The organism is Bradyrhizobium sp. SZCCHNR1093 (assembly GCF_032381175.1).
Classification (GTDB): domain Bacteria; phylum Pseudomonadota; class Alphaproteobacteria; order Rhizobiales; family Xanthobacteraceae; genus Bradyrhizobium.
In genome coordinates, this window is the sequence record NZ_JAUHJJ010000005.1 from 283096 (window position 1) to 339726 (window position 56631).

Here is a 56631-nt window from a genome sequence, read left to right on the forward strand (position 1 = left end):
GCGCGACATCGCCTGCGTGCTGGTCAATCCGCTGCAGGCGCTGCATCCGAACGGCAATGCGCCTGGCGATTCCGCGCTGGTCGACTCCTCGCGCAAGGGCCGCTACGACCGCGCGGCCTACACCGCCTGGCTGAAGCAGCTGCGCGAGGTCTGCACGGAGCGCGGCATCGTGCTGCTGTTCGACGAGGTGTTCCTCGGCTTCCGGCTCGCGCCGGGCGGCGCCCAGGAGTATTTCGGCGTCGCAGCCGACATGGTGACCTACGGCAAGAGCCTCGGCGGCGGCCTGCCGATCGGCGTGGTCTGCGGCAAGCGCGAGCTGATGCGCCGCTTCCGCGACGACCGCCCGGCCGACATCTGCTTCGCCCGCGGCACCTTCAACTCGCATCCTTACGTGATGGCGGCAATGGACGAGTTCCTGAGCCGGCTCGACAGCCCGAACTTCCGTGCCATCTACGACGGCCTCGACGAGACCTGGAACGGCCGCGCCGCGCAACTCAACGCCGCACTGGCCGAGCACGAGCTGCCGGTGCGCGTCTCCAATATGCATTCGATCTGGCTGGTCGAGTACACCGTGCCGTCGCGCTACAATTGGATGCTGCAATACTACCTGCGTGCCGAGGGCCTGGCGCTGAGCTGGGTCGGTACCGGCCGCTTCATCTTCAGCCTGAACTACACCGACGCCGATTTTGCCGAGGTGACCAGGCGCTTCGTCACGGCAGCCGAGAAGATGAAGCAGGACGGCTGGTGGTGGAACGACGGCACCCTCACCAACAAGGCGATCAAGCGCCAGATCCTGAAAGAGATGCTCGGCGCCGTGGTCAGACGCTGAGCTCGCTGCCACCCTCCCCTGGAGGGGGAGGGTCGCTTCACGGGGCGCGCAGCGGCGCGTGAGGCGGGGTGGGGTGATCTCTCGACGCAGTTCAGTGCTCGTGGAGAGATCACCCCACCCCGACGCCCGCTGCGCGCGCGTCGACCCTCCCCCTCCAGGGGAGGGTGGCACCGCCGCTTCGGCTTCGGGCGCGATCGATCTCACTTTGGCCTTCCCACAAACACCGATGCCCGGGACCGGCCCGGGCATCGCGCAACTCAAACGCAGCGTCCGGCTCAGGCGTGCTGCTCCTCGAGGCTCTCGCCCATCAGGTGCAGGCCGGGGTCGATCAGCTCGCCGCGCAGCAGCGCCAGCGGGGCCGAGCGATACTGCACGAAATCGTTGAACGGGTCGGTGATGATCTTGGTCATCCAGACGAGGCCGGTTTCGACGTCACGGATGAAGAACAGGTGCACGGTGCGGAACAGCAGCCCGCCGATGCCGATCACGAGCCACAGCTTGGCGGTCTCGCGCACGAAATCCATCGCCGAGGTCCAGGGCGACAGCAGGCCGAACAGGGTCGGCTGAAGATAGAGCACCACGGGGGCCGCGGCCCAGATCGACATCAGCACGACCTTGCGCTGCAGATTGTAGCCGACCTTGATCTCTTCCTTGTGCTCGTGGGTCGCCTGGTTGACGTGGTCGTAGCCCTTCGGCTCGAAGAAGAAGTGGCCCGCCTGGCGCGAGGTCATCGACACCAGCCAACCGATCAGCGCCGAGGCCAGCGGATCGAACATCATCATCACGTAGGCGATCATGAAGCTGAGCGCACTGACGAAGTGGAGGCTCTGGTTGATACGGCTGTGATGATAATAGCGGTGGTCGTCCCAGCGCTGGATCCGCAGCTGCTCCAGGAAATGCTTGATCATGGTTGCTCCGAAGAATGAGTTGCAGGTCGTGTACAGGGATTCGGTGTAGATCGTGTGACATCATCAAGATGTCACACGATCGGACGCAGCGAGACGTTGGGGACTACGGAGAACGCCGCGGCGGCGGCAGAGGGCTGCCGCGGCTCAGGCCGCGGCGGCACGCTCCAGCTTGCGGAAACGGACCAGCGAGAAATGGCCGAGCGGCGGGATCAGGCGGCGTTCGACCAGCTCCATGCGCTCGGCGCCGGCGAGCCAGCGGAGATAGCGCGACCAGCCGAACTCGGCGGTGCGGAAGCCGAGACGGCGGACCACCGGCTGCAACGCCTGCTCGATGACGCGGCGCAGGCCGTCGTCGGCGCTGACGCGGGTCAGGATGATCAGCTCGCCGCCCGGGCGCAGCACGCGCGCGAACTCGTCGAGCGCGACCTCCGGGTTGGGAACGGCAGTGACGACATATTGCGCCATCACGACGTCGAAGGAGTCGTCGGGGAAGTCGAGCTGCTCCGCGTCCATCACCGCAAGGCCCTCGACGTTCTTGAGCCGCTGGTCGGCGACGCGGCGCATCGCCTTGCCGAGCATCGCCTCGGAGATGTCGGTGCCGAACACGCGCACATGCGGCGCATAGAGCGGCAGCGAGATGCCGGTGCCGACGCCGACCTCGAGCACACGGCCGCCGAGCTTGTTGGTGGCGCTGATCGCGGCCTTGCGACCCTTCTCGAACACGCCGCCGAACACGAGGTCGTAGATCGGTGCCCAGCGGTCATAGGCCTGCTCGACCTGCTCGCGATCGAAGTCGAGCTCCCGCGCGCCGTCGAGCTTCATGGTTTCTGCCATCGTTACATCTCACTTGGTTTGGAATTGATGGAGTGACGCAACATCTGCCGTCAGCCGCGCACGGCGCTCTGACCGGCCAGCACCGGGGTCGGACGCACGACGCGGGACGGCTGCAGCACGGCGAGATTGCCGATGAACTGGCGCGCGCTGTTCTCCCAGGAGCGGTCGAGCGCAAATGCCCGGCAGGTCTCCCGCGACATCGTCAGCGCCTTCAAACATGCTGCGCGCAGATCCCAGTCGATCGCCCCGATCGGATGATCGGCGATGACGTCGAGCGGACCGGTCACGGGGAAGGCCGCGACCGGCGTGCCGCAGGCCAGCGACTCCAGTTGCACCACGCCGAACGTATCGGTCAGGCTCGGAAACACGAACACGTCGGCGGCGGCTATGTGCGCGGTCAGATCCTTGCCGGTCTTCTCGCCGAGGAAATGCGCCGTCGGAAACCGGCGCTCCAGCTCCGCCTTCTGCGGGCCGTTGCCGATCACGACCTTCGAGCCCGGCAGATCGAGCGACAGGAACGCCTCGAGGTTCTTCTCGACCGCAACGCGGCCGACCGTCATGAACACCGGACGCGGCAGATCGAGCGTGACAGGCTCATCCGGATTGAACAGTCTCGTATCGACACCGCGCGTCCAGAAGCCCAGCTTCTTGAAGCCGCGCGAAGCGAGATCCTGCTTCAGCGAATTGGTCGCCACCATGGTCATCGCAGCCGCATCATGGAAGCGGCGCATCACCCAGTAGCCGACGGCATCGGGGATGCCGGTGCGCACCGAGACATATTCCGGAAAGCGCGTCGTGTAGGACGTCGTGAACGGCAGGCCGTGGCGCAGACAGTAGCGGCGCACCGCCCAGCCGATCGTGCCTTCGGTGGCGATATGAATCGCATCCGGCGCGGCGGCCTCGATGCGCCGGGCGATCTCGCGGCCGTTGGTCACGGCGAGCCGCAGGCCCGGATAGGTGGGCACACCGAACGATGGAAAGCCTTCCGGCGTAAGGAAGGTGATGTCGGCGCCGAGGCCGGCGGCCGCGCGCGCCAGCGAGGTGAGCGTGCGCACCACGCCATTGACCTGCGGGTGCCAGGCGTCGGTTGCGATTAAGATCCGCATAAGGCGATCCGGAAAGTTGCAGCGATTCTGAACGGCCGCAAATTCCGACATTGTTATTTCAGGCGTGTGACGTCATCGAACTGTCGAGGGTCTTTTTGCCCGCCCGCCGCTATTTTCCCCGCGATCCGTGGCGGCGTCGCACAGGCGCTGTCGTGAAACCGTCATGAAACAAACGGTTAAGCCGACGAAACCGTTTTGCGTGCAGCGCGCAAACGCAACGAAACTTTTCTCCCCTATGAGTTGCAGCATCAGGCGTGGGTCGAAGCGCCACAAAGAATGATGACAGGCAGCCGATTTTGACGACGCCGGCCGAGATAATGGCAGCGCGCACCAAGCGATCAAACAAGGGGACGTCCATGTTCACGCCAGGCACAGTCCGTTCGCCATCCCGCATCCTGTTCGGTGCGCTGATCGTCGGCACGATCGTTGCCACAACGCCGACGCTGGCCGCGCCCCCGGCCCCGCTCCCCTTCCCTTTCCTGCTGCAGCCGCCAGTGGCGACCTACGAGCCGCCGGCAACGACGCCGCAACTGATCACGCCGCGCGAGGACGAGGCGACCGCCTATGAGTTGCCCCCGCGCCTGCGCCGCCAGGTCGTGAGCTACGCGGCCCGCGAAGCGCCCGGCACGATCATCATCGACACACCAAACAAGTATTTGTACTACGTTCTCGGCAACGGCCAGGCGATGCGCTACGGCATCGGCGTCGGCCGTGACGGATTCACCTGGTCGGGCGTGCAGTCGGTGACCAGGAAGGCCGAATGGCCGGACTGGACGCCTCCGCCGGAGATGATCGCGCGTCAGCCCTATCTGCCGCGTCACATGGCCGGCGGTCCCGGCAATCCGCTCGGCGCCCGCGCGATGTATCTCGGCGGCACCGTCTACCGCATTCACGGCACCAACGCGCCCGAGACGATCGGCACGCATGTGTCGTCGGGCTGCATCCGCCTGACCAATCAGGACGTGATCGACCTCTATTCCCGCGTCGGCGTCGGCGCCAAGGTGATCGTGCTGCCGATGGAGCGCCGCGCCGATCTCGGCCGCATGACCCGCTGACCTGCGCGGGCCGCACTGCTCGTTCCTTCTCCCGGATCCTCCCTGACTGGACCGCCGAGGCCCGAAAGCCGCGGCGGTCATTTCTTTGCGCACATTTCGCCATTCACCATCACGGCCGATTGATGGTGGCCTGCTTCATCGGCTGCCCTGGCGCGCCTCCGTCCGGCCCTGTAAGCTCGGCAATCTTGCATTAACCGCGATCTCGCCGCTTCCGGCACGAGCCGGCCCGTGGCAACTGGAGTCCGTGGATCCGACATGAATCTTCCGACGCCGCGACCGGATTGGCAAAGCAGACCTCATCCGCTCGCTCCGAGACCGCAGCAGCCACGGCGGCGCTCGCCGCCCCGGCTGCGGATGATCCTGATCGGCGCCGCCGGCCTTGCCGCCGTCGTGCTGATCGGCATCATCATCGCGGAGGTGTTTCTGTTCTCGGGCAGCACGCCGGCGCCGCAACTGACCCAACTGCCGCCGCTGCCGCCGGCCACGCGCAACTCGATCATCATGACGCCTGTGTCGATCTCGCTCGGCGCGATTCGTGACGCCGCCGAAAAGGCCGCGCCGCGCAACTTCTCCGGCAAGGCCGACAACCCCGTCAACCAGATCCTGCAGAACGCCGACATCGGCTGGACCGTCACCCGCGGCGTCATCGCCGCCACCGGCACCCAGGACACATTGTCCCTGGCGACGCCGCTCTCGGGCCGGCTGAACGTCACCGGATCGCTGTCCGCCAAGGCGACCGGCGCGCTCGGCGATGCCATCGGCGGCCTGCTCGGCTCGGATGCCGCCAAGCAGATCGGCGGCATCAACATCAAGAATCTGAACGCCACCGCCGACATCAAGGGCAACGTCCTGATCGCGATGCGGCCGCGGCTCGCCGCCTCATGGTATGTCGAGCCGAATTTCGCCGCCCAGGTCAATCTCGGCGACACCGCGCTGACCGTGGCGGGTGCCCGCGTCAACGTGCCGGCGCAGATGAAGCCGATCATCGACAAGACCGTCAATGAGCAACTCAGCGCGCTCAGCGACAGGCTGCGCAAGGACCCGACCATCCGACGCGTGGCGCAGGCGCAATGGGCCCGCGCCTGTCGCTCGGTGCCGCTGCAGGGCACCGCGCCCGGACTGCCCGCCGTCTGGCTCGAGATCAAGCCGACGCGCGCGTTGGCCGCGCAGCCCGCGATCGATGCCAACGCAGTCAGCGTCACCATGGGAATCGAAGCGGAGACCCGGGTCACGGCGGCCGAGACCAAGCCGGAGTGTCCGTTCCCCGATAAGATTACGATCATTCCGCCCACCGCCGGAACTATCAATGTCGCGGTTCCGATCGACGTCCCCTTCACCGAGCTCAGCAAGCTCGTCGATTCGCAACTTGCGGGGCGGACGTTCCCTGAGGACGGCTCCGGCCCGGTCGCGGTCACCGTCAAGCATGCGACCGTCGTGCCCTCGGGCGACCGGCTGCTGATCTCGCTGCAGGTCAAGGGCAAGGAGAAGGAGAGCCTCTTCGGCTTCGGCGCCGATGCGACCGTGCACATCTGGGGACGCCCCATGGTGGATCAGGCGCAGCAGATTCTGCGGCTGTCCGACCTGCAGCTCGCCGTCGAATCCGACGCGGCATTCGGCCTGCTCGGCGCCGCCGCTCGCGCCGTGGTGCCGCATCTGCAACGCGCGCTGCTGGAACGTTCGGTGGTCGATCTCAAGCCTTTCGCCGACAACGTCCGCGACAAGATCGCCACGGCGGTCGCCGAGCTGCAGAAGAACGAGAACGGCATCCGCGTCGATACCGACATCAACAATCTCGCTTTGACCGACATCGCCTTCGACGCCACCGTGCTGCGCGTGATCGCCTCGGCGGAGGGCACGATGTCGGTTCGAGTCAATACATTGCCAGGACTGTAACGGCCCGTTGCTACGCCTGGACGACGACGCCTTGCCGAAGCCGGCGGCAATTCGTGATCCTCGACGGCCGAGGCCACTTCAGGAGCAGGACATGGGAAGCCAAATGGATGGCGCCGTTAGTCTGGCGATCGACAAATAGACGGACGCGAGGCATCGACGGCTTCGTCATCATTCCGCTTCACGACCGATCTGGTATTATCATCCGCAAGCGCATAGCCGGGCCGTCATGCGCGGCGCGGACGCGAGACGGGACCGTGGCGCTCCCGCCACTGCGCGGGCTTGACGCGCTCTCACGAAAGCCGCAACACGGCGCAGAGAGATGTCGTCGGGCCCTTTCCGCGCGCCCGTCGCAGGAAACATTCCGTAACAAAATTCTTCGCAAAACGCCGCGATTCTAGGTCACTTGTCGGTATGGCCCAGACACAACCACACATTCTTGTCGTCGAGGACGACCGCGAGACGCGGACGCTGATCGCAAAATATCTGCGCAACAATGCCTGCAACGTGACCACCGCGACCGACGGCCGCGAGATGACCCGCATCATGGGCGACCACCGTGTCGATCTCCTGATCCTCGACGTGATGCTGCCCGGCGAGGACGGCCTGACCTTGTGCCGCAAGCTGCGCGCGGAGTCGCAAGTGCCGATCATCATGCTCACCGCGCGCGGCGAGGACGTCGATCGCATCCTCGGACTGGAGATGGGCGCCGACGACTATCTGCCGAAACCGTTCAATCCGCGCGAGCTGCTCGCCCGCATCAACGCGGTGCTGCGCCGGCAGGCGGCCGCGATGACGGCGAGCGCAACCGAAGGCGCGACCGCGCTGAGCTTCCTCGGCTGGACGATCGACTTCCGGCTGCGCGAGCTGCGCAATCCCGAGGGCGCGCGCGTGGCGATGACCAGCGCCGAGTTCGATCTGCTCCGCACCTTCTGCGAGCGGCCGGGCCGCGTGCTGTCACGCGACAGCCTGCTCGACCTGACGCAGGGCCGCAGCGCCGGCTCGTTCGAGCGCTCGATCGACGTGCTGGTCAGCCGCATCCGCCGCAAGATCGAGCCAGACCCGCAGGAGGCCACCATGATCAAGACCGTGCGCTCCGGCGGCTACATGTTCACGCCCGTCGTCGAGGTGGTGACCGGCCCGCAAAGCCATTGACCATCGGATCGAATGGCGATGTCATGATGTCGTTCGGCTTTCTCAACCTCAAGGGAATCCGCGGCCAGATCACGGCGCTGGTGGCCATTTCGATCGTGGCGCTCCATGCCATCATCACGGCGACGTTCCTGATCTATCGTGCCGAGCAGCCCGACCCCGAAAACGAGGTCGGGCCGTTTCAGCTCGCGACGGCCATCCGCATTCTTGGCCGCGCCCCTGCTGCCGAACGACCTCGGCTGATCTCCGACATCGCTCGTGCCTATCCTGAGTTCGAGCTCAAGCCTCACGCGGGACCTCTGCCGGGTGATCCCGGTCGCCTGCACGAGCCGGCCGGCCCCGACGTCGGCGCCGGGAGCGGTGGCGACGAGCGCCGCCCGGCCCCTCCGGAGATGGCTGACGGACGGCCTCACGGTCCAGGCGGCTTTCACGGCCTTGGCCCAGGCTATCGCATCTTCATGCCGCCGCCCGGCTCCCAGACGCGCACCGTCATCTTCGCTCTGCCCGATGGCAACATGGTCTCGGCCCGAATGGTCGACCGGCCGCACCGGCCGCCGTTCTGGGGTGCGCCCTGGCTGACGACGATCATGTTCGCGCTGATCAGCATGACGCTGCTCGGCCTGTGGGCCGCGCGCGCACTGACATCGCCGCTGTCGGGCTTCGCGAAGGCCGCCGAGAATTTCAGCCTCGACGGCGATGCGCCGGAATTGCCCGAGCGCGGACCGGAGGAGATCCGATCGTTGGCGCGCGCTCTCAACCGGATGCGCCAACGCATCACGGCGCTGATGAACGACCGCACCAAGATGCTGGCGGCCATCAGCCACGATCTGCGGACACCGCTGACCCGCATGCGGCTGCGCTGTGAGTTCGTCGAGGACGAGCTGCAGCGCAGCCGCATGCTGGCCGATCTCGATCAGATGCATGCGATGCTGGGCTCGGTGCTGTCGTTCCTGCGCAACGGCCGCAAGCTCGAGCCGATGACGCTGGTCGATATCGCGAGCATCCTGCAGCTCGTCGCCGACCAGTTCGCCGACGTCGGCCACAGCGTCACCTACATCGGCCCGGCGCACGCAATGGCGACGGTGCGGCCCGACGACCTGATGCGCTCGGTCACCAATCTGGTCGAGAACGCCGTGAAGTACGGCAAGGAAACGGTCATCAGGTTAACTGCGTCGGGGAAGCGCCTGACGATCGATGTGGAGGATGACGGACCCGGGATCGCCGATGCGCGCAAGCCCGACATGCTGGAGCCGTTCGTGCGCGGCGACGATGCCCGCAACATGGACGAGGCCACCGGCTTCGGGCTTGGCCTGTCGATCGCGAAGGCGATCGTCCAGGCTCATGGCGGCGAACTGTCGCTGCACGATCGCAGGCCGCACGGGCTGATCGCCCGCATCGAGCTGCCGCTCGGCCAGACCACCTTGCGCCCCGCAGCATGACGCGCGAACGCGCCCGGACAAGCCGGGCGCGCCGCGATCGAGACGAGCAGCTATTTTCGTCGGCGATGCCGTTACTGGGAGTACTTGAACTCGGGCATCGACTTCAGCTGGTCCTTGGTCGCGTTGATCATCGCGTGATCGGGATACCAGCGGTTCTTCGTGGAGCTCATCGACGAGGACGAAGTGCCGGTGGCCGCACCAGTCGTGGTCGTGGCCGGCGGCGTGGTCGACGACGTGGTGCCGGAGGCCGGGGCATTCGACGCAGTGCTTGCCTGAACCGGCTGATCCGAGAACTTGATCTGATCGAACGAGACGGCGACGAGGTGCTCGCCCATGCCGAGGAAGCCGCCGACGCCGATCACGACACCCTTGACCGCGCCGCTCTTGTCGACCAGCAGGTCGTCGATCGAGCCGACATTCTCGTTGTTGTTGTTGTAGACCTTCACGCCAACGAGCTTCGAGCTGCGCCAGTCGCCCTGATACGACGCCGCGGTCGTATCGGCGCGGATCGTGGTGCTGGTCGTCGTGGTGGTGCTCTCCGCAGCAAACGCCGCGGTCGCGAGCAACAGGGAACCGGCGAGGCCGGCCGCAACAGTTTTCATCACCATGTGGTGTCTCCTCTCAATGTGTATGGTGACGAGAGAACTGCAACCGCCCCCCAGCGTTCCGTGGGAACTACGATTTCGTCATTTTGCGCGACAAGCCGCCTCGGTGCAGCGCGACAACGTCGCTTTGTGACACTCGGGAGCGCCGGGCCGGCGAGCTGAAGCTGGAATCGCGTTTGAGGAGAGCGTTCGACTGGGAGCCCGTGCAACCGGAGGAGCCGCCCCTCACGGCAGAGGACTGCGAGTCGGTGGTCTTCGTTGAGCTGCGCGCGTCGAGCACGGATCCCGCAACGCGGTTCGATGCTCACCTCCCGCAGGTCAATCGCATCTGGAAGAGGCTGGCAGCCCGATACGCCCGCCTGCGGCGGGCTCCTCGGGACGAGGGCTGCTTGGCAAGATCCAAGCCCTCACAAATCCAAGCCCTCGTGGTGAGCGTCTCGAACCAGGGGGCCACGACGGCTCAACCCATAGGAGATTGCCCTGTCCGCCGACTGTGTCAGGGCCATCTCATTCGGGACGTCAATCGACGAAAACTCCGAGCTTCGATATTTCCGAGAGAGCGGCGCATTCTGAATCAGCTACGCGGCCATCGCGCCGTCCTCATCGACGGCCTCGGCATAGAACGCGATGGTCTCGTAGCGATAGTCGCAGAGACGGCAGTGCCAGAGATAGGCGGTGCGCCGCCCATCCTTCTCGACCCAGGCCGGCAGCGCGATCGGCTCGCCACATTGGGCGCAGGGATTGTTGCGCGGCAGGTCGAGGACGCGCATCGCGGATTGCGCGTTGTCGGAATTGCGAAACTGGATGTCGGCTGCCTTCACGGCCATGACGCGCTCCCTCTCTGTTCAGTCTTCTTGAATGAGTCAGGCATGCTGTCGAACTGACGGGCGGGATCATAGCCGCGCAGCGGCTGATTTGCACGCGCCGGGATGCCGCGCGACATCCGACCTCACGAGGATGGGATCCGAGGATGGGATCAATCCGTTTGATTCAATTGCCTCCGGAAGTGACCGCCGGTTCCGCGACATGGCGGGCGCCTGGATTACGCAGATGGATGGTGGCGATATCGTCGGCATAAACCTTCTGCCAGCCGTCGACGTGATCGAGCAGCTTGGTCGCCGCACTCTGCGTGCGCAGCAGGGTCGCCTCGATGTCGTAGTCCTTGAGCAGGCGGAACAGATTGTCCGGCTCCATCAGTCCGGAGGCGGCATTGTGATCGACGAAGAACTTTTCGCCGTAGAGCTCGGTGCGGCCGTCTATGAACGGCGCGACACCGGCTGAGATCAGGTAGCCGCCGAAATCATAGTCGTTGAGGACCCGCGTGAGGTTGAGCTTCTTCAGCTCGGTCACGGCTGCGACCGGGGTGCCGCGCATGTTCGGCGTGTAGTTCAGGATCGAGGCCGATGCGATGGTGCCGGCGCCGAGCGCGAGCATCACCGCCGCCGTCAGCGCGGCTCCCGACGCGCGCGCCTGCGGCAGCACGGGCAGCGCGCCCGCCTGCCGGGCCAGCGGCGCGGCGAGCACCAGCGGGCCGACCAGCGCCAGGATCTCCGCCGCGCGCGCCTGCGCCAGCGCCATGTGCAGCAGGCCGAGCAGCATCAGGATGCGCACCGGCGGCAGCCTGAGGCCGTGGAACAGCGCGACCCCGATCGCGATCAGCAGGCAGATCTCGAACGGGCCGAGGCCCTGGAAATCGGTCGCCTTCCATTCCACGATCAGCGGCAGCGCCTGTCCCAGCGACAGGATCTTCTGCGACGCCAGCAGCGCGTTCCAGCCATAGGGCGTGCAGCAGCTCGCCGCCAGCGCGAGCGCCGCAAACCCCGCCCAGCGCAGCGCCAGGCCGCGGCGGGCCGGGGCATCGGCATCGACCAGCGAGTCGAGTGCGGCGGGCGCGATGAAGAACAGGCCGAACACGAAGCCGCCATGCAGATTGGCCCATAGCGCGATCAGCAGCGCCAGCGGCCATGGCGGCGCGTCCTTGCGATCGGCGGCGTCGATCAGACCGGCGATCCAGGCGACCAGGATGGGAAACGCCAGCACATGCGGCCGCGCCAATAGATGCGGCAGGCAGAGCAGGAACGCCGCGACCACGAACACCAATGTCGTGCTGTCGCGCAGATGCCGGCCGAGCGCACGCGCGAACAGCGCAAAGGACAGCGCAATCACCGACGCCGCCAGCACCACCGGTCCGGTCCAGCCGGCCGCCTTGTAGGCTGCGGCATAGGCGACCTGCGCCAGCCACTGCGTGGAGATCCACGGCGCGCCGCGCATGGTGAAGGAATAGACGTCGACCTCGGGCACCGCGCGGTGGTCGATGATCCACTGCCCCACCGTGATCTGCCACAACGTGTCGGGATCGTTGAGCAGCCGGTTGCCGGAGATCAGCAGCAGCGCATAGACGCCGGCGCCGACCCATAGTGGCAGCAGCGCCTGCGCGCGCCCGGCGGTCGCTTCGGTATGGGTGACGGACAGCGTCATCGCGGCATGGCCCCATTGGCGGAATTGCTCCGCCAGCCAAGCATGCACGGTATAATTCGCGGTAAACCGCCGGCGCATCCGGACTCGACCCGGCGTCTTCGCCCCATTCCTGCCACATTATCGCCCGGCGTTTGCGCCAATTACGGTGTGCAAAGTGTAAAGCGCGTGCTGGGGGGCTACTCGGCATGCGTGTGGTTCCCGGGGGATCCTGACACATGAGACGTCTCGTGCTGACGGCCTGCATTGCAGGCTTCGCGATGGCTGGTCCCGTGCCGTTCGCCATGGCTGCCGATGATGCGAGCACCGCATCGGACAGTGCAGCCAAACCGAAGGCCGGCAAGGTCAAGCTCGCCCATGTCCGCTCTGACGGCACCAGGGAGCTGGCCGTACGCAGCGCGGTGACCAAGGCCGCGCGCGAGGTCGAGGCGATCGAGGCCGTCAGCAGCGCCGACACCTCGCCGCCGATGGACGCCAATGCCTCAGCGCCAGCCGACACCGATGCCGCTGCGGCCGAGCCCCGCGAGGCCGAGCGCAAGGCGGCCGAGGCCAAGCCGCGCCACATCGACACCGGCCATCCGCATATCGACGCGCTGGTAGCGGTGCACGCCGCCGCCAACAACATTCCGGAATCGCTGATCCACCGCGTCATCGTGCGCGAGAGCAAATACCAGAAGGACCTGGTCGGCCGCTGCGGCTGCATCGGCCTGATGCAGATCAAGCTCGGCACCGCGCGCGGCCTCGGCTACACCGGCGACGCGCAGGGCCTGCACGATCCGAACACCAACCTCACCTATGGCGTGCGCTATCTCGCCGGCGCCTACCGTGCCGCCCGCGGCGACCACGACCGCGCCGTGCTCTACTTCGCCAGGGGCTATTACGAGGAGGCCAAGCGGCAGCGCCTGGCCGACGCGCGGCCCGCCGGCCGCTCCGAGCGGACGAGCGCCCCGCTCGACATCACCCCGAAGATTGCAACCGGCCGCCACGCGCGGGCGCACTGATCGCCATTGGTTCCAAGGGCCATCGGCATTGTCTTTCCGTGACACTCCGTTGACACGGAGGGATATCGGTCTATTTTAAGCGCGTTCCGAGGGGAGCTCCGAGGGGAGCTGAGATACCGCAGCGATGTGCGGTGACCCTTTGAACCTGATCCGGGTCATGCCGGCGAAGGGACAGGGATGCAGCAGATAACCACGCGCGGGGATGTCCCCGTTTCCATCATCGGTGCGGGCATCGCGGGTGCCTGGCAAGCCTTGCTGCTCGCGCGGGCCGGCCATCACGTCACCTTGCACGAGCGCAGCGACGCCGATCTGATGCTCTCCACCAGCCATTGGGCCGGCGGCATGCTCGCGCCCTATTGCGAGAGCGAGGTCGCCGAGCCGATCATCAGCCGGCTCGGGCTCGCCTCGCTCGACATCTGGCGGCGCGAGCTGCCGGACACGCCGTTCAACGGTTCGCTGGTGATCGCGCATGCCCGCGACCGCGCCGACTACGACCGCTTCGCCCGCCGCACCTCCGGCTATCAGCGGCTGGACGCGCAGCAGCTTGCAGCGTTGGAGCCGTCGCTGGAGGGCCGCTTCCGCGAGGGCCTGTTCTACCCGACTGAGGGCCATGTCGAGCCGCGCCGCGTGCTGCCGAAGCTGCATCAGCGCATCGTCGAGGCCGGCGGCCGGGTGCTGTTCAACAGCGACGTCACGGCTGATGATCTCGACGGCCTCGTGATCGACTGCCGCGGGCTGGAGGCGCGCGACGCCGAGCCCGAGCTGCGCGGCGTCAAGGGCGAGATGATCCTGATCGAGACCGCCGAGGTGCAGCTCGCGCGGCCCGTGCGGCTGATGCATCCGCGCTTCCCGCTCTATCTGATCCCGCGCGAGGACAATTTGTTCATGCTGGGGGCGACCTCGCTCGAGGCCGAGGACACCGGCGTCAGCTTGCGCTCGGCGCTGGAATTGCTCGGTGCCGCCTACTCCGTGCATCCCGCATTCGGCGAGGCCCGCATCCTCGAATTCGGCTCAGGGCTCAGGCCGGCCTATCCCGACAATCTGCCGCGCATCACCATCAAGGGCGAGCGCGAGATCCGCGTCAACGGCCTCTATCGCCACGGCTTCCTGGTCGCCCCCGCGCTGGCGCAGGCGACGCTGAACTACATCTCGCACGGCCAGATCGACAATGAGGTGATGCGATGCGCGTGACCGTCAATGGCGAGGCCCGCGACATCGCCGCGAGCTCCGTCGCCGCGCTGCTCTCCGAGCTCGACTACGAGGGCACCCATTTCGCGATCGCGCTGAACTACGACGTCGTGCCGAGGAGCCGCTGGGCCGAGACGCAGCTCAAGACCGGCGACGAGATCGAGATCATCACGCCCCGGCAGGGAGGGTGAAGTTCATGGAGCGCTCGCTTGCGCCACGCACTCCGCTGTCGTCCCGGCGAACGCCGGGACCCATAGCCACCGGCTTTTGTCTTGAAGCTCGATCTCTCCCACCGAGGTCCCACGCCAGATCACGCGGTATGGGTCCCGGCGTTCGCCGGGACGACGTGGGGAGGGAGGTCGCGCCCCACGCACACCTGTCATCGCCCGGCGAAAGCGCGAAGCGCGTCTCGGCGAAAACGACCGGGCGATCCAGTACGCCGCGGCCTATCTGCGTGTCCGAGCCGCCTCTGGAATACTGGATCCCCGCTTTCGCGGGGATGACAGGCTTCATTGCGGCGACCACCGTCCGACATGACGGAGACCATTGATGCCCACCTTCTACGACAAGACCTTCACCTCCCGCCTGCTCATCGGCACCGCGCTCTACCCCTCGCCCGCGATCATGCAGGACGCGATCCGCGCCTCGGGCGCGCAGATCGTCACCGTGTCGCTGCGGCGCGAGGCGGCCGGCGGCAAGACCGGCGACGCGTTCTGGAAGCTGATCAACGAGCTGAATGTCACGGTGCTGCCGAACACCGCCGGCTGCCGCAGCGTGCGCGAGGCGGTGACGACCGCCAAGCTCGCGCGCGAATTGTTCGGCACGAGCTGGATCAAGCTCGAGGTGATCGGCGACAACGACACCTTGCAGCCCGACGTGGTCGGGCTCGTCGAAGCCGCGACCATCCTGATCAAGGACGGTTTCGAGGTCTTCCCCTATTGCACCGAGGATCTCACGGTCGCGATGCGCTTGGTCGATGCCGGCTGCAAGGTCGTGATGCCCTGGGCGGCGCCGATCGGCTCGGCCAAGGGCATCACCAATCGCGATGCGCTCAAGCTCCTACGCGACCGCCTGCCCGACATCACCCTCGTCGTCGACGCCGGCCTCGGCGCGCCCTCACACGCGGCGGAAGCGCTCGAGCTCGGCTACGACGCCGTGCTGCTCAACACCGCGGTGGCAAAAGCCGCCGACCCGGTCGCGATGGCGCGCGCCTTCCGGCTCGGCTGCGAGGCCGGCCGCACCGCTTACGAGGCCGGGCTGATGGACGCCCGCGATTTCGCCTCGCCCTCCACCCCTGTCGTTGGGACACCGTTCTGGCATGCCGTATCCTGACCGCTTCTATCCCGTCGTCGACAGCCTCGCCTGGGTCGAGCGCCTGACCAGGCTCGGCGTCGGCACGGTGCAGTTGCGCGCGAAAGACCTCAACGACGGCGAGGCGCTGCAGATCGTCACCGACGCGCTCGCCATCACCAAGGGCACCGCGACCAGGCTGATCGTCAACGACTATTGGCGCGCCGCGATCGTCGCCGGCGCCCAGCACGTCCATCTCGGCCAGGAGGATCTCGCCGACGCCGACGTCGCCGCGATCAAGGAGGCCGGCCTGACGCTCGGCCTCTCGACGCATGACGATGCCGAGCTGGAGACCGCGCTCGCCGCCAAGCCCGACTACGTCGCACTCGGTCCGATCTTCCCGACCACGTTGAAGGCGATGCGCTTCGCGCCGCAGGGCGTCGCGAAGATCAGCGACTGGAAGAAGCGCGTCGGCGCCATCCCGCTGGTCGCGATCGGCGGCATCAAGCTGGAGCAGGCCGCGGAGATCTTTGCCGCCGGCGCCGATTCCATCGCGGTCGTCAGCGACGTCACGCAGAACGTAGACCCCGACGCCCGCGTCCGCGCCTGGCTCGATGCGACGAAGGAGCCGGCCTGATGCGCGCCACTATTGCGAATGCGTCTGAGAGCGATTGGGCCCCGACCTCGCCCCACGCGAGCTCGTTCCCTCCCCCCTTGTGGGGGAGGGCTAGGGAGGGGGGTGAGCCACGAGCACCGAACGCGGGGTTACCCCCCTCCCCAACCCTCCCCCACAAGGGGGGAGGGAGCCTGAACAACATCCGCCCCTTACGTCGACAACTCATTTTCGCCCTCGGCTCGGTACGAGCGAGCAACTGGCATGAGGCTCAACTCTCTCCACCGTCATTGCGAGCGAAGCGACGCAATCCAGAGCGACGTGAGCAGCCCTGGATTGCTTCGTCGCAAGTGCTCCTCGCAGTGACGTCCCCCATTCACTCCGACAACAACGATTGAGAAGGAGGATCCCATGAACATCCGCTCCAATCCCGACACGACGCTTCCCGCCGTCACCACCGGCCCGCTGCCCTCCTCGCGCAAGATCTACGCGACCCCGGAGTCCGCGCCCGACCTGCGCGTGCCGCTGCGCGAGATCATCCTCTCCGAAGGCGCCGGCGAGCCGAACCTGCCGGTCTACGACACCTCCGGCCCCTACACCGATCCCTCCGTGACGATCGACGTCAACGCCGGCCTGTCGCGCGCCCGCATTGCCTGGGTGCGCGAGCGCGGCGGCGTCGAGGAATATGTCGGCCGCGACATCAAGCCGGAGGACAACGGCAATGTCGGCGCCGACAAGGCCGCCAAGGCCTTCACCGCGCATCACAAGCCGCTGCGCGGCCTCGACGGCCACAAGATCACCCAGCTCGAATTCGCCCGCGCCGGCATCATCACCAAGGAGATGATCTACGTCGCCGAGCGCGAGAATCTCGGCCGCAAAAAGCAGCTCGACCGCGCCGAGGCCGCGCTCGCCGACGGCGAGAGCTTCGGCGCCGAGGTCCCGGCCTTCATCACCCCGGAATTCGTCCGCTCCGAGATCGCGCGCGGCCGCGCCATCATCCCCTGCAACATCAATCACGCCGAGCTCGAGCCGATGATCATCGGCCGCAACTTCCTGACCAAGATCAACGCCAATATCGGCAACTCGGCGGTGACCTCCTCGGTCGAGGAGGAGGTGGACAAGATGGTGTGGGCGATTCGCTGGGGCGCCGACACCGTGATGGACCTATCGACGGGCCGCAACATCCACACCACCCGCGAATGGATTTTGCGCAACTCGCCGGTGCCGATCGGCACCGTGCCGATCTACCAGGCGCTGGAGAAGTGCAACGGCGATCCGGTCGCGCTGACCTGGGAGCTCTACAAGGACACGCTGATCGAGCAGTGCGAGCAGGGCGTCGACTACTTCACCATCCACGCCGGCGTGCGCCTCGCCTATATCCACCTCACCGCGAACCGCGTCACCGGCATCGTCTCGCGCGGCGGCTCGATCATGGCCAAGTGGTGCCTCGCGCATCACAAGGAGAGCTTCCTCTACACCCATTTCGAGGAGATCTGCGACATCATGCGCAAGTATGACGTCTCGTTCTCGCTCGGCGACGGCCTGCGCCCGGGCTCGATCGCGGATGCCAACGACCGCGCCCAGTTCGCGGAGCTGGAGACGCTGGGCGAGCTCACCAAGATCGCCTGGGACAAGGGTTGCCAGGTCATGATCGAGGGCCCCGGCCACGTGCCGATGCACAAGATCAAGATCAACATGGACAAGCAGCTCAAGGAGTGCGGCGAGGCGCCGTTCTACACCTTGGGGCCGCTGACCACCGACATCGCGCCGGGCTACGACCACATCACTTCGGGCATCGGTGCGGCGATGATCGGCTGGTTCGGCTGCGCCATGCTGTGCTACGTGACGCCGAAGGAGCATCTCGGCCTGCCCGATCGCAACGACGTCAAGGTCGGCGTCATCACCTACAAGATCGCCGCCCACGCCGCCGATCTCGCCAAGGGCCATCCCGCAGCGCAGCTCCGCGACGACGCGCTGTCCCGCGCCCGCTTCGACTTCCGCTGGACCGACCAGTTCAACCTCGGCCTCGATCCGGAGACCGCAAAGCACTTCCACGACGAGACCCTGCCGAAGGAAGCCCACAAGGTCGCGCATTTCTGCTCGATGTGCGGCCCGAAATTCTGCTCGATGAAGATCACCCAGGACGTCCGCGACTACGCCGCCACGCTGAATGATCCGACCACCGTTGGCATGACCATCAGCGGCACCATCGAGGACGGCATGGCCCAGATGAGCGCCAAGTTCAAGGAAATGGGCGGCAACGTGTATCTCGATGCGGAGAAGGTGAAGGAGAGCAACAAGGCGTTGTCCTGAAGCCGCGCCCCGCTCTCTCCATCGTCATGGCCGGGCGCAGACCCGGCCAACCATTTGGCCGGGCGCAAGCCCGGCTTTTCTTTTGCGAGATTTCTTGCAAAAGAAATCGGGCCTCGATGAACTCCAGAGACAACTCGCCGACGCGGGAGCCAGAATGGATGAAGCTGAGCTGAGGCCCACGCCTGCTGCGATACGCTATCTACTTGCTGGTCTTCGTGACGTATTCGGAGGTCCCATGCCCATCCACCACATCCCGGCCCCACCCCACATCAAGGCCCCACCGCTGTCGTTCGGCACCCGTGTCGGCGACCTCCTCTTCATCTCCGGCATTCCCGGCTTCGACGCCCACGGCAACCTGCCCGACAATTTCGAGGCGCAGTTCGCCAACGTCGTGACGAACTTCACCCGCGTCCTGACCGAAGGCGGCGCTGATATTCGCGACCTCGTCAAGGTCAACGTGCTGCTGACGCGCGCAGCGGATGTTGCGACCATGAACCGGCTTTACGCCGCGGCGTTCGGGCCGGCGCCGTATCCGGCGCGCACCACCTGCGTGGTGGTGGCGCTGCCTGATCCGAAGATGCTGATCGAGATCGAGGGCGTCGCGGCGGTCGTGAAACGGTAGGGTGGGTTAGCGGACGGCAACCGACGATCTCTCCACGCTCGCACATGGCTGAACGCCGTTCGCGTAACCCACCATTCCGCGCAGGCGGCGGGTTACGCGCCCTGGCAAACATTCCCTCCGCGGTGAAATCGTCCCGCGGGCGCTAACCCGCCCTACGTTCTCCGTGCAGGAAGCAACCGCTCCGTCTGCAGAATTCGCCGGCCTCAGCTACTCGCCGTCGCCCAAGCGCAGTTCAACCGCGAGGTCCCCTTCATCCACCGCAATGATGCCGAGCCGCGCCGCCGTTTGCCACCGCCACAGGCGGCCTGCCTCATTCTGCTGCAACCCTGCGTCGTGATGGCCCCCGCTCCGCGATTTTCGTCTCTTGCGGACGATTTAAATTTTAAATAGGATTTAATGGTCCGAAACATTATCTCCGAAAATTTCACGATAGATGTTTTATTCATGGCCGTTCCATGCCCTGTTCCGCCTCGTCGGCGCCGCCACGGCGCCATTGCGGGAGGCGATCCGGGAGGCCTTCCAGGCTCAGGTCTATCCGCTCGGCTACGTTCCCTCGCATGACGGCATGCGCGGGCTGATGACCCTGGGCGTCGTTACGGCCCATGTCTCGCACACGCTCGTGCCGGGCGCGGTGCTCTATATCGACCTGTTCTTCGTGGCGAGCGCCTATTACATCACCGGCCTGCTGCTGCGGGACATCGATAAGCACGGCCACATCAGGTTCCGGCAGTTCTATGCGCGGCGCTTCGCCCGGATCGTGCCGCCGCTGCTGCTGATGCTCGCCGCCTATCTGCTGTTCACCTGGCTGCTGCGGCCGCCGTTCCTGCCGGCGCTGGAACGCGCCGCGATCGCGCTCTCCTACATCGCCAACTACTGGTATGTGTTCGACCCGAAGACGATCGAGGACATCGGCCACACCTGGACGCTGTCGACCGAGGAGCAGTTCTATCTGCTGTGGCCGCTGACCTTCGCAGTCCTGGTCAAGCGCCTCGGCGTCACCTGGCGATTGGTCGGCGCCATCTGCGCCATTGCGGCCGCGATCTGGGCCTGGCGCGTGGCGCTGGTGCTCGATGGGGCCGAGTGGCGCCGGCTCTACACCGCGTTCGACACCCGCGCCGATGCACTGATGGCGGGATGCGCGATGGCCGTCGTGCTCAGGATGGTGCCGCATGGCACCTCACCCGCTCTCGACCGGCTCTGGCCGAAGCTGGCGTGGCCGCTCCTGATCTATTGGGGCACGGTCACCTTCCTGTTCTGGCCGGCGGACGGGCCGAGCATGAACTACTATCTGTTCGGCAGCATGGTGTGCGGCGTGCTTCCCGGCATCCTCGCGTTGACCATGCTGATGCGCAGCCGCGGCACGATCTGCCACCGCATCTTCGAATGGCCGGTCGCGATCTTCCTCGGCCGGATCTTCTACGGCATCTATCTCTGGCACCTGCCGGTCCTGAATTTCCTGGACAGCTACGGCGTCTGGTGGCCGCTGCGGCTCGCGATCGGGCTGCCGCTGTCGGTCGTGGCGGCCACGCTGTCCTACGCCTATCTCGAGCGCCACTTCCTGCGCCGACGCGCGGGGCCGGTGGCCTCGCAGCCGCTCCTCGCCGGCGCGGGTCCGGCGCTGGTTCCGACCGCGAGCTTCAGCGGCGATCTCCGGTTCTCGTCCCGACCGAGCGCCGGAGGCATCCACTCCTGACGCCTGCGCGACGCGCTGCGCACGCCGAGAGGCCTCTCGCTCCGCCACCTCATCGCGCCTCATCATCGGCCGGGGGCATCGCGCGCTTTTGCCGCACGATTCGCGCGCGGCTGCCTTCAAATTGATCGAGACCGCTCCGACATAGGGCCGGCCGCGGGCTGGGCCAGTTTGTTGCCGGAGTTTTCACGATGCCTCGTTTCACCACAGTCTGTCTTGCCGCAGGCCTCGCCGCGGCCGCGCTGCTCGCCGCTGCGCCGGCGCAGGCCGGCTACTACATCATCCGCTGGGACAACACCGGCATCTGCCAGGTCTGGAGCGAGGCCTTCGCCTTCAAGCCGATCGCATGGCCGTCCGGCTATCAGGTCATCAGCCGGCCGGTGCCGACGTTCAACGACGCCGTGACCCGCCAGATCAGGCTGCGCCAGCAGGGCCGCTGCACGCTGTAAGCCGGCGCGCGCCTGACGCGCGTCCATGTGACGGCTGCATGTCGTCATTCACATCCCGGACATCGCTGTGAACGACGGCACGGGCGGCTTGCGTTGCGCGCGCTTTTGTCGCACCACTTGGGCCTTGGTCCGGCCGCAAGGCCGGTGGCCCGCGCAGGCGGGCGATTGTCGTTGTTTCGTTTGAGGAGATTGATGATGCGTCGCCTGACCACGTTCGCTGCCGCCACGGCCATTGCAGCCGCCTCGATCGTGCCCACCGCCTTCGCCGCGCCTGCGCCCAAGTCCGGCTACTACGTGATCCGCTGGGACAACACCGGCATCTGCCAGATCTGGAACACCGAGTTGCAGTCGAAGCCGGTGGAGTGGCCGTCGACCTACAAGATCGTTTCCAAGCCGGTGCCGACCTTCGTCGAGGCGACCAACATCCAGCTCAAGCTGCGCGACGAGCGCCGCTGCTTCCTGTAAGCGGCGTTCGCACGCATTCATGCATGGCGGCGGTCAGGCGGCGCTGACCGCGCTCGCCTGCATCGGCACGAATCCGGGCAGATCAGTGATCCGCGCCAGCCACGCCTGCACGCTCGGGTACGGCGTCAGCGACACGCCGCCTTCGGGCGCGTGCGCGGTGTAGCTGTAGAGCGCGACGTCGGCGATGGTCGGCGCCGCGCCGGTGAGGAACGGCCGCGCGGCGAGTTCGCGCTCCATCACCGTGAACAGGCTGTTGGCGAGCAGATGCGCCCTCGCCATGTCCAGCGGGGCGCCGAACAAGGTCGCCACCCGCGCCGCTGCCGGGCCGAACGCGAGCGGACCGGCCGCGGCCGACAGCCAGCGCTGGACCTGCGCCTGGCCGAGCGGATCGCGCGGCAGCCATTTGCCCGAGCCGTCATAGCGGCCGGCGAGATAGACCAGGATCGCATTGGAGTCCGGGATGACGGCGTCGCCGTCGACCAGCACCGGCACCTGGCCGAACGAATTGAGCGCGAGAAAGTCCGGCCGCTTGTGCGCGCCGCCCTTGAGGTCGACCTCGACGAGCTCGCAAGGCAGGTCAAGCAGGCTCAACATGAGCCGCACGCGATGCGCGTGGCCGGAAAGGACGAAATGATACAGACGACGTTGCGACATGCTGTGCTCCTGTTGCTCGCCGTCACCTAGACCACGGCCGCCGCAGCAACAATGCAGCATCGCGTCAACAGCCTGTTGCAACGACTGCAACAATGCGACAACGGCGCCATGGATCGCCTGCCCGACCAACTCCAGCCCGGCCTGCGCCTCGTCTTCGTCGGCACCGCCGCGAGCGAGCGCTCGGCGGCGACCGGGCACTATTACGCCCACCCCGGCAACCGCTTCTGGCCGACGCTGTTCGCCGTCGGCCTGACGCCGCGGCTGTACCAGCCGCACGAGTTTCCAGCGCTGCGCGCGCTCGGCATCGGCTTCACCGATCTGTGCAAGCAGGGCGCGGGCATGGACCATGTCGCGCTGAAGGCCGGCGTCGACGTCGCCGGTTTCATTGCGAAGATCCGACAGCATCGACCAGCCACGGTCGCCTTCACCAGCAAGAAGGCCGCGAGCCTGTTCTATGGCCAGCCGACCGGCGCGACCGCGCTCGGGCTGCAGCCGGAGCAGGCCGACTTCCCGACCACGTTCGTGCTCGCCTCGCCCTCCGGCGCGGCGTCGGGTGCGTGGACATTGGCGCCGTGGCGGGAGCTGGCGATGCATTTGGCCCAGACCTCAGACGCGCAGCCGACTCGCGTGCGGTGATGATGGGTAGTAAGCCCATCATCATTGCGGCAAGCGACTCGCTGACGACGATCCGCGCTATGCCGATGACTGCGCCCTCTCCCCTTGTGGGAGAGGGCATGTAGTATAGAGCGGCAAACGCGCTCGGGTGAGGGGTCCCTCTCCGAGCGTAGTTTGCTGAGAGAGACCCCTCACCCAAGCGAGCGGGCTGATCGGCCGGAGATGCCCTCTCCCACAAGGGGAGAGGGCGCTGCATCGCAGAGCGCAATGCTGGCAATCCGACGCGCGGTTGTGGCTATCCACGTCACCGAGGTGAAGCATCCTATCTCTGCCCGACGGGCAATCCGCGCATGCGCATCATGCGCAAACTGCCCGTCGTGTTAGTTTGTCGCAGGCCTGCACACTTGCCATGTCGGGCAAATCAGGACGATCGTCTCGCTCAACCCGCCTCATGCAGAGGGACGTACGCGTCGTCACGATACGTGGAGGTGGGCCGCGGTGGACGTGGTGGCTGCGCCCGACGAGCGCCGGCTGTCACGTACGGTGAAGTCGTGATGTCCTGACACCCCGAAGCTGGTGTCACGTGCGTGCTCATGCGAAAGCGTAGCGCGCGCAATGGTGGCCAACAAGCCCGGCGCACCAGGGAGACCACGTATAAGCCGTCAGACCATGCGCGCAGGGAAGGCCGGGATGTCTCCGCCGAACCTGTGGTTCTGCCGCGTGCTTTTTTGTTGCACGCGGACCATGGGAGCGGCGAGCTCCCGGCCTTCCCTGCCCCTCTCGATTTTCGACGGGGCTCTCACGATGCATCCCTCGCGCACGCGGTGCGGCGAGAGCGCGGACTTATGAGCAGAAGAGAGGGAGAGAGATGGTGTTGGCAATGCTCAGCACGCAACAACGGTCGTCGCCCACGCAAGCGGGCGATGACACTTGTTGTGAGTTGCTAGGCGTCCACGATGACGCAACTACCTGATCGTAATCGCAAGACCCGACAGATCGACGTTCGCCAAGAGGCCGATCTGCTCACCCGAGAGCTCCAGCACCGCGCCCTTCTGGTTGGTCAGCACGATGCCGCGCACGCCGCGGCCGACGGCAAGGCCCGCGCCGGCGGCGCCATAGACGCCCTCGACGTCGGACGGACGCCAGATGTTGCTGACGCGGCCGCGCAGCACCGTGCGCGAGCCGCCGAACACCAGACCCCAGTCGAGGCCGCCGGTCGACAGCGGATAGGCGCGGCCATGAAAGTTCAACACGCCGCTGCCGCCGGAGCCGCCGATGATCCACCCCGCTTTGTAGATGGTCAGCGTGATGAAGCCGCCATCTGCGTGCGCCGTGGCCGGAATGACAGCGCCGCAAGCAGCTGTCAGTGCCACCAGCAGACCGCGAAGCGAGGATGCAATTGTCATGGATGAAGTCTCCAGCGAAGTGAATTTGGGCTTGAGGTAATTCGATGGCCGTGTGCGACGATCGTGCCCCACTAAGCGAATCGATCGGGCCGAATTTAGCCCTTTGCACGGCACCGTGCATGCGCAGCCGCCGGTGTGTTCGATATGATGCGCTCGCAGCGCAGGAACTGTGGCGGTCCGACGATTAGTCCTCTGCACCCCCATCGTGGACGCGCGTCGACGCCGGCCAAATGGGTCGAGACCCGCGCGAAACCAAGGCCATTTCGGGGTATTCGGCACCGGTGCAACAACAGGACGCCCGCGTTAAGGCCCCATTAACCTTGTCGGACCACGGTGATCTACGGGCTGGATGTTTAGTTGGTCTCGATGTTTGCGCGTCGTTTCAGTGTCGGCGTGGGCGTTGATCGGGAGGAGTTATGTCGCAAGAATTGTCATCCGAAGCCGCAAGTCCGTCACTCGTGCCGCTTGCCATGCCACCGTCGCGCTCCGCGGCGGAGATCCTGCCGCTGTTGATCGGCACGCCGTTGTCCGAGATCGAGCGCGAGCTCATCGTGCAGACCCTGGCGCGCTGCAACGGCAACCGTACCCACGCCGCAAGGCTGCTCGGCATGCCCGTGCGCACTTTGCGCAACAAGATCCGCATCTACACAGCCGACGGCATCGCGGTGCCGGCCTATTCGGCCTGATCCAACGGCGGCCACGCGATATCCCATCGCGTGGAACTCATCAGGATGCGACGCCGATTGATGTTGATCAATCGGCCTCGCAGCCCTGCTGCAATTGCTGCCATCATCGCGGCTCTGTTACGCTTCGCCGCGAATCAGAGGTGTGTAGCGGAGTTGCGGTAGTGGCAAAGAATCCGGCCGGACGCGGCCTGCAGGGCCCCGTGGGTCCACGTGGCCCGCAGGGGCAACCCGGGCGGCGCGGGCCAGATGGTCAGCGCGGCAAGCCGGGTTCCGACGGCAAGGCAGGTGCGCAAGGCAAGCCCGGCCCGCAAGGGCCGCGCGGCGAGCAAGGCCCGCCCGGCAAGCCGGGACCGCAGGGGCCTCAAGGTCCGCAGGGTGAACCGGGACCGCCGGGCACGCTGCCGACGATCGATCAGCTGATGCCGTGGCTCGAGCAGATCTTCGCGGCCTATGACGACTACAAGCGCGCGCGCGATCGCGAGGCGCATGAGCGCGAGGCCGAGCTGGTCGCGGTGCGCGACATCTTCGCCGCGACGACCCATGACGATGCGCTGGACGAGGCCTTCGAGGACGACGATCCGCACGACATCGACATCCCGAAGAAGAAGAAAAAGAAAAAGGGCAAGAAAAAGAAGAAGCACGACAAGCGGGCCCAGGACCGCCACGACCACGACGACGATGGGTTCTGAGCTTCGCCTTCTGTCAGGGCACGATGGGCCTCAGCGCGGGCCGAACCTGGCCGCCGAACGCTCCCGCGCCTTGGCCGCCTCGATCTCGCGGTCGCGCGGCGGGGCCTGGGTCTGCAGCGAGGTCAAGAGCCGCCGCGCGGCGTCGGCCACCTCCTCGACGGCGCGGGCGAAGGCGGCCTCGTTGGCCTGCGACGGCGCGTTGAAGCCGGACAGCTTGCGCACGAATTGCAGGGCCGAGGCCTGAATTTCAGCCTCCGTCGCCGGCGGCTCGAAATTGAACAGCGTCTTGATGTTGCGGCACATGATGAGTCCCATCAATCCGGTACTGAACCAAGTCGCAGATCGTGCTATCATGTCCCCGACGCGGCCGGAAGAGTCGCGCATGATCAGGGGGAGTCCATGGTTCGACCGCTTGCCGCCGTTTTTGCCGCCGTCGTCGTTTTTTGCGCGCCGGCCCGCGCCGCCGACTATCCCGCCCCGAAGCAGGGCGACTTCGTCGTCAAGGATTTCAAGTTTCACACCGGCGAGACGCTGCCGGAGCTGAGGCTGCACTATACGACCGTCGGCGAGCCGACCGGGCAGCCGGTGCTGGTGCTGCATGGCACCGGCGGCTCAGGCGGAAGCATGCTGGTGCCGACCTTCGCCGGCGAATTGTTCGGCAAGGGCCAGCCGCTCGATGCGACCAGGTACTACATCATCATTCCCGACAGCATCGGCCACGGCAAATCGTCGAAGCCCTCCGACGGGCTGAAGACCAGGTTTCCCGCCTATGACTATGCCGACATGGTCGATGCGCAGCACCGCCTGCTGACCGAGGGCCTCGGCATCAAGCACCTGAGGCTTGTCATCGGCAACTCGATGGGCGGCATGCATAGCTGGGTGTGGGCCACGCGCTATCCGGACTTCATGGACGCCGCGGTGCCGATGGCCTCGCAGCCGACCGAAATGGCGGCCCGCAACTGGATGCTGCGCCGGCTGATGCTGGAGACGATCCGCAACGATCCCGACTACAATGGCGGCAACTACACCACACAGCCGCGCATGATGAAATATGCCGTCGCGGCCTATGCCACCGCCACGGCCGGCGGCACCATCGCCTATCAGCTCGCGGCACCGACCGCGGCCAAGGCCGACAAGCTGGTCGAGGAGCGGCTCGCCACGCCCATTCCCACCGACGCCAACGACTTCATCTATCAGTGGGACTCGTCGCACGACTACAATCCGTCTGCCGATCTCGACAGGATCAAGGCGACCGTGATGCTGATCAACTCGGCCGACGACGAGCGCAACCCGCCGGAGACCGGCGTGACGGTCGACGCCATGAAGCGCGTCGCCAACGGCAAGCTCCTGCTCATCCCGACCTCGGCCGAGACGCGCGGCCACCTGACCACCGGAAATGCGAAGTTCTACGCCGAGCCGCTGCGCGAATTGCTGGCGACGGCGCCGCAGCGCGGCATGTAGGTCCGCAGAAGGGAGCGTTGAATGCGCAGGATGGTGCTGGCCGGTCTCACGATGGGCTCGCTCGGCTGCGCGACCGTCGCCGCCGCCTTCGACAACGGGCAGTTCGACAACGTCCCGCCTGACATTCGCGCGTGGTTCAAGAGCGTGATCGCGCCCAACGGCGTGCCATGCTGCGATGTCTCCGACGGCCACCGCACGACCTATGACGTGCGTGACGGCACCTATTGGGTGCCGATCGAAGGCCGGTGGATGGCGGTGCCGGAACGCGCCATCATCCGCGACCGCGGCAACCCGATCGGCGAGGCCGTGGTGTGGTACGTCCATCACCGCGGCGACATCATCATCAGCTGTTTCGTTCCCGCCGATGCCGTATGAGGCGCCGGCGCGTGCGGCTACCACTCATGCGACTCATTGGCGGCACGAGGAAGTGACCTCCGGTTTCGTGACTAGCTCCGATTGACCTAAGTCAACAGTCGCGGAAACCGGCCGAAATAGTGTACAGAATGTGTCATGCATGAACCTGAAGATTCTTGATCGAGATGCCCAAGCGATTGTTTCACTGGTCCGCAGGCCGTCTGGCCCGGGCGTCTCTCGGGCTGGCTCTCGTTGTGGCGCCCTGCGCCGCGTCGGCCGATGATGAGCTGAAGCTCACGCCAAGCCAGGCGCAGAACCTCGGCGTGCGCGTGACGCATCCGATCTCCAGCCGGATGGACAAAACGCTGCCCTATCCCGCGCAGATCGTCATTCCCACGCCTCAACTGTGGGTCGTCAGCGCGCCGGTCGCGGGGATGATCACCAACCTCGCCGTTGCCCGCGGCGATCGCGTGACCGTCGGACAACCGCTGCTCACGCTGGAGAGTCCGAGCTTCGTCTCGCTCCAGCGCGATTACCTGCATGCGCTGGCCCAGGAGGTTCTCGCGGTTCAGCAGTTGAAGCGCAATGCCGACCTGTTCGAAGGCAAGGCCATCCCGCAACGCGTGCTGGAGTCGAGCCAGACCGAAGCGCGCCAGGCCAGCATCGTCGTCGCCGAACGTCGGCAGATGCTGCACATCAGCGGGCTGTCCGACGAAGCCATCGCCCGGCTCAGCAGCGAGGCGGCGATCAGCGCGGCGCTCACTGTGACGGCCCCGCGCACGGCGTCCGTGGTCGAGCTCGCGGTATCGCCGGGCCAGCGCCTGGAACAGGCCGCGTCACTGGTGAAGCTCGCCCGGCTGTCGCCGCTATGGGCCGAGATCGCGATTCCCGCAACCAACATCGGCGCCATCAAGACCGGCGCCAAGGTCGACATCGAAGGCTATGCGACACCGGGCCAGGTCATCCTGGTGTCCGAGACGACCGATGCCGCCACGCAGACAATTCTCGTCCGCGCCGAGATTCCCAACAACGGCGAACTGCATTCCGGACAAATGGCGGCGGCCCGCATCGGCTTTGTCTCGGCAGGAGAAAGCGCGTGGGAAATTCCCTATAGCGGCCTCGTCCGGCGCGGTGAGCAGACCGCGGTGTTCGTTGCCACGGAAGGCGGCTTCCGGCTCGTTGCGGTCACCCTGCTCGCGGAGGATCAGGATCACGTCGTCATCGCAGGCCCCCTCACGGACAAGAACGAGATCGCCATCGGCGGCATCTCGGCGTTGCGCGGCATCCTCTCGCGACTGGGGCAGTAGATGCTGCAACGGCTGGTCGCATTCGCGCTGTCACAGCGGCTCTTCGTCATCCTCAGCACGCTGCTGGTGATCGGCGCAGGCGCCGTTGTCTTGCCGAGCCTGCCGATCGACGCCTTTCCAGACGTCTCGCCGGTCCAGGTGAAGATCATCATGAAGGCTCCCGGCCTGACGCCGGAAGAGGTCGAGCAGCGCATCACGGTACCGATCGAGCTGGAGCTGCTCGGGTTGCCGAACAAGAAGATCCTTCGCTCGACCACGAAATACGCGCTGGCCGACATCACCGTCGATTTCGAGGACGGCACCGACATCTACTGGGCCCGCAATCAAGTGTCGGAGCGGCTGTCCAACATCTCGCGCGACTTTCCCGAGGGCGTGAACGGGGGCCTCGCCCCGATCACGAGCCCTCTGGGCGAGATGTTCATGTTCACGATCGACAGTCCCGAACTGTCGCTGGCCGAACGCCGGACCTTGCTCGACTGGGTCATCCGCCCAGCGCTGCGTACGGTGCCCGGAGTAGCCGACGTCAACGCGCTCGGCGGCTATGTCCGCGCCTTCGAAATCGTGCCGAGGAACGACGCGCTGGCGGCGCGCGGCATCTCGTCCGAGCTGTTTCGCAAGGCCATCGAGGCCAACAGCCGCAACGACGGTGCCGGGCGGGTCAACCAGGGCGAAGACAGCGCGCTGGTCCGCATCGAAGGCAGCATCCGCGGCATCGACGACATCCGGGCGATCATCGTCGACACCCGCGACGGAATCCCGATCCGGGTCAGCGACGTCGCAAGGGTCAAGATCGGCGCACTCACCCGCTATGGCGCCGTCACGACGGACGGCAAGGGCGAGACGGTCGAGGGGCTCGTGCTCGGTCTGCGCGGCGCCAACGCCGGACAATTGGTGCGCGACGTTCGGGCCCGGTTGGACGAACTGAAGCCGTCGCTGCCGAGCAGCGTCTCCATCAACGTGTTCTACGACCGCAGCCGGCTGGTCAACCGCGCCGTCGGCACGGTGGTCCGGGCGCTGGGCGAAGCCACGGTGCTCGTCGTCGTGCTGCTGCTGCTGTTCCTCGGCAATTGGCGCGCCTCGCTGGTGATCGCGCTCAGCCTGCCGCTCGCGATCGTGATGGCGCTGATCGTGATGCGGGCGGTCGGCATGTCCGCTAACCTGATGAGTCTGGGGGGCCTTGCAATCGCGATCGGCATGCTGATCGACGCGCTGGTCGTGGTGGTCGAGAACATCGTCGGCAATCTCGCCAAGCACGATCACGGAAGCGCCACGCCGCTGATCCACGTCGTCTACCGCTCGGTTTGCGAAGTCCTGCAGCCGGTCGCCTCGGGCGTCCTGATCATCATCATCGTGTTCGTTCCGCTGCTGACCTTGCAGGGGCTGGAGGGAAAGCTCTTCATTCCGGTCGCGCTGGCGATCATTTTCGCTCTGGCCGCATCGCTGCTGCTTGCGCTGACGGTGCTTCCGGTCGCGACGTCCTTCGTGCTCACATCCGCATCGCATGACGATCCAATGCTGATCCGGGCAGCGCAGCGCGTCTACGCGCCCGCGCTCGACTGGGCGCTCGGGAACGAGCGCAAGGTGATCATCGCGGCGCTGGTCAGCCTCGTTGCCGCGGGATACGGCTACACCCAGCTGGGCAAGACCTTCATGCCGACGATGGACGAAGGCGACGTCATCGTCAGCGTGGAAACGCTGCCGTCCGTCAATCTCGACGAGTCCCTCGCCATCAATGCCCGGCTGCAGACGGCGTTGATGAAGGTGCCAGACGTCGCCGGCATCATCGCGCGCACCGGCTCGGACGAGCTCGGGCTCGATCCGATGGGACCCAATCAGACCGACACGTTCCTGGTGCTCAAGCCGGCAGACCAGCGGCAGACCAGCGACCGCGATGTCCTGCTCGAGAAGCTTCGCGAGGTCCTGACCGGCTTCCCCGGCGTCTCGCTCAGCTTCACGCAACCCATCGACATGCGCGTGCAGGAAATGATCAGCGGCGTGCGCGGCGACGTCGCGGTCAAGATCTTCGGCCCGGACATCACCAAGCTCAACGAGATCGCAGCGAAGCTGTCGGCGATCATGTCCGACATCGATGGGGCCCAAGACGTCTACACGACGCTCAACGAGGGCGCGCAATACTACACGATCGCCGTCAACCGGATGGAGGCGGGCCGCCTTGGGCTCACCGTGGACTCGATCTCGGCCGCCTTGCGCACGCAGATCGAAGGCCGAACGATCGGCACCGCGCTCGAGGAGGGACGCCGGACGCCGATCCTGGTCCGCGGCGGTGAGGCCACGCGGCAGGCCCCGACGATGCTGGCGGCGCTGCCGCTGACGCTTGCGTCAGGCCAGCATGTTGCGCTCTCGCAGGTCGCCCGCATCCAGAGGGTCGACGGCCCGGTGAAGATCGATCGTGAGGACGGCAACCGCATGAGCGTGGTTCGCAGCAACGTCCGCGGCCGTGACATGGTCGGCTTCGTCCAGGCGGCCCAGCAAAGGGTCGCAGCCGAGCTGCCGCTGCCGTCCGGCTATCGGCTGACATGGGGCGGGCAGTTCGAGAACCAGCAGCGTGCAGCCGCGCGTCTGTCCGTCGTGGTGCCGGTCGCGATCGGCCTGATCTTCGTGCTGCTCTTCACGACGTTCGGCTCGGTGCGCCAGGCCCTGCTCGTCCTCGTCAACATTCCCTTTGCGCTGATCGGCGGCGTGTTCGCGCTGGTCTCGACCGGCGAATACCTCTCCGTCCCGGCCTCCGTCGGCTTCATCGCACTGCTTGGAATCGCCGTGCTCAACGGCGTCGTGCTGGTGTCTCATTTCAACCAGTTGCGCGCTCACGGGCTCTCCGAGCAGCGCATCGTGGTCGAAGGCGCAAAGCGCAGGCTGCGGCCGGTGCTGATGACGGCGAGCATCACGGCGCTCGGATTGATCCCACTGCTGTTTGCATCCGGACCTGGATCGGAGGTCCAGCGTCCGCTTGCGATCGTCGTGATCGGCGGCCTGTTGTCGTCTACGCTGCTGACGCTGATCCTGTTGCCGATCCTGTATCGCCGCTACGGCGCCGCTGCGAAGGACGCGACATGACCGGCCAAGCCGTCTGCGTGACACTGATCGTGCCGGATGCGCTTCGTGCCGAGGTGCTCGACCATCTGAGCGAGCAGACCGATCTGGTGAGCGGCTTTACGGCCTCTGATGCGTCCGGACATGGCGTCCGCGTCCGGCTGCGCAGCGCGGCGGAGCGGGTCAAGGGACATGCCGACGAGGTCGTCGTGCGGATCGTGCTGCAGGGACAGGATCTCGAGCACCTGCTGGAACGGCTCAGGAACGCATTTGCAGGGACGAAGCTCGTCTATTGGGTCATGCCCGTGACGGACTTCGGCATTATCGACTGAGCACGACTCTGGGCGCCCCTCACGTCACAGGGGCGGTCGATTCAAGGCATGAAACACCAACCGTGAATCGACCCTGTACCGAAAGCGGACGACCGCCTCACCGTCGACGTCAGTGCTCGCTCTCGAGGCCGCCGACGTGCTTCTGCGTGTAAAGTTCGAGACCGATCCGGTTGATCAGGTCGAGCTGGGTCTCGAGGAAATCGATGTGATGCTCCTCGTCCTTCATCAGTTGCTCGAACAGGTCGCGCGACACGTAGTCCTTCACGCCGTGACAATAGGTTGCGGCTTCCTGATACAGCGTCCGCGCGCCGATCTCGGCGGCGAGATCGCACTCGATGATCTCCTTGACGTTCTGGCCGATGCGCAGCGGATCGAGCACCTGCATGTTGGGGAAGCCGTCGAGGAAGAGAATGCGGTCGGTGAACTTGTCGGCGTGCTCCATCTCCTCGATGGATTCCTTGCGCCAGACCTTCGCCATGTCGAGAAGGCCCCAATTGTTCAACAGGCGATAGTGCAGCCAATATTGGTTGATGGCAGTCAGCTCGCTGCGCAATCCCTTGTTGAGATATTCGATGACCTTGGGGTCGCCCTGCATGGATAAGCTCCGAAAAAGTTAGAGGCCGCAGGCGCTCAATAACAGGTTCGAAGTGCGGAGACGACCCCCGTTCATGTGCATTTTTAGGGCGGAAAGCACGCGACCGAGGGCAAACGCCTGTCAGCAGGCGGCGAGCGCGAACCGGCTCTGAAGGTCGTCATCGATCGCCTGCACCGGCGCCGCCCCATGATGGTGGCCGTGCTGACAGCCAACCTGGCAGGAGCGGGCGCAAGGACCCAGCGCCTCGTCGATGATCGTCTTGATCGTGCGCGCACAGCGGCCGCATTCCGCGCTGCACCCCAGGCAACCGTAGACCTGCTTGGGGTTCCGCGGCAGTTCGTCCGCAGACTTCACCGCGTTGCGGATGTCGTGATCGCTGATGACGTTGCAGGAACAAACAATCATGAGAAACCGGCCAATCGTCCTTGGTCAGGTATCGATAGTCATCCGCAGCTACCCGCGCAAAGGGAAAACGGCGCTTTTGAAGCGATTCCAATTTCCAGATCAATCTAGAACGACTCCAACTATGCGAGCTTGCCGCAGATCAAAGTCGTCGCCGGACGACCATCGAGTGGCGATCGAGCAGCCGGAACTCAGTCGCCCCCACCCCCGTCGCCTCCACCACTGTCACCACCGTCACCCCCGCCATCGATCGGGTTTCCCACGACGTCTGACGAGGTATTGGAAAACCAACTCGCAAGTTCGATCCCCTGGCCGTCGTGCGATGAGCTGCCGGAATCGCTGATGGTGGTGTCGGTGGAAGAGCGGCGGCGGTTGGGCCCGCGGTCGGCGCGAACCAGCAGCGCGTAGCAGATGGCCGAGGTCAGTCCGATCGCCACGACGATCGTCATCGTGGGAGTCATGCCTGCTCCGAACCGGCGTCAAATTTTGTGCACTGCAGCATTGAACGCATCCTTGAGATGGGTCGTCCAATGGAACGCGCCCGTTCATTGATCATTCAAGCGGGATATGTGAACCTGCCGTATCGCTTGATGCGCGATCCGCCGACTTGGAGTGAGAGAGGTTAAGGTCATGAAGAAGACTCTTGCGGCCCTGGCCGCCGTCGCGACGCTGTCGACCGCAGCGCTGGCCCCTGCTCCTGCTGAAGCGCGCAATGGTCGTGTCGCCGCCGGTGTCGCTGCCGGCCTGCTCGGCGGCGCCCTCATCGGTGGCGCCATCGCTGCGGGCAGCAATCCCTATTATTACGGGCCGGGCTACTCCTACTCGCCAGGATATTCTTACGGGCCGGGCTACTCCTATTACGGCGGGCCTGCCTACGTCGCCGATCCCGGCTATGCCTGCTATTGGCAACGCCAGCGCTTCTGGGACGGCTACGGCTGGCGGCTTCGCCGCGTCCGCGTTTGCGAGTGATCGTTCACCTTCATTAATTCCATGACCTTGCACCGGAATTTTGAGAACGGCGGCCTCCACGGCCAGAAAAAACCGTTTTTCCGTCGCATCAGGTCGGACAGAGTTTACGAAGGGTTGACGGATTGTCGTGTTTTCTCACGATACTGACGGCCCCTGATCGTGCGTGAATCACCAACCTGGTGCCCGCGAGGGCGCCTTCCAGGAGATCTCGGAACATGAAGAAGATCCTGACCGCAGTGCTTGCGGTTGCGACCATCGCCGGGTCGCTGAGCGTGACGGCACCAGCCGCCAAGGCTGGCGACGTGGGTGCCGGCGTGGCTGCCGGCCTGATCGGCGGCGCCCTGATCGGCGGCGCGATCGCGTCCAGCCGCCCGGCCTATGGTGGTCCGGTCTATGTCGAAGCCCCTCCGCCGGGCCCGCCGCCGTGCGTGTGGCGCCGTGAGCGCTATTGGGACGGCTACGGCTGGGTGTCGCGCCCGGTTCGCGTCTGCTACTGATCCTGACGACGCATAGCGTTGCAGCAAGCCCGGCCCTGCGGCCGGGCTTTTTGCTGCCGGCCAACCCGCTGAATTCGGTCGATCAGCGCGCGGCGTTGATCGCCTGCAGCACCGACTCGCTCGGCCAGCAGTCGACCTTCAGGCCCGCCTTCTTCTGAAATGCGCCGAGCGCGGCGCGGGTCTGCATGCCGGCCTTGCCGTCCAGCTTGTCGCCGTAGAGACCGAGCCGCGTCAGGCCCTTCTGCATCGCCTCGACGTCCTTGCTCCGAAGCTGCTTCGACGCCGCCCACGGCGTCGCGAACGGGGCCGAACTCGTCATGCGGTCCGCGAGGTGGCCGACGAACAGCACGTAGAGATCGGAGAAATTGTACTCCTTGATGACGAAGTAGTTCGCCGTCGTCAGGAAAGCCGGACCATAGATGCCCTCAGGCTGCAGCAGCGACGCTGGCTGCCGCTGCTCGGCGGCGCTCAGCCGCTGGCCACGCACCGGGACGAAGCCGGCCCGCAGCCATTCGCCGATCGGCTTCTTCACCTCCGGCACACCCATCGCGCAATCGACATTGGCAGGCGGCTTGACCTCGTAGGCCCAGCGCACGCCGCGCTGCCAGCCCTTGTTCGCAAGCTGCAGCGCCGCCGAGCCCAGCGCGTCCGGCACCGAATGCCAGAGATCGACCTTGCCGTCGCCATCGAGATCGACGCCGTGCTTGTAGTACTCCGACGGCAGGAACTGGGTGAGCCCGACCGCCCCGCCCCATGAGGCCCTGAGATCGCCGCGCGACACGACACCGTCGCTCAGCATCTTCAGCGCCATGATGAACTCGGTGCGGTACTGGTCCTTGCGCCGGCCGACATAGGCCTGCGTCGCCAGCACGCGCAGCGCATCGTAGGGCAGCGCATAGCGGCCGAAATCGGTTTCGCGGCCCCAGATCGCGAGCACAACCGGCCCCGGCACGCCGAAGCGGCGTTCGATCTCGGCGAGCGCCGAACGATATTTCTGGATCAGCTTCTCACCATGCGCGGCCAGCCGCGCGATCGACGCTTCCTTGATGTAGTCGGCTGGCACCTGCACGAACTCGGCCTGCGCCGGCGCCCCCGTCGCGGGCCGGCCGGGCAGCAGCAGATCGGGAAGCTTGTAGTCAGGCTCCAACCCGCGCGTCTCGGCCTCGAACGTCGCGCGGGAGACGCCCTGCTCCTTGGCTTCGGGCCAGAGCGAGTTGACGAACTCCGTGAAGGCGGCGTCGGTCGCGCTCGCTTGGCCATCGCCAAACATGCAGAGCACCAGACCGACGAGAACGAGCCTGCGCAAACGGATTAGCAGCTGCCGAGCCATCCGATACGGCTAGCACAGCCCGCGGCCGTTGTGAACGTCAGCAGACCGCGCGGCGGAACTCGAGGCTGCCGCTCAATGCCCCGCCTGCTTCGCCTCTTCGATCGCGGCATTCGACAATTTGTCGACCACGGCGATGCCGATCGCGGAGAGGATGAAGACCGTGTGGATGATCGTCTGCCACATCACGCCGGTCTCGGTGTAGTTCGACTTGCCCGACGAGAGCGCGCCGGCCTCGATGAAGGTACGGAGCAGATGAATGGAAGAGATGCCGATGATGGCCATCGCCAGCTTGATCTTCAGCACGCTGGCATTGACGTGGCTGAGCCATTCGGGTTCGTCGGGATGGCCCTGCAGATTCAGCCGCGACACGAAGGTCTCGTAGCCGCCGACGATCACCATCACGAGCAGGTTCGAGATCATGACCACGTCGATCAGGCCGAGCACCGCGAGCATGATCTGCTGCTCGGAGAAATCGAAGGCGTGAGCGAACAGGTGCCAGAGCTCCTTCAGGAACAGCACGACATAGACGCCCTGTGCGATGATCAGCCCGACATAGAGCGGTAGCTGCAGCCAGCGCGAGCCGAAGATCAGCATTGGAATGGGGCGCAGCGCTCCGCCCTTGGAGGACAGGGTCGCGTCGGGGGAAGACATGATGGGATTTTCTCGCGGCTGGATGGGATTGCGGAACGACTATCTACGCAATCACGTCGCACATGGAAGCGACAACTGGCCGCAGCCTGGGCGCGACGCTTTGTCCCGGAACGAAGACAGCGTCGCGCCTTGCGATGTCCTGAGATCAGCGCGTCAGCTTCTTGTACTTGACCCGGTGCGGAATCACGCTGTCCTGGCCGAGCCGGCGCATCTTGTCCTTCTCATAGTCCTGGAAGTTTCCTTCGAACCATTCGACATGGCTGTCGCCCTCGAAGGCCAGCATGTGGGTCGCGATACGGTCGAGGAACCAGCGATCGTGGCTGATGATGACGGCGCAGCCGGCGAAGTCTTCCAGGGCCTCTTCGAGCGCACGCAGGGTATCGACGTCGAGATCGTTGGTCGGCTCGTCGAGCAGCAGCACGTTGGACCCGGACTTCAGCATCTTGGCGAGATGCACGCGATTGCGCTCACCACCCGACAGCGCGCCGACCTTCTTCTGCTGGTCGGCGCCCTTGAAGTTGAACGACGAGCAATAACCGCGCGAGTTGACTTCCTTCTTGCCGAGCAGGATCAGCTCGTTGCCGCCGGAGATCTCTTCCCACACTGTCTTGTTGCCATCGAGCGCGTCGCGCGACTGGTCGACATAGCCGAGATGCACGGTCTCGCCGATGGTGATGGTGCCGGCGTCCGGCTTCTCTTGTCCCGTGATCATGCGGAACAGCGTGGTCTTGCCGGCGCCGTTCGGGCCGATGACGCCGACGATGCCGCCGGGCGGCAGCTTGAAGGTGAGATTGTCGATCAGCAGGCGATCGCCGAAGCTCTTGGTCAGCCCCTCGAAATCGATGACGTTGTTACCGAGCCGCTCGGCCACGGGAATGATGATCTGCGCGGTCTGGGTCTGCTTCTCGCTCGCCTTCTTGAGCAGCTCCTCGTAGCGCTGATAGCGCGCCTTGGATTTCGCCTGGCGGGCCTTCGGCGACGCCGCGATCCACTCCTGCTCGCGCGCCAAAGTGCGCTGGTGCGCCGCGTCCTCGCGGCCTTCCTGCTCCAGCCGCTTCTGCTTCTGCTGCAGCCAGGACGAGTAGTTGCCCTCGTAGGGGATGCCCTTGCCGCGATCGAGCTCGAGGATCCAGCTGGTGACGTTGTCGAGGAAGTAGCGGTCGTGGGTGACGATCAGGATCGCGCCCGGATAGTTGCGCAGATGGCCTTCGAGCCACGACACCGATTCGGCGTCGAGATGGTTGGTCGGCTCGTCGAGCAGCAGCAGCTCGGGCTGGTCGAGCAGAAGCCGGCACAGCGCGACGCGGCGACGCTCGCCGCCGGACAGCTTGGCGACGTCGGCATCGTCGGGCGGACAGCGCAGCGCATCCATCGCCTGGTCGACCTTGCTGTCGAGATCCCACAGGCCCTGCGCCTCGATCTCGTCCTGCAGCTTGGTCATCTCGTCAGCGGTCTCTTCGGAGTAGTTCATCGCCAGCTCGTTGTAGCGATCGAGAATCGCCTTCTGCTTGCCGACGCCGAGCATGACATTCTCGCGCACCGTGAGCTTTGGATCGAGCTGCGGCTCTTGCTCGAGATAGCCGACGCGGGCGCCCTCGGCGACCCACGCCTCGCCGGTATAGTCCTTGTCGATGCCGGCCATGATCTTGAGCAGGGTGGACTTACCGGAGCCGTTGACGCCGAGCACACCGATCTTGGCGTCCGGATAGAACGACAGATGGATGTTATCGAGCACCTTGCGGGTCGGGTAGGCCTTGGACAGACCCTGCATGAAGTAGACGAACTGGCGCGCCATCGCGTGTCCCTTGAAGCCTGCCGGAATTTTCGGAAAATGGTTGCCGCTGATGTAACCGCGCGGTCCCCAAAGGGCAACCGGCGAGCCGGTCCTGACCGGAACAAATGCCGGGAGAATCACGGTCGTTCCTGCGCCGGGACGGGCCTCCCGCCCACGGACGAATACGGGTCCGTCACCTTGTGTGTGGCGGATCACGACAATTGCAACCATCTTTTAATTAATTCGGCGGGACACTCGGTCTCGGCCCGCAAGACCCCGCGCGCCCAAGCGGCAAAAGCCGCGACCGACAACAGCGAGAGCCCGTCATGGCAGCCTTCACCTCAGCCTCCCTGCCCGCTCCGGCGGCCCACCGCAACGACCGATCCGGGATCGTCGACGAGATCCGCGGCTTCTGGCGCGACTTCGTCACGCGAGCGTTCAACCCGTACCGACCGGAGCTGCATTACATGCGTGGCCCCGGCCCCGCCTGGCGCGCCAAATACGGCCATGACGCCGCGTTCCGGCTGAAGACCCGCCTCGACTGATATCGCCTGGTTCCGCGTCACAGCGGACGACGCCTTGCGCACCCAGCCCTTTGCGCGCAAGCATGGCTCCATTCCCGACGGCATTCATGATTGCCGCCGTTTCCCGATGAATGGACCTTGCCGATGACACGGCTGCGCTGTGCGATCCTCGACGACTATTACGATACGGCCCTCTCATTGGCCGACTGGCCCCGGCTGGCCGACAGAGTGGATGTGACGGCTTTCACACAGCCATTCGGCAACGAGGAAGCGGCCGCCGGCGCGCTCACCGATGCCGACATCATCTGTGCGATGCGCGAGCGGACGCCATTGCCGCGCTCCCTGATCGAGCGGTTGCCGAAGCTGAAGCTCCTGATCACCTCGGGCATGCGCAACGCCGCCATCGACATGGAGGCCGCCAAGGCGCGCGGCATCATGGTCTGCGGCACGCAATATGGTCGTGACCCCACCGCACCGCTCACCATGGGCCTGATCCTGGAGCTGACCCGCAGGATCGGCCAGGAGAACGCCCGCATGCATGCCGGCGAGCCTTGGCAGGCGCTGGGCGGCGTGGAGATCGAGGGCAAGACGCTGGGCGTGATCGGGCTGGGCAAGCTCGGCACCAAGGTGGCGGAGCTCGGCAAGGCGTTCGGCATGAACGTGATCGCCTGGAGCCCCAACCTGACGCCAGACCGCTGCAACGCGGCGGGCGTCGGCTACGCCACCAAGGAGGAGCTGTTCGCGACCGCCGATGTCATCACCATCCATGTCGTGCTCAGCGACCGCTCACGCGGGCTGGTCGGCCCCGCCGACCTCGCGCGGATGAAGCCAACCGCCTACCTCGTCAACACCTCGCGCGCACCGATCGTCGACGAGGCCGCGCTGCTGCAGGCGCTGCGCGACAAGCGCATCGCCGGCGCCGGGCTCGACGTGTTCTCGGTCGAGCCGCTGCCGGTCGCCCATCCGCTGCGCGGGCTCGGCAACGTCGTGATCACGCCGCATCTCGGCTACGTCACCGAGGAGAGCTTTCGGGCCCATTACGGTCAGATGGTCGATTGCATCGCCGCCTGGCTCGCCGGGTCCGAGCCGCCGCGCCGGCTGGCTTGAGGCAGGCGAGAGCAGCTCACAAAGCAAAACACCCTCCGCGAGGAGGGTGTTTCCAACGGGCTCAGCTCGGGCAAACGCGCCTCAGCGGATCGTGACCGGCGGCGGCAGTGGCTGCATGTTGGCCGGCTGGCTAGCCGGCACGGCCGCCTGCGCCTGGACAGGCGCCTGAGCCGGTGAGGCCGCGGCGGCAGCCATGTTCTTGCCGGAGCCCGGAGGTGCACCGCCCGGCATCACGACCACGCGGGTGCCGACCTTGACCCGGTCGAACAGGTCGGCGACGTCGTCGTTCAGCATGCCGATGCATCCTGACGACACGAACTTGCCGATGGTCGACGGCTGGTTGGTGCCGTGGATGCGGTACACGGTCGAGCCCAGATACATCGCGCGGGCGCCGAGCGGATTGCCGGGACCGCCGGCCATGAAGCGCGGCAGATAGGGCTGGCGCTCGATCATCTCGCTCGGCGGATACCAGTCCGGCCACTCGGTCTTCTTGGTGATCTTCTGCACGCCGGTCCAGGTGAAGCCTTCGCGGCCGACACGGACGCCGTAGCGCATCGCCCGGCCGTTGCCGAGCACCAGATAGAGATAGGTGTTGGGCGTATCGACGACGATCGTTCCCGGCGGCTCCTTGGTGACGAAGTCGACCTCCTGGCGGCGCAGGTTCGCCGGCAGCGGCGCCGGCGCCGCATCGGGTTGTTCCTCAGGCGGCAGGGCTGCCACCGTCATCGGCCTATCGCCGGCGGCCGGAGCCTGTGCGGCGCCCGCGACGGCGGGAGCGCCACCGACGGCGCCGGGCGGCCGCGGCGCGCCGGAGTCGCCACCGGGCGCGCTGTTGCCGTAGGCGCCACCATAAGCCTGTTGGCCGGAGGCGGGACGATCACCGTAGATCACCGAGGGCGGACCAGCCGGGCGGCCGTAACGCGGATCATCCGGGGACATCACGGGGCCGTTCGGAGCTGCTCCATAGACCGCCGCACCGGCCGGACGCCCATATCGGGGATCGTCGGGGGACAGGATGGGGCCGGTCGGAGCAGCAGCGCCATAGACCGGCGCATTGGCTGGACGACCGTAGCGCGGATCGTCCGGCGAGATCACCGGGCCGGGCGGCGGCAGGGCCGCGGAATTGCCAGGCGCATCCTCGTCGTCGAGCGCGTCGAAATCCTGCCCCTGCCCGCGCGCATCGGCCGGGTAAGGCGTCGGCGCCGGTGAATACGCTCCAGGCGCGGTCTGATAGACCTGCTGTGCCTCGGCAAACGAAGCTGCCGTCACGCCCGCTGCCGCGACCGCGCAAACCGTCAGGATTTGTCTGATCATCATCGCCCTTGCAGTATCCCCAAGCCGCCGATTGGGACCTTTGCTGTGCCAGATGGCCGAAGATAGCGGCGCATTCAAGACAATTCCGGCCAGAGCGGCCCGACTTCGGCAATTTGTGATCATGTCTCCGTCGTTGCACGGAAGTCTCACGCCGCCGAAAAAGTGCAGCGGAGCCCCCGCAGGCCCTATCGATGCCGTGATTTGCCGAGCGGGCGGGAACACTTCCGGTATTCTGACTTGAGCCTGATTCGCGATGCACGGCAGAAGCCGGCCTCGTCGCGGACGCGGCTATTCCCTGTGATCACCGCGTTCCCTACTGGCTCGAATGTCTCGGCAGTCCCGCTGCCGTGGCGAGAGTTACCGTCAATGCTTCCCGGCTTTCGTTTTCTGGTCGCCGCGATCGTCTGTTCCATTTCTCTCACCATCTTCGGCATGGGCGCTGCGGCTCTGTTGCGCGCCGCCCATGAGCAGTTCGCCAGCAACGCGTCCTGGCGCACGACTCAGGCGTCGGGCTTCACGACGTTCCTACCGCCGGCCGAACCCACGCCGGTGCTCGCGGTGCTGCGGGTGGATTCGATTCCGACACCGCCGGTGACGCCGCCGCCGGTCGTGGCCGATGCTGCCCCGGCCACGTCCGAACAGCCGAGCGCGCCGTCGACGGCGGCGCCGCTCACAGAAGCGCCCGAAGTGACGCCCGTTGCGGTGGCCACCGATCTGCCGACGCCCTCGCTGCCGGCGGAAACGGTCGACACGTCCCGCACCTCCGCCATTGTCGCGACCGCGTCCGCGACGAATGACCGGATCGAGAGCATCAAGCCGGAGCGCCCCATTCCGGACACGACCGCTTCGATCGTCGTTCCGGTCGAAAAAGCGTTCGACAAGCCGAGCATGGACAGCTCGCCCGAGATTGCAGCGACCGCCCCGCCGCGGGCGTCGCGTGAAGCTGCGGCCGCCGTGGTGGCACCGCCGCCGCCAGCTCGTCAGATCCTCGCCAGCGCCGATCCGATGATGACGACCGCAGCCGCCGCTTCAACCGCGCTCGCGCCCGTTCCGGCGGTGCTCGACCCGATCGCCGCCAAGCTCGCCGCACTGGCCGAACAGCCGGCTCATCAGGAGCGGCCCGCCGCCGGCGAGCATCGTGCCTCGGTGAAGGTCGCGAGCATTCAGTTGCGCCGAAGCATCCTCAAGAAGCGCCAGGCCCGCGAGAAGCAGATCGCGGCGCGCCGCGCCAACCAGCGGCGCATCGCACAGCGGCTCCGGTCGGCACGGCAAGCTGCTGCTGCTGCTGCTCAGCAGCAACAGGCCGCATTCCCCGATCCGTTCGGACAGCAGCCGTTCGGTCAACCGCAGGCGGTCAGCCAGCAGGCGGCCGGGCCGCGCACACGGTAAAGAGGAGCCGCCGATCAGGCTGGCCCGGTCGCAACCGGCGGTCCGTTCTCGATGCCCCACTCCGACCACGAGCCGTCGTAGAGCGCGGTGTCGCAGATGCCGAGACGATAGAGCGCCAGCGTGAGCACCGCCGCCGACACGCCGGAGCCGCAGGAGGTCACGATCGGCTTGGCGAGATCGACTCCAGCGGCGCCGAATGCCTCGCGCAACTGGTCGAGCGGCCTCATCACGCCGGTCGTCGCGTCGAACAACTCCGCATAGGGCAGATTGCGGCTGCCGGGGATATGGCCGGATCGGAGGCCGGGCCGCGGCTCGGCGACCTCGCCCGCGAAGCGCGGCGCCTGCCGTGCATCGATCACCTGCTCGGCATTGCCAGCGAGATTGGCAACCATCTGCTCGATCCGGCGCACGCGCGCGGCATCGAATTTCGCGCTGTAGGTGCCGAGCGCCGCCGTGACCTGTCCGCTCTCGACCGGGCGTCCCTCCGCCATCCACTTCTTCAGCCCGCCGTCGAGCACGCGCACATCCGTGTGGCCGAATGACAGGAACATCCACCAGGCGCGCGGCGCGGCGACCCAGCCGCCGGAATCATAGACCACTACCGTATCGCCATTGCTGACGCCGAGCCGGCCTGCGTCGCGGCCGAACTGCTCGGCGCTCGGATACATGTGCGGCAGCGGATTGGAATGGTCGGAGACCTCGTCGACGTCGAAGAACACGGCGCCGGAGATGTGCTCCTTCAGATAATCGTCCTTCGGCAGCGGCAGCACACCCGGCATCTTGAAGGTCGCGTCGAGCACCTTGACCCTGGGATCGCCCAGATGCGCAGCGAGCCAGTCGGTGGAGACGAGAGGGTCGTTGGGGGTGGTCATGCGTGGCTCCGGGGTCACTTTCGGTCCTCATGGCCGGACTTGATCCGGTCATCCATCTTCTTCAAGCGATGGACACGCGGGTCAAGCCCGCGCGTGATGGGCAGCGATCAATCCCTCTTCTTGGGCGCCCAGGCCTCGACCGGCCCGCCGGCGTCCCGCCACGCCGCGAAGCCGCCGCCGATATGGGCGACCGGTTTCAGGCCCATGTCCTGCGCGGTCTTGGCAGCGAGCGCTGAGCGCAGGCCGCCAGCGCAGTGGAAAATGAACGTCTTGTCCTCTTGGAAGATCGCCTTGGCATAGGGGCTCTGCGGATCGATCCAGAACTCCAGCATGCCGCGCGTACAGGAGAACGCGCCGGGGATCCTGCCCTCGCGCTCGATCTCGCGCGGATCGCGGATATCGACGATGACGACGTCATCGCGCTTGGCGGCCTCGATTGCCTCAGCCGCAGAGAGCGTGGCGATCTCGGCATTGGCTTCGTCGAGCAGCGCCTTGATGCCGCGGGTGATGGTCTGGGGCATTCTCTCGTTTCCTCTTGGCGTCATTCCGGGCCGATGCGAAGCATCGAACCCGGAATCTCGAAGTGGCAACGCAATGTCGGGATTCCGGGTTCGCCCTTCGGGCGCCCCGGAATGACAGCATCACCGCACCAGCTCCTTCATCGCTGCTTCCAGACCCTCGATCGTGATCGGATACATGCGCTCGGAGAAGATGCGGCGGATGAGGGTGGTGGACTCCGAATAGTCCCAATGCTTCTGCGCTACCGGATTGAGCCACACCGCGTGTGGATAGGTGCGAATGACGCGGTCGAGCCACACCGAGCCCGGCTCTTCGTTGACGTGCTCGACCGAGCCGCCGGGCACCATGATCTCATAGGGCGACATCGACGCGTCGCCGACGAACACGACCTTGTAGTCGTGCGGGTACTTATGCAGCACATCCCAGGTCGGCGTGCGATCGGTGAAACGCCGCTTGTTCTGCTTCCACACGCCCTCATAGAGGCAGTTGTGGAAGTAGAAATATTCCATGTGCTTGAATTCGCTCTTGGCGGCCGAGAACAGCTCCTCGACCTGCGCGACGTGGGAATCCATCGAGCCGCCGATGTCGAAGAACACCAGCACCTTCACCGCATTGCGCCGCTCAGGGCGCATATGCACGTCGAGATAGCCGTGGTTGGCGGTCTCGCGGATCGTGGTGTCCAAGTCGAGCTCGTCGGGCGCACCGGTGCGGGCGAACTTGCGCAGCCGGCGCAGCGCCACCTTGATGTTGCGGATGCCGAGCTCGACATTGCCGTCGAGATCCTTGAACTCGCGGCGGTCCCACACCTTCACGGCGCGATTGTTGCGGTTCTTCTCCTGGCCGATGCGGACGCCTTCGGGATTGTAGCCATAGGCGCCGAATGGCGAGGTGCCGGCGGTGCCGATCCACTTGCTGCCGCCCTGGTGACGGCCCTTCTGCTCTTCCAGACGCTTCTTCAAGGTCTCCATGAGCTTGTCCCAGCCCATGGCCTCGATCTCTTTCTTCTCTTCCTCGGTGAGGTATTTCTCGGCCAGCTTCCTCAGCCATTCCTCGGGGATTTCGGCCTTCTCCATCGCATCGAGCAGGTTCTCCAGCCCCTTGAATACGGTGCCGAACACGCGATCGAACTTGTCGAGATTTCGCTCGTCCTTCACCAGCGCGGTGCGCGAGAGATAGTAGAAGTTCTCGACCGAATGCTCGGCGAGGTCGGCGTCGACAGCCTCCATCAGCGTGAGATATTCACGCAAGGAGACCGGGACCTGCGCGTCGCGCAGCGCTGTGAAGAATTGCAGGAACATGCCCATTAGATCGCGCGGCCGGGAGGGCACGTCAAGGGCCGCTCCACGCCCCGCGCTGGACCCGCCCGCATTTTGCTCTACAATCCCTGGAACAACAGGCGAAATGGGGGCTTTCATGGGTATCATCGCAGCGCTGATCATCGGCGCCATCGCAGGCTGGCTGGCAGGACTGATCGTGCGCGGCGCCGGTTTCGGCCTGATCGGCAACATGGTCATCGGCATCATCGGCGCGCTGGTCGCAAGCTACGTGCTGCCGGCACTGCACATTGCGCTCGCCAGCGGCACGCTGGGGACGATCCTGGACGCCACGATCGGCGCCGTCATCGTGCTCGTGATCCTCTCATTGATCAGGCGCGCTTGATTATTTCTGCTTCCGATGGCAGCCATCATCTCAAGGCCGCAGCGGCGTTGCCGCTGCGTAGCCACTCAACACAAGTTCGAACGATGAGCGAGACGCGATGAAATTTACCGGCACCCAGGACTACGTCGCCACCGACGACCTCAAAGTGGCCGTCAACGCGGCGATCGTGCTCGAGCGCCCGCTGCTGGTGAAGGGCGAGCCGGGGACGGGCAAGACCGTGCTGGCCGAGGAAGTCGCAAAGGCCGTCAACGCGCCGCTGCTCACCTGGCACATCAAGTCGACCACCAAGGCGCAGCAGGGCCTTTATGAATACGACGCGGTGTCGCGGCTGCGCGACAGCCAGCTCGGCGACAGCAGGGTGTCCGACATCAAGAACTACATTAAGCGCGGCAAGCTGTGGGAGGCCTTCACGGCCGAGCAGCGGCCGGTGCTCTTGATCGACGAGATCGACAAGGCCGACATCGAGTTCCCGAACGACCTGCTGCTCGAGCTCGACCGGATGGAATTCCACGTCTACGAGACCAACGAGACCATCAAGGCGAAACTGCGCCCGATCGTCATCATCACCTCCAACAACGAGAAGGAGCTGCCGGACGCGTTCCTACGCCGCTGCTTCTTCCACTACATCAAGTTCCCCGATCCGGATACGATGGGCCGCATCGTCGACGTGCACTTCCCGAACATCAAGAAGCGTCTGGTCGAGGAGGCCCTGCGCATCTTCTTCGAGGTCCGCGACGTGCCCGGCCTGAAGAAGAAGCCGTCGACCTCCGAGCTCCTGGACTGGCTCAAGCTGCTGCTCAACGAGGACATCGGACCCGAGCAGTTGCGCGAGCGCGATCCGCGCAAGCTGATCCCGCCGCTGCACGGTGCGCTGCTCAAGAACGAGCAGGACGTGCACCTGTTCGAGCGGCTCGCCTTCCTCAGCCGGCGCGAGGTGTGAGGCGCCCGGCTCAATCCGACGGGGCCGAACGCGTCATTGCGGCGCCGTCCTCTCGATCAGGCGTCCGAGCGCGCGCATGATCCCATCGACAGCAATCGGCTTCTCGCAGCGGAGGATCTTCGAGAAGCGGTCCGGGATGACCGATTCGTCATAACCGGTGGTGAAGACGAAGGGCACGCCGCGCTCGACAAGCAGATCGGCGACCGGAAACGCCATGTCGCCGCGCAGGTTCACGTCGAGAACGGCGCCTTCGATCCGCCCCTCGCGTTTGATCAACGCGAGCGCGTCAGGGACGGTTCCGACCGGGCCCAGGATCGTGCCACCGGCGCCGCCGAAGGCGCAGCGCAGCTCGTCGGCAAGCATGTATTCGTCCTCGACGATGAGGATATGACGGTCGCGAAGCGAGCGTTCAGGCATGCTCATCGAGCTCCAGTGTGGTGAGCGAAACGGGAATCGATATCGTGCAACGGACACCGTCGGATTCGAAAGTGTATGAGGTCCTCGCGCTGAGCTGATAGGGCAAGGCCTGTTCGATCAGCTCGCGCCCTTGTCCGGTGCCGCGGGGCATCGTGGCTGGCGGCGGCATGTCGACGCCGCTCTCGCGCCACTCGATGTGCAGCCAGGGTCGTCCCTCCGCGCCTTCGCACTCGAGCGACCAGCCCACGCAGAGCCGGCCGGACGGCTGCGCCAGCGCACCATACTTGACCGCGTTGGTGGCGAGCTCGTGCAGCGCCATGGCAAGGGTCTGAACCGTCGACGACCGCAGCCGAACGCCGGACGGCCCCGAAAGCTCGATGCGCTCGGAACCGCCGGCGACAGCAGACAGCTCGCTGCGGATCAGATCGTCGAAGGTGACGCGATCATGCTCCTTGAGGCGCGACAGCAGGCCCTGGGCGCGCGACAGCGTATCCAGCCTATCACGGAAGCGGGCGCGAAAATCGCCGAGATCGGTGCTCGCGCGCGCCGTCTTGTCGGCCATCGAGCGGACCACGCCGAGCAGGTTGCGGGTGCGATGCTGCAGTTCGGCGACCAACACCTTCTGCCGCTCCTCCCATTCGCGCCGCTCGGTCACGTCGACCATGGCGCCGGTCATGCGGATCGGTCGTCCTGCATCGTCATAGAAGAAGCGCCCACGGCCGTACAGGCAGCGAATTGCGCCGCCCGGATGCACAACACGAAACTCGCTGACATATTCCTGGTGCGCCTCCATCGCGCGGTGAAGCGCGGCTTCGGCTGCGGGACGATCGTCGGGATGGATGCGCGCGGCCCAGACCTCGTAGCTCGGGGTCAGTTCGCCAACACCATAGCCTTCCATGCGAAAGTGCTCGTCCGACCAATACACCTCGCCGGTCGCGACGTTCCAGTCCCACAGGCCGAGCCGCCCCACCTCGACCGCGCTGCGCAGGCGCTCCTCGCTCTTGCGCAACTCCCGTTCGGCCTTGTTCTGCTCGGAGATGTCGCGCGCCGTTCCGAACCACTCGATGATCTCGCCGTTGCGCCCGAGAATGGGGATGGCGCGCGAATGAATCCAACCGAGGCTGCCATCGATCCGGATGACACGGTGCTCCAGCTCGAACATGCTCTTCGTCGCAACGACCCTGCTGATCGCCGCCATCACCTGCGGCTGATCGTCCTGATGAATGTATTTCGCGAGCCAGCCCTGGCTCGGCTTCATCGTATCGGCAATGAAGTCCTTGCCCTGCAACTGGCGCATCTCCCGCCAGTCAGGACTCATGCGATAGACGACGTCGGAGCTCGCCGTCACGAAAGCGCGATAGCGCTCCTCGCTGGCACGCAGCCGCTCCGTCGCCTCGGCACGCAGCCGGGCCATCTTGAGATGCGCCTCGACGCGCGCCAGCAGTTCACGCGCACTGAACGGCTTGATGAGATAATCATCCGCACCGGCCTCCATGCCTTCGACGCGGCTCTCTTCTGCGGCCCGGGCCGACAGCAGGATCACCGGGATGGTGCCGACCTGTTCATCGGCGCGCAGCCGGGCGAGCAACTGCATGCCATCGATGCGCGGCATCATCACGTCCGACAAAACGAGGTCGGGTTTGTCGCGGGCGATGGCCGCGAGCGCGGCTTCACCATCGGCGACGGTCTCGACATCGTAGCGCGCTGCGAGCAGGCGGCGGACATAGTCGCGCATGTCGGCATTGTCGTCGGCCAGGAGGATGCGGGGGCGCGGCCCGTCCCTGTTGGCGGAGGGGGCGGGGACGTCGATGTCCCGAACGGCGTGCGCATCGAGCGGCGGCGTATCCGGCAGCCAGCGCAACGCCTCCTCGATGAAGGGGCGCTCACCGCGGAGCATCGGCTCCTGCGCTGGCGCCGCGTCGACCTGGTCGGACGGCAGATGGCTTCGTCCCCTGGGAATTCTGACTACGAACGTGCTGCCCTGCCCGGCTTCGCTGGTCGCTGCGACGGATCCACCGTGCAGCTCGGCGAGCTCATGCACAAGCGCGAGCCCGATGCCCGAGCCTTCATGGGTGCGGCCGCGCGCGCCGGCGACGCGATGGAAACGGTCGAAAAGTCGCGGCAGCTCGTGCTGCGGGATGCCGGTTCCGGTGTCCTTCACGCTCAGCTCGAAATGACGATCGCAGGGGACGAGCCGGACCTCGATGTCGCCCGTGAAGGTGAACTTGAACGCGTTGGACAGCAGGTTGAGGACGATCTTCTCCCACATTTCGCGATCGACATAGGCCGGCTCCGGCAGCGGCGGGCAATCCACGATCAGCCTGAGGCCGGCGGCCTCGATCGCCGAGCGGAAGGTGCTGGCGATCTCCGCGGTCAGGCTCGCGAGGTCGACCGGCGCGTAGACTGCCTGCATCCTGCCGGCCTCGATCCGCGAGAAATCCAGCAGCGTGTTGACCAGCTTGAGCAGCCGCAAGGCATTGCGCTGGGCGATTTCCAACCGGTCGCGATCCACCGGCGGCAAGCTCTGCGACCGCAGCAGGACATCTTCGAGCGGACCGAGCATCAGCGTCAGCGGCGTGCGAAACTCGTGGCTGACATTGGCGAAGAACGCGGTCTTGGCCCGATCGATCTCGGCGAGCGTCTCGGCGCGGCGCCGCTCCTGCTCGTAGGCCAGCGTCTCGGCGAAGGCGCTGCCGAGTTGAGCGGCCATCAGATCGAAGAAGCCCTGGTGCTCGGCATCGAGGGCGCGGCGCGGATTGACGCCACAGATCAGGATCGCCGTCGCCTGCTCCCGGCCCGTGGCAACCGGCAGCGCAAGCGCCAGCTGTGGCGGCTCGGGCCATGCGCCGGTCGGCACGCCGGCAAATTTCGCACGATCCAGCACGACGCGAATCGGTGCCGCCGCACGCGCCGCCTCCCGGATCGGCCACAGCGCGCCTCCGTTGCCGTCGAGGGCAATCTGCGCCGGCGCGATCGCGCTGTCCGGCTGCACCCCCGCAGCGCTCAACAGCCGTGCCGATCGCTGATCCTCGCTGAGCTGGTAGATCACCGCAAATGGGACGTCATGCGGATTCTCGGCGAGGACATCGGTGGCTTCGCGACAAGCATGGGCCAGACTGTCGGCACGGCCGCGCGCGGCGAGATCGCGCAAGGTCCGCATGCGGCGCTCGCCCACGACCCGGGCCGTCGTCTCGATGACGGGGGTGAATACGCCGCCGACGCCGCCGGTCTCATCGCGAATCGGCGAATAGGAGAACGAAAAATAGGTCTCTTCGAGGTAGCCATGGCGGTCGATGAACAGCGGCATGTCGCGTGAGCGGGTCGCTTCGCCAAGCCCAACGACCTGCCGCAACATCGGGCTGATGACCTCCCAGATCTCGGACCATACCGCGCGCCCCGGTGCCCCCAGCGCGGCGGGATGCTTCTGCGAGCCGAGGATCGGGCGATACTCGTCATTGTAGAGCATGACGAGCTCCTGGCCCCACCAGATCAGGATCGGGAACGCGCAGTCCAGGCAGGTGCTGACCGACGTGCGCAACGACTGAGGCCAGCTCTCGGGCGGCCCCAACGGCGTTCGTGACCAATCATGGATGCGCATGAGCGCTCCCATCTCGCCGCCACCCTGCAGGAAGTCGGCCCCGCGCGCGAACGCCTGAAACGTTGCGCGACCGGCATCCGAATGCTGGTTCACTCCTGGTCCCTTTTGGCCCCTTTTTCGCCGCACAGTATCGCGAAATGCGCGCGGGCGCCAAGCACGGGCCCGAACGAGCGACAAGCGCATCGACGGGGAACTCGGCGGCGAGGCGGGTTCCATCTGTCCATCCACAGCCGATCTCGCAATTTGGGACAGTCCACCGCAAACGCTCGACGTGCGCGCCTGCGCTTGTTAAGCGCCAGCCTCTGCGTGAGGCGGGGTTGAGTCGGGGCACATGACGGTTGCGATCGAGATGGGGCAGACGGCGGCGGGATCGCCTGCAGCTCTCGACCTCGAGGAACTCCTGGCGACCCGGCTCCTGGTGCAGGGCAATTCCGGCTCCGGCAAGTCGCATCTCTTGCGCCGCCTGCTGGAGCAGAGCGCGCCCTGGGTGCAGCAGACGATCATCGATCCGGAGGGCGACTTCGTCACGCTCGCCGAGCGATTCGGCCATCTCGTGATCGCGGCCGAGGATCACACCGAGCGCGCGCTGCAGGTCGCCGGCGAACGGGCGCGGATGCATCGCGTCTCGACGGTCCTCAACCTCGAAGGCCTCGATGCCGAGAATCAGATGCGGCGCGCGGCCGCCTTTCTCAACGGCCTGTTCGAGATCTCCCGCGACCACTGGTACCCGATGCTCGTCGTGGTCGACGAGGCCCAGCTGTTCGCACCGGCCGTCGCGGGCGAAGTCTCCGACGAGGCCCGCAAGGCTTCGCTCGGCGCGATGACCAACCTGATGTGCCGCGGCCGCAAGCGCGGCTTGGCGGGCGTGATCGCGACGCAACGACTGGCGAAGCTCGCCAAGAACGTCGCGGCCGAGGCCTCGAACTTCCTCATGGGCCGCACCTTCCTCGACATCGACATGGCCCGCGCTGCCGACCTGCTCGGCATGGAGCGGCGCCAGGCCGAGGCGTTCCGCGACCTCGAGCGCGGCCAGTTCATGGCGCTGGGCCCCGCGCTGTCGCGCCGGCCGCTGGGCCTGCGCATCGGCCCGACTGACACCAAGCCGCGCAACGCGACGCCGCGGCTGATGCCGCTGCCGGAGGCCTCGCTCGAGGACGCCCGCGCGGTGATTCTCGCCGCACCGCCGCCCGAGACGAACGCGAGGCCGCAGCGCAAGCCGCAGCCCGAGCTGCTCGACCAGTTGATGGCGGCGAAGTCCGCCGCGCTCGAGCTGCGCCCCGAACCGCCGGCGCCCGCCGTCAGCGAGGAGGAGCTCGCCGAGCGCCGCGCCCGCGTCGAGCGCGTGCTGCGCGCCGTGCTGGCCGAGCCCGACGCCGGCTTTCGCGCCGTCGGCGTGCTCTATCAGGAGTTCGTCGTCCGCTGCCGCATCGAGGGGCTGGGCACGGCGGTGCCAGACCTCAACGAGTTCCGCCGCATGCTGACGCGCGCCCGCGCGGGGCTCGGCGGCGACGAGACGGCCGACGACGCCGGCTGGCGGGACGTCACGCTGCGCGCCTCGCTGCTCCCAGAGGACATGCAGGGCGTGTTCATGATGATCGCCCGCGCCGCCAAGGACGGCCGCCCCTGCCCGAGCGATGCCGCGATCGCCCGCGCCTATGGCTCGCACTCGTTGCGGCGGGCGCAGCGCCTGCTGACCTATATCGAGGACCAGGGCCTCATCGTCTGCCAGCTCGATGGCGCCGGCCGCCGCATCGTCACTTTGGTCGAACTCGCCTGGGCCACCGCGCCGGGTGATCCCAATGCCGACGACGCCGAGCAAAGTCTCGTCACCTCATCATCTTGAGGATGCGCCCGGATCGCTCCGGGCGCATCCCGATATCGTTCGCGATCAGGTCGCGGCGATCCTGCCCATCGCCGGGTCGCTGATGCTGGGCCGGCCGTTCTCGACATGACCCGCGAGCTGCCAGTTGAAGTTGGCATCGGTATCAGTCGTGACCGTCAGATCGTACCAGCCATGGGTCTGCTGCAGGCGAACCCGCGTCTCGAGCCGCTGTCCGCGCTGCAGGCGGTGCCGCTCGCTGCGTCCGGTGTAGTTGTCGGCCAGCGTCACGACGCAGCTCGCCCCCTTGTTGGTGAGCGCGATCGCGAGGCTGCGCGAATCGTCGCCGTCGTCCCAATCGCAGAGATGGACGGTGTCGACATCGACCAGCGCCGCGGTGGTGGCGACGCCGCCCTTGAAGTGGCGGAAGAAGCCGTTCGGCCCGTACACCGACAGATCGTACTGGCCGGCGCTGGCCGCAAGGTCCCATGCGCCCCGCAGCGACTTGCCTGCCTCGACGGTGTAGCTCCACGGTCCGGCCGCGGTGTTGCCGGAGCGGACGTGGAAGCAGACGCCCGCCTGCCCCGGATTGACGAAGCGGATCGCAAACGTCCTGTGCGCGGCGTCGGCATCGCCGTCGACGCGGAGATCGTAGGGCAGCGCGCGCGCCGGGCGGATGCCTGGTTCCTGCAGCGGCAATACCTGCTTGGCCGGCGGAACCGGGTGATAGTCGTCGAAGCGGGCACCGGAGGTGATGTCGGCGGCCGGCGGCTTGTAGCCGGCCGTGCTCGGCAGCGGCGCCATGCCTTCGTTGGGCGAGGTGAAGTTGAACGCCGAGGTGAGATCGCCGCACACCGCGCGCCGCCAGGCCGGGATGTTGCTCTCGAACAAATCAGGCGCCTTGTGATGGAAGCGGCGCTCGATGAAGCGGATCACCGAGGTGTGATCGAACACTTCCGAGCACACGAAGCCGCCGCGCGACCACGGTGACACCACCAGCATCGGCACGCGCACGCCAAGGCCGTAGGGACCAGCCACGTGGCTGCCGTCGCCGGCGAAGAGGTCCGTGCTGACATCGACGGTCGACTGGCCCCAGGCCTGCGACATCGCCGGATACGGGCCGACGGCATGGTCGAAGAATCCGCCGCCCTCGTCGTAGTTGATGATCAGCGCGGTCTTGCTCCACAGTTCCGGATTCGACGTCAGGATGTCGAGCACCTTGGAGATGTACCAGGCGCCCGGCCCCGGCAGCCAGTTCGGATGCTCGCTGAACGCTTCGGGAGCTGCGATCCACGACACCTGCGGCAGCGTGCCGTTGCGCACGTCGTTGCGCAGCCCGTCGAACAGGTTCTCGAACGTGCCGCCCTTGGCGATGTTGCTGCCGCGCAGCGCCTTCTCGTACAGCGGACTGCCCGGCTGCGAGTTCTGATACTGGTGGAAATACAGCAGCGAGTTGTCGCCGTAATTGCCGATCCACGGATTCTGGGTCCAGCCCCAGAAGCCTTCCGCCGTCAGGCCGAGACCGATGTCCTGGTAGACCTTCCAGGAGATGCCCGCCTTCTCCAGCCGCTCCGGGAACGTGGTCCAGTCGTAGCCGGCTTCCGCATTGGTGATGACCGGGCCGCCGCCCTTGCCGTCGTTGCCGTCCCAGCCGGTCCACAAGTAGTAGCGGTTCGGATCGGTCGGGCCCATCACCGAGCAGAAATACGAATCGCACACCGTGAAGGCGTCCGCGAGCGCATAGTGCCAGGGCAGATCCTGCCGATTCATGCAGGTCATCGTCGTGGTGCCCTTGTTGGCGATCCACTTGTCGTAGTTGCCGTTGTTCCAGGCCTTCTGGCCGTCGTTCCAGCCATGCGCCACGTCCTCGACATAGACCTGGCCGGCATTGTCGACGCGGAACGGCATCACCGATCCCGTGCCGCCCGGCTGCTGCCACACCGGGTTGCCGTTCGGCAGCTTCACGGCGCGCGGATCGTTGAAGCCGCGCACGCCGCGCATCGCGCCGAAGTAATGATCGAAGGCGCGGTTCTCCTGCATCAGCACAACGATGTGCTTGACGTCCTCGATGCTGCCGTGGCGGTTGAACGCCGGAATGGCATGCGCGCGCTCGATGCTCTGGCCGAGGGCCGCGGTCGCAGCCGACGCTCCGAGCAGCCGCAGGAACTCGCGCCGGTTGTGCGCGATCGTGTTCGACATCTCGTTCATTCCCCATGGTGATGACGGTGTCGAGCGACTTAGGTCGGCGCGTTAACAGCCGCGTGACCGGCCGGTAAAGGATGTGTGGCAGGCTTTTGACGCCGCGCGGCGGTGCGGCATTCGCGGCGGCGCGAAGGCGCCCTGCCGCGATCCGCGTCGAAGCCGCCATTGCCCTTGCGCCAGAGGCGAAAAGCTGAATGATCCGTTCGGGTTGAGACGACGACAGGCCGGGCCGCCCCCGGGTTTGGCGCGTTGCGTTTTTGAGGATGATTTGCATATGCCGACGTTGACGGTGCAAGCGGCGGGTCTGCAGGGAGCGCCGGTATGGATATGGCTGCAGGTCGTGTCCAACGGACTGGTCGCCAGCGCCTTCTTCACCATCGCCTTCGTGGTCGGCACGTTTCTGCGGCGGCGTTGGCGCGACGTGATGTTCCGCGGCATCGTCGGAGCGCTTGCGACCTTCGTGGCCGTCGTCGGGGTCACGCGCCTGCTGGCGATCGTCGATCTCTGGGTGCCGACCTCGACCATCACGGGCCTCATCAACATCTTTCTTGGCGTCACCTCGATCGGAATCATCGTCGTCATGATCAAGATGCTGCCGCAGCTTCTGGTGCTGCCGACGCGCATCACTTTGCAGAAGGCCTATGCGCAGCTCGAGGAGGAGATCCGCCAGCGCCGCGCCGCGGAGGCGATGGTGCGACGATTCCAGGAGATCGAGGCCAACGAGGCCCAGGTCCGTCAGGCACAGAAGATGGAGGCGATCGGCCAGCTCACCGGCGGCGTCGCGCACGACTTCAACAACATCCTGACCGTCATCACCGGGACGATCGAGATCCTCGCCGATGCGGTCAAGGACAAGCCCCAGCTCGCCGGCATCGCCGGCATGATCAGCGCCGCCGCCGAGCGCGGCGCCGATCTGACCCGGCACCTGCTTGCCTTCTCGCGCCGCCAGCCGCTGCAGCCCCGCGCCACCGACATCAATGCGCTCGTCGTCGAAGCCGGCCGTCTGCTGCGGCCGACGCTCGGCGAGCAGATCGAGATCGAATCGATGCTGGCCCATGACAGCGCGCCGGCGCTGATCGATCCGAGCCAATTGTCGACGGCGATCCTCAACCTCGCGCTCAACGCGCGCGACGCGATGCCGGACGGCGGCAAGCTGACCTTGGAGACCAAGAACGTCACGCTCGACGAGCACTACGCGCAACTGAACCGCGACGCCAAGCCCGGAAGCTACGTCATGATCGCGGTCAGCGACACCGGCCAGGGCATTCCCGCCCCGCTGCTCGACAAGGTGTTCGAGCCGTTCTTCACCACCAAGGACGTCGGCAAGGGCTCGGGTCTCGGCCTCAGCATGGTCTATGGCTTCGTCAAGCAGTCGAACGGCCACGTCAAGATCTACAGCGAGGAAGGCCACGGCACGACGGTCAAGCTCTATCTGCCGCGGGCCGCGAGCGCGCCGGAGCCGCCGGCGGCCGAGCCCGGCCGGCCGGCTGTCGCACAGGGCGACGAGACCATCCTGATCGTCGAGGACGATGCGCTGGTGCGCGACTACGTCGTGGCTCAGGTGCGCCGTCTCG

Annotated in this window: 54 protein-coding genes and 1 riboswitch (2 of these 55 cut by a window edge); of the genes, 32 read left to right on the forward strand and 22 right to left on the reverse strand. The window is 66.1% G+C overall.

The features are described 5' to 3' along the window. On the forward strand, positions 1-829 hold the final stretch of the coding sequence (locus QX070_RS19195) for an aminotransferase class III-fold pyridoxal phosphate-dependent enzyme (protein WP_409998869.1). The gene continues 836 nt to the left of window position 1, outside the view; the window shows 829 of its 1665 coding nt (coding positions 837-1665); the start codon falls outside the window, past its left edge; its stop codon occupies positions 827-829. Between the two features lie 275 nt (positions 830-1104). On the opposite strand, the gene QX070_RS19200 is transcribed toward QX070_RS19195, so the two are convergent. The 3 genes from QX070_RS19200 to QX070_RS19210 all read right to left on the reverse strand — a co-directional run bounded on the left by QX070_RS19200 (position 1105) and on the right by QX070_RS19210 (position 3677). After that, positions 1105-1737, reverse strand: a complete 633-nt coding sequence (locus QX070_RS19200; protein ID WP_315738559.1) for a hypothetical protein — start codon at positions 1735-1737, stop codon at positions 1105-1107. 144 nt (positions 1738-1881) lie between these two features. After that, a complete protein-coding gene (locus tag QX070_RS19205; RefSeq protein ID WP_315738560.1) occupies positions 1882-2571 on the reverse strand; it encodes a class I SAM-dependent methyltransferase in 690 nt (229 codons plus the stop codon). A gap of 50 nt (positions 2572-2621) precedes the next feature. Next, positions 2622-3677 (reverse strand): glycosyltransferase family 1 protein, encoded by a 1056-nt coding sequence (locus tag QX070_RS19210; protein ID WP_315738561.1) that lies wholly within the window; start codon positions 3675-3677, stop codon positions 2622-2624. Between the two features lie 356 nt (positions 3678-4033). On the opposite strand from QX070_RS19210, the gene QX070_RS19215 reads away from it, so the two are divergent. The 4 genes from QX070_RS19215 to QX070_RS19230 all read left to right on the forward strand — a co-directional run bounded on the left by QX070_RS19215 (position 4034) and on the right by QX070_RS19230 (position 9213). Further along, positions 4034-4732 (forward strand): L,D-transpeptidase, encoded by a 699-nt coding sequence (locus tag QX070_RS19215; protein WP_315738562.1) that lies wholly within the window; start codon positions 4034-4036, stop codon positions 4730-4732. Between the two features lie 255 nt (positions 4733-4987). Then, the gene (locus tag QX070_RS19220; RefSeq protein ID WP_315738563.1) at positions 4988-6625 is read left to right on the forward strand and encodes a DUF4403 family protein; all 1638 of its coding nucleotides are present in this window, start codon (positions 4988-4990) and stop codon (positions 6623-6625) included. A 411-nt stretch (positions 6626-7036) separates the two neighbouring features. Then, positions 7037-7777 (forward strand): response regulator, encoded by a 741-nt coding sequence (locus QX070_RS19225; RefSeq protein ID WP_315717811.1) that lies wholly within the window; start codon positions 7037-7039, stop codon positions 7775-7777. Between the two features lie 23 nt (positions 7778-7800). Then, on the forward strand, positions 7801-9213 hold the full coding sequence (locus tag QX070_RS19230; RefSeq protein ID WP_315738732.1) for an ATP-binding protein: 1413 nt from the start codon (positions 7801-7803) through the stop codon (positions 9211-9213). A 71-nt stretch (positions 9214-9284) separates the two neighbouring features. On the opposite strand, the gene QX070_RS19235 is transcribed toward QX070_RS19230, so the two are convergent. The 3 genes from QX070_RS19235 to QX070_RS19245 all read right to left on the reverse strand — a co-directional run bounded on the left by QX070_RS19235 (position 9285) and on the right by QX070_RS19245 (position 12296). Beyond that, positions 9285-9821, reverse strand: coding sequence for a PRC-barrel domain-containing protein (locus tag QX070_RS19235; RefSeq protein WP_315738564.1), 537 nt, complete (start codon positions 9819-9821; stop codon positions 9285-9287). A 575-nt stretch (positions 9822-10396) separates the two neighbouring features. Next, entirely contained in the window at positions 10397-10645 is a 249-nt protein-coding gene (locus tag QX070_RS19240; RefSeq protein WP_315738565.1) for a hypothetical protein, read from the reverse strand. 163 nt (positions 10646-10808) lie between these two features. Further along, positions 10809-12296, reverse strand: a complete 1488-nt coding sequence (locus QX070_RS19245) for a hypothetical protein (RefSeq protein ID WP_315738734.1) — start codon at positions 12294-12296, stop codon at positions 10809-10811. A gap of 215 nt (positions 12297-12511) precedes the next feature. Here QX070_RS19245 and QX070_RS19250 point away from each other — a divergent pair, with 215 nt between their 5' ends. From QX070_RS19250 to QX070_RS19295, 10 genes are all read left to right on the forward strand, one after another. Beyond that, a complete protein-coding gene (locus QX070_RS19250) occupies positions 12512-13294 on the forward strand; it encodes a lytic transglycosylase domain-containing protein (RefSeq protein WP_315738566.1) in 783 nt (260 codons plus the stop codon). Between the two features lie 79 nt (positions 13295-13373). Then, a riboswitch (TPP riboswitch) is annotated at positions 13374-13484 on the forward strand. Next, complete coding sequence (locus tag QX070_RS19255) at positions 13472-14485, forward strand: FAD-dependent oxidoreductase (RefSeq protein ID WP_315738567.1); 1014 nt, start codon at positions 13472-13474, stop codon at positions 14483-14485. It overlaps the preceding riboswitch by 13 nt. After that, a complete protein-coding gene (gene thiS / locus QX070_RS19260; protein WP_315738568.1) occupies positions 14476-14673 on the forward strand; it encodes a sulfur carrier protein ThiS in 198 nt (65 codons plus the stop codon). Before QX070_RS19255 ends, thiS begins: the two co-directional genes overlap by 10 nt. 358 nt (positions 14674-15031) lie before the next feature. Then, on the forward strand, positions 15032-15814 hold the full coding sequence (locus QX070_RS19265) for a thiazole synthase (RefSeq protein ID WP_315738569.1): 783 nt from the start codon (positions 15032-15034) through the stop codon (positions 15812-15814). After that, positions 15801-16409 (forward strand): thiamine phosphate synthase, encoded by a 609-nt coding sequence (locus QX070_RS19270; RefSeq protein ID WP_315738570.1) that lies wholly within the window; start codon positions 15801-15803, stop codon positions 16407-16409. The genes QX070_RS19265 and QX070_RS19270 overlap by 14 nt, the downstream gene beginning before the upstream one ends. Before the next feature lie 387 nt (positions 16410-16796). Continuing rightward, positions 16797-18698, forward strand: coding sequence for a phosphomethylpyrimidine synthase ThiC (thiC, locus tag QX070_RS19275; protein WP_315738571.1), 1902 nt, complete (start codon positions 16797-16799; stop codon positions 18696-18698). Between the two features lie 235 nt (positions 18699-18933). After that, positions 18934-19320 carry a RidA family protein gene (locus tag QX070_RS19280; RefSeq protein ID WP_315738572.1) on the forward strand — a complete coding sequence of 129 codons (387 nt, stop codon included), beginning with the start codon at positions 18934-18936 and terminating at the stop codon, positions 19318-19320. A 433-nt stretch (positions 19321-19753) separates the two neighbouring features. Continuing rightward, a complete protein-coding gene (locus QX070_RS19285; protein WP_315738573.1) occupies positions 19754-21013 on the forward strand; it encodes an acyltransferase in 1260 nt (419 codons plus the stop codon). A gap of 188 nt (positions 21014-21201) precedes the next feature. Then, entirely contained in the window at positions 21202-21459 is a 258-nt protein-coding gene (locus QX070_RS19290) for a hypothetical protein (RefSeq protein ID WP_315738574.1), read from the forward strand. A gap of 195 nt (positions 21460-21654) precedes the next feature. Then, positions 21655-21924, forward strand: a complete 270-nt coding sequence (locus QX070_RS19295) for a hypothetical protein (RefSeq protein ID WP_315738575.1) — start codon at positions 21655-21657, stop codon at positions 21922-21924. 33 nt (positions 21925-21957) lie between these two features. Here the strand turns inward: QX070_RS19295 and QX070_RS19300 are convergent, their stop codons facing one another. Next, positions 21958-22578, reverse strand: coding sequence for a glutathione S-transferase (locus QX070_RS19300; protein WP_315738576.1), 621 nt, complete (start codon positions 22576-22578; stop codon positions 21958-21960). Positions 22579-22686: 108 nt separating this feature from the next. Here QX070_RS19300 and QX070_RS19305 point away from each other — a divergent pair, with 108 nt between their 5' ends. Further along, on the forward strand, positions 22687-23214 hold the full coding sequence (locus tag QX070_RS19305) for a mismatch-specific DNA-glycosylase (RefSeq protein WP_315738735.1): 528 nt from the start codon (positions 22687-22689) through the stop codon (positions 23212-23214). A gap of 944 nt (positions 23215-24158) precedes the next feature. On the opposite strand, the gene QX070_RS19310 is transcribed toward QX070_RS19305, so the two are convergent. Continuing rightward, positions 24159-24599 carry a hypothetical protein gene (locus tag QX070_RS19310; RefSeq protein WP_315717830.1) on the reverse strand — a complete coding sequence of 147 codons (441 nt, stop codon included), beginning with the start codon at positions 24597-24599 and terminating at the stop codon, positions 24159-24161. 416 nt (positions 24600-25015) lie between these two features. Here QX070_RS19310 and QX070_RS19315 point away from each other — a divergent pair, with 416 nt between their 5' ends. Further along, entirely contained in the window at positions 25016-25285 is a 270-nt protein-coding gene (locus QX070_RS19315; protein WP_315738577.1) for a helix-turn-helix domain-containing protein, read from the forward strand. A 161-nt stretch (positions 25286-25446) separates the two neighbouring features. After that, positions 25447-25974, forward strand: a complete 528-nt coding sequence (locus tag QX070_RS19320) for a collagen-like protein (protein ID WP_315738578.1) — start codon at positions 25447-25449, stop codon at positions 25972-25974. A gap of 30 nt (positions 25975-26004) precedes the next feature. On the opposite strand, the gene QX070_RS19325 is transcribed toward QX070_RS19320, so the two are convergent. Beyond that, entirely contained in the window at positions 26005-26277 is a 273-nt protein-coding gene (locus QX070_RS19325) for a DUF2277 domain-containing protein (RefSeq protein WP_315717862.1), read from the reverse strand. Positions 26278-26373: 96 nt separating this feature from the next. Between QX070_RS19325 and QX070_RS19330 the strand changes: the two genes are divergently transcribed. From QX070_RS19330 to QX070_RS19350, 5 genes are all read left to right on the forward strand, one after another. Then, positions 26374-27435, forward strand: a complete 1062-nt coding sequence (locus tag QX070_RS19330; protein WP_315738579.1) for an alpha/beta fold hydrolase — start codon at positions 26374-26376, stop codon at positions 27433-27435. A gap of 21 nt (positions 27436-27456) precedes the next feature. Further along, positions 27457-27810: a hypothetical protein gene (locus QX070_RS19335; RefSeq protein WP_315738580.1), complete on the forward strand. Its 354-nt coding sequence runs from the start codon at positions 27457-27459 to the stop codon at positions 27808-27810. A gap of 164 nt (positions 27811-27974) precedes the next feature. After that, positions 27975-29096, forward strand: coding sequence for an efflux RND transporter periplasmic adaptor subunit (locus QX070_RS19340; RefSeq protein ID WP_315738581.1), 1122 nt, complete (start codon positions 27975-27977; stop codon positions 29094-29096). After that, positions 29097-32171 carry a CusA/CzcA family heavy metal efflux RND transporter gene (locus tag QX070_RS19345; RefSeq protein ID WP_315738582.1) on the forward strand — a complete coding sequence of 1025 codons (3075 nt, stop codon included), beginning with the start codon at positions 29097-29099 and terminating at the stop codon, positions 32169-32171. Then, a complete protein-coding gene (locus QX070_RS19350; protein ID WP_315738583.1) occupies positions 32168-32479 on the forward strand; it encodes a DUF3240 family protein in 312 nt (103 codons plus the stop codon). The genes QX070_RS19345 and QX070_RS19350 overlap by 4 nt, the downstream gene beginning before the upstream one ends. A gap of 109 nt (positions 32480-32588) precedes the next feature. Here the strand turns inward: QX070_RS19350 and bfr are convergent, their stop codons facing one another. The 3 genes from bfr to QX070_RS19365 all read right to left on the reverse strand — a co-directional run bounded on the left by bfr (position 32589) and on the right by QX070_RS19365 (position 33925). Continuing rightward, positions 32589-33074: a bacterioferritin gene (bfr, locus tag QX070_RS19355; protein WP_315717837.1), complete on the reverse strand. Its 486-nt coding sequence runs from the start codon at positions 33072-33074 to the stop codon at positions 32589-32591. A gap of 120 nt (positions 33075-33194) precedes the next feature. After that, on the reverse strand, positions 33195-33479 hold the full coding sequence (locus tag QX070_RS19360) for a bacterioferritin-associated ferredoxin (RefSeq protein WP_315738584.1): 285 nt from the start codon (positions 33477-33479) through the stop codon (positions 33195-33197). A gap of 188 nt (positions 33480-33667) precedes the next feature. Next, positions 33668-33925: a hypothetical protein gene (locus tag QX070_RS19365; protein ID WP_315738585.1), complete on the reverse strand. Its 258-nt coding sequence runs from the start codon at positions 33923-33925 to the stop codon at positions 33668-33670. 181 nt (positions 33926-34106) lie between these two features. Between QX070_RS19365 and QX070_RS19370 the strand changes: the two genes are divergently transcribed. Both QX070_RS19370 and QX070_RS19375 read left to right on the forward strand, forming a co-directional pair. Further along, positions 34107-34445, forward strand: coding sequence for a hypothetical protein (locus QX070_RS19370; RefSeq protein ID WP_315738586.1), 339 nt, complete (start codon positions 34107-34109; stop codon positions 34443-34445). Between the two features lie 215 nt (positions 34446-34660). Beyond that, entirely contained in the window at positions 34661-34942 is a 282-nt protein-coding gene (locus QX070_RS19375; RefSeq protein WP_008964967.1) for a hypothetical protein, read from the forward strand. A gap of 82 nt (positions 34943-35024) precedes the next feature. On the opposite strand, the gene QX070_RS19380 is transcribed toward QX070_RS19375, so the two are convergent. The 3 genes from QX070_RS19380 to ettA form a co-directional block, all read right to left on the reverse strand. Next, a complete protein-coding gene (locus QX070_RS19380; RefSeq protein ID WP_315738587.1) occupies positions 35025-36212 on the reverse strand; it encodes a lytic murein transglycosylase in 1188 nt (395 codons plus the stop codon). Positions 36213-36344: 132 nt separating this feature from the next. Continuing rightward, the gene (locus QX070_RS19385; RefSeq protein ID WP_315738588.1) at positions 36345-36923 is read right to left on the reverse strand and encodes a TIGR00645 family protein; all 579 of its coding nucleotides are present in this window, start codon (positions 36921-36923) and stop codon (positions 36345-36347) included. A 145-nt stretch (positions 36924-37068) separates the two neighbouring features. Continuing rightward, complete coding sequence (ettA, locus tag QX070_RS19390) at positions 37069-38718, reverse strand: energy-dependent translational throttle protein EttA (protein ID WP_315738589.1); 1650 nt, start codon at positions 38716-38718, stop codon at positions 37069-37071. Between the two features lie 305 nt (positions 38719-39023). Here ettA and QX070_RS19395 point away from each other — a divergent pair, with 305 nt between their 5' ends. Both QX070_RS19395 and QX070_RS19400 read left to right on the forward strand, forming a co-directional pair. Next, positions 39024-39242, forward strand: coding sequence for a hypothetical protein (locus QX070_RS19395; RefSeq protein WP_315738590.1), 219 nt, complete (start codon positions 39024-39026; stop codon positions 39240-39242). 123 nt (positions 39243-39365) lie between these two features. Beyond that, on the forward strand, positions 39366-40328 hold the full coding sequence (locus tag QX070_RS19400; protein ID WP_315738591.1) for a D-2-hydroxyacid dehydrogenase family protein: 963 nt from the start codon (positions 39366-39368) through the stop codon (positions 40326-40328). A gap of 81 nt (positions 40329-40409) precedes the next feature. On the opposite strand, the gene QX070_RS19405 is transcribed toward QX070_RS19400, so the two are convergent. After that, positions 40410-41645 (reverse strand): L,D-transpeptidase, encoded by a 1236-nt coding sequence (locus QX070_RS19405; protein WP_315738592.1) that lies wholly within the window; start codon positions 41643-41645, stop codon positions 40410-40412. Positions 41646-42008: 363 nt separating this feature from the next. On the opposite strand from QX070_RS19405, the gene QX070_RS19410 reads away from it, so the two are divergent. Continuing rightward, a complete protein-coding gene (locus QX070_RS19410) occupies positions 42009-43031 on the forward strand; it encodes a hypothetical protein (protein WP_315738593.1) in 1023 nt (340 codons plus the stop codon). A gap of 14 nt (positions 43032-43045) precedes the next feature. On the opposite strand, the gene sseA is transcribed toward QX070_RS19410, so the two are convergent. From sseA to QX070_RS19425, 3 genes are all read right to left on the reverse strand, one after another. Further along, complete coding sequence (sseA, locus tag QX070_RS19415; RefSeq protein ID WP_315738594.1) at positions 43046-43903, reverse strand: 3-mercaptopyruvate sulfurtransferase; 858 nt, start codon at positions 43901-43903, stop codon at positions 43046-43048. 107 nt (positions 43904-44010) lie between these two features. Next, positions 44011-44424: a rhodanese-like domain-containing protein gene (locus tag QX070_RS19420; protein ID WP_315738595.1), complete on the reverse strand. Its 414-nt coding sequence runs from the start codon at positions 44422-44424 to the stop codon at positions 44011-44013. Positions 44425-44544: 120 nt separating this feature from the next. Continuing rightward, positions 44545-45720, reverse strand: a complete 1176-nt coding sequence (locus QX070_RS19425) for a VWA domain-containing protein (RefSeq protein WP_315738596.1) — start codon at positions 45718-45720, stop codon at positions 44545-44547. A gap of 115 nt (positions 45721-45835) precedes the next feature. Here QX070_RS19425 and QX070_RS19430 point away from each other — a divergent pair, with 115 nt between their 5' ends. Together QX070_RS19430 and QX070_RS19435 are read left to right on the forward strand one after the other, a co-directional pair. Next, complete coding sequence (locus tag QX070_RS19430) at positions 45836-46081, forward strand: GlsB/YeaQ/YmgE family stress response membrane protein (RefSeq protein ID WP_315738597.1); 246 nt, start codon at positions 45836-45838, stop codon at positions 46079-46081. Between the two features lie 97 nt (positions 46082-46178). Further along, positions 46179-47021 (forward strand): MoxR family ATPase, encoded by an 843-nt coding sequence (locus QX070_RS19435; RefSeq protein WP_315717852.1) that lies wholly within the window; start codon positions 46179-46181, stop codon positions 47019-47021. A gap of 33 nt (positions 47022-47054) precedes the next feature. On the opposite strand, the gene QX070_RS19440 is transcribed toward QX070_RS19435, so the two are convergent. Then, the gene (locus QX070_RS19440; protein WP_315738598.1) at positions 47055-47438 is read right to left on the reverse strand and encodes a response regulator; all 384 of its coding nucleotides are present in this window, start codon (positions 47436-47438) and stop codon (positions 47055-47057) included. Next, entirely contained in the window at positions 47431-51129 is a 3699-nt protein-coding gene (locus tag QX070_RS19445) for a PAS domain-containing protein (protein ID WP_315738599.1), read from the reverse strand. Before QX070_RS19445 ends, QX070_RS19440 begins: the two co-directional genes overlap by 8 nt. A 238-nt stretch (positions 51130-51367) precedes the next feature. On the opposite strand from QX070_RS19445, the gene QX070_RS19450 reads away from it, so the two are divergent. Continuing rightward, a complete protein-coding gene (locus QX070_RS19450) occupies positions 51368-52879 on the forward strand; it encodes an ATP-binding protein (protein ID WP_315738600.1) in 1512 nt (503 codons plus the stop codon). 45 nt (positions 52880-52924) lie between these two features. Here QX070_RS19450 and QX070_RS19455 read toward each other — a convergent pair whose 3' ends face one another. Continuing rightward, on the reverse strand, positions 52925-55054 hold the full coding sequence (locus QX070_RS19455; protein WP_315738601.1) for a phosphocholine-specific phospholipase C: 2130 nt from the start codon (positions 55052-55054) through the stop codon (positions 52925-52927). Between the two features lie 277 nt (positions 55055-55331). Here QX070_RS19455 and QX070_RS19460 point away from each other — a divergent pair, with 277 nt between their 5' ends. Then, a protein-coding gene (locus tag QX070_RS19460; RefSeq protein ID WP_315738603.1) for an ATP-binding protein crosses the window boundary here: on the forward strand, positions 55332-56631 show its 5' portion. 293 nt of this gene lie beyond the right edge of the window; 1300 of the gene's 1593 nt are visible here — the first part of the coding sequence; the start codon lies at positions 55332-55334; the stop codon falls past the right edge of the window.

Excerpts from the sequence above, each read along its gene's own strand:
- QX070_RS19200 (WP_315738559.1), bottom strand. The coding sequence starts at position 1,737 with ATGATCAAGCATTTCCTGGAGCAGCTGCGGATCCAGCGCTGGGACGAC.
- QX070_RS19205 (WP_315738560.1), bottom strand. The coding sequence starts at position 2,571 with ATGGCAGAAACCATGAAGCTCGACGGCGCGCGGGAGCTCGACTTCGAT.
- QX070_RS19210 (WP_315738561.1), bottom strand. The coding sequence starts at position 3,677 with ATGCGGATCTTAATCGCAACCGACGCCTGGCACCCGCAGGTCAATGGC.
- QX070_RS19215 (WP_315738562.1), top strand. The coding sequence starts at position 4,034 with ATGTTCACGCCAGGCACAGTCCGTTCGCCATCCCGCATCCTGTTCGGT.
- QX070_RS19220 (WP_315738563.1), top strand. The coding sequence starts at position 4,988 with ATGAATCTTCCGACGCCGCGACCGGATTGGCAAAGCAGACCTCATCCG.
- QX070_RS19225 (WP_315717811.1), top strand. The coding sequence starts at position 7,037 with ATGGCCCAGACACAACCACACATTCTTGTCGTCGAGGACGACCGCGAG.
- QX070_RS19230 (WP_315738732.1), top strand. The coding sequence starts at position 7,801 with ATGATGTCGTTCGGCTTTCTCAACCTCAAGGGAATCCGCGGCCAGATC.
- QX070_RS19235 (WP_315738564.1), bottom strand. The coding sequence starts at position 9,821 with ATGGTGATGAAAACTGTTGCGGCCGGCCTCGCCGGTTCCCTGTTGCTC.
- QX070_RS19240 (WP_315738565.1), bottom strand. The coding sequence starts at position 10,645 with ATGGCCGTGAAGGCAGCCGACATCCAGTTTCGCAATTCCGACAACGCG.
- QX070_RS19245 (WP_315738734.1), bottom strand. The coding sequence starts at position 12,296 with ATGACGCTGTCCGTCACCCATACCGAAGCGACCGCCGGGCGCGCGCAG.
- QX070_RS19250 (WP_315738566.1), top strand. The coding sequence starts at position 12,512 with ATGAGACGTCTCGTGCTGACGGCCTGCATTGCAGGCTTCGCGATGGCT.
- QX070_RS19255 (WP_315738567.1), top strand. The coding sequence starts at position 13,472 with ATGCAGCAGATAACCACGCGCGGGGATGTCCCCGTTTCCATCATCGGT.
- thiS (WP_315738568.1), top strand. The coding sequence starts at position 14,476 with ATGCGCGTGACCGTCAATGGCGAGGCCCGCGACATCGCCGCGAGCTCC.
- QX070_RS19265 (WP_315738569.1), top strand. The coding sequence starts at position 15,032 with ATGCCCACCTTCTACGACAAGACCTTCACCTCCCGCCTGCTCATCGGC.
- QX070_RS19270 (WP_315738570.1), top strand. The coding sequence starts at position 15,801 with ATGCCGTATCCTGACCGCTTCTATCCCGTCGTCGACAGCCTCGCCTGG.
- thiC (WP_315738571.1), top strand. The coding sequence starts at position 16,797 with ATGAACATCCGCTCCAATCCCGACACGACGCTTCCCGCCGTCACCACC.
- QX070_RS19280 (WP_315738572.1), top strand. The coding sequence starts at position 18,934 with ATGCCCATCCACCACATCCCGGCCCCACCCCACATCAAGGCCCCACCG.
- QX070_RS19285 (WP_315738573.1), top strand. The coding sequence starts at position 19,754 with ATGTTTTATTCATGGCCGTTCCATGCCCTGTTCCGCCTCGTCGGCGCC.
- QX070_RS19290 (WP_315738574.1), top strand. The coding sequence starts at position 21,202 with ATGCCTCGTTTCACCACAGTCTGTCTTGCCGCAGGCCTCGCCGCGGCC.
- QX070_RS19295 (WP_315738575.1), top strand. The coding sequence starts at position 21,655 with ATGCGTCGCCTGACCACGTTCGCTGCCGCCACGGCCATTGCAGCCGCC.
- QX070_RS19300 (WP_315738576.1), bottom strand. The coding sequence starts at position 22,578 with ATGTCGCAACGTCGTCTGTATCATTTCGTCCTTTCCGGCCACGCGCAT.
- QX070_RS19305 (WP_315738735.1), top strand. The coding sequence starts at position 22,687 with ATGGATCGCCTGCCCGACCAACTCCAGCCCGGCCTGCGCCTCGTCTTC.
- QX070_RS19310 (WP_315717830.1), bottom strand. The coding sequence starts at position 24,599 with ATGACAATTGCATCCTCGCTTCGCGGTCTGCTGGTGGCACTGACAGCT.
- QX070_RS19315 (WP_315738577.1), top strand. The coding sequence starts at position 25,016 with ATGTCGCAAGAATTGTCATCCGAAGCCGCAAGTCCGTCACTCGTGCCG.
- QX070_RS19325 (WP_315717862.1), bottom strand. The coding sequence starts at position 26,277 with ATGTGCCGCAACATCAAGACGCTGTTCAATTTCGAGCCGCCGGCGACG.
- QX070_RS19330 (WP_315738579.1), top strand. The coding sequence starts at position 26,374 with ATGGTTCGACCGCTTGCCGCCGTTTTTGCCGCCGTCGTCGTTTTTTGC.
- QX070_RS19335 (WP_315738580.1), top strand. The coding sequence starts at position 27,457 with ATGCGCAGGATGGTGCTGGCCGGTCTCACGATGGGCTCGCTCGGCTGC.
- QX070_RS19340 (WP_315738581.1), top strand. The coding sequence starts at position 27,975 with ATGCCCAAGCGATTGTTTCACTGGTCCGCAGGCCGTCTGGCCCGGGCG.
- QX070_RS19345 (WP_315738582.1), top strand. The coding sequence starts at position 29,097 with ATGCTGCAACGGCTGGTCGCATTCGCGCTGTCACAGCGGCTCTTCGTC.
- QX070_RS19350 (WP_315738583.1), top strand. The coding sequence starts at position 32,168 with ATGACCGGCCAAGCCGTCTGCGTGACACTGATCGTGCCGGATGCGCTT.
- bfr (WP_315717837.1), bottom strand. The coding sequence starts at position 33,074 with ATGCAGGGCGACCCCAAGGTCATCGAATATCTCAACAAGGGATTGCGC.
- QX070_RS19360 (WP_315738584.1), bottom strand. The coding sequence starts at position 33,479 with ATGATTGTTTGTTCCTGCAACGTCATCAGCGATCACGACATCCGCAAC.
- QX070_RS19365 (WP_315738585.1), bottom strand. The coding sequence starts at position 33,925 with ATGACGATCGTCGTGGCGATCGGACTGACCTCGGCCATCTGCTACGCG.
- QX070_RS19370 (WP_315738586.1), top strand. The coding sequence starts at position 34,107 with ATGAAGAAGACTCTTGCGGCCCTGGCCGCCGTCGCGACGCTGTCGACC.
- QX070_RS19375 (WP_008964967.1), top strand. The coding sequence starts at position 34,661 with ATGAAGAAGATCCTGACCGCAGTGCTTGCGGTTGCGACCATCGCCGGG.
- QX070_RS19380 (WP_315738587.1), bottom strand. The coding sequence starts at position 36,212 with ATGTTTGGCGATGGCCAAGCGAGCGCGACCGACGCCGCCTTCACGGAG.
- QX070_RS19385 (WP_315738588.1), bottom strand. The coding sequence starts at position 36,923 with ATGTCTTCCCCCGACGCGACCCTGTCCTCCAAGGGCGGAGCGCTGCGC.
- ettA (WP_315738589.1), bottom strand. The coding sequence starts at position 38,718 with ATGGCGCGCCAGTTCGTCTACTTCATGCAGGGTCTGTCCAAGGCCTAC.
- QX070_RS19395 (WP_315738590.1), top strand. The coding sequence starts at position 39,024 with ATGGCAGCCTTCACCTCAGCCTCCCTGCCCGCTCCGGCGGCCCACCGC.
- QX070_RS19400 (WP_315738591.1), top strand. The coding sequence starts at position 39,366 with ATGACACGGCTGCGCTGTGCGATCCTCGACGACTATTACGATACGGCC.
- QX070_RS19405 (WP_315738592.1), bottom strand. The coding sequence starts at position 41,645 with ATGATGATCAGACAAATCCTGACGGTTTGCGCGGTCGCGGCAGCGGGC.
- QX070_RS19410 (WP_315738593.1), top strand. The coding sequence starts at position 42,009 with ATGCTTCCCGGCTTTCGTTTTCTGGTCGCCGCGATCGTCTGTTCCATT.
- sseA (WP_315738594.1), bottom strand. The coding sequence starts at position 43,903 with ATGACCACCCCCAACGACCCTCTCGTCTCCACCGACTGGCTCGCTGCG.
- QX070_RS19420 (WP_315738595.1), bottom strand. The coding sequence starts at position 44,424 with ATGCCCCAGACCATCACCCGCGGCATCAAGGCGCTGCTCGACGAAGCC.
- QX070_RS19425 (WP_315738596.1), bottom strand. The coding sequence starts at position 45,720 with ATGTTCCTGCAATTCTTCACAGCGCTGCGCGACGCGCAGGTCCCGGTC.
- QX070_RS19430 (WP_315738597.1), top strand. The coding sequence starts at position 45,836 with ATGGGTATCATCGCAGCGCTGATCATCGGCGCCATCGCAGGCTGGCTG.
- QX070_RS19435 (WP_315717852.1), top strand. The coding sequence starts at position 46,179 with ATGAAATTTACCGGCACCCAGGACTACGTCGCCACCGACGACCTCAAA.
- QX070_RS19440 (WP_315738598.1), bottom strand. The coding sequence starts at position 47,438 with ATGCCTGAACGCTCGCTTCGCGACCGTCATATCCTCATCGTCGAGGAC.
- QX070_RS19450 (WP_315738600.1), top strand. The coding sequence starts at position 51,368 with ATGACGGTTGCGATCGAGATGGGGCAGACGGCGGCGGGATCGCCTGCA.
- QX070_RS19455 (WP_315738601.1), bottom strand. The coding sequence starts at position 55,054 with ATGTCGAACACGATCGCGCACAACCGGCGCGAGTTCCTGCGGCTGCTC.